Origin of the sequence: Alkalihalobacterium alkalinitrilicum (assembly GCF_002019605.1) — a bacterium.
Lineage (GTDB): Bacteria > Bacillota > Bacilli > Bacillales > Bacillaceae_F > Alkalihalobacterium > Alkalihalobacterium alkalinitrilicum.
In genome coordinates, this window is sequence record NZ_KV917368.1 from 953,508 (window position 1) to 1,011,178 (window position 57,671).

The window sequence follows — 57,671 nt, forward strand, 5'->3', positions numbered from 1 at the left end:
TCTGTGTAATTGATGAAACAGGTAAAAAGCATGTATTAGGGAAAAAATTTAAAAATATACGTTTTTATGCGACCAAACAAGATGAAATTCGAACGGTCGCTGAAGTCGAACGCTATAAAAAGAATGTGCAAGAACTTGAAACGTATGTTTTCCACGATGAACAACTGATAGGGACGAACCTTTGTGGATATCGACAAAATGACTCCAAAGATACAATCACGTTTAATGAGGAAACGGTTGCTTTGCAACAAGAACATTTTCGTAAAGTGTACTTTCACGAAGACTCAGATGACATTGTTTTTCAATTTGCGAATCATACATCTAGTCGATATTTTATAGCTAATGAAATTGCGAAACGCGCAAAGTGGAATGTTCTACTCGAAAGTCCGTATGAAAAGGATGACAGTATCAATCATCTAGCATGCTTTTCCATGGATCAAGTTGAGGATATTTTGCTGCTTCATTATACATTGACAACAGGCATTGACTTTTTGTTTAGTCATAAGCTATTTGGAGTAAATGTGGAGCAATTAGTTAAACATACTGGTGCTATATTTGGAAGATACGGCACAGACTACGCCAAAATTATGGATCCAGGGTTTATGGACAAAGACACGATGAAAAGATAATGTTTCGGCACATCCAAAAAACGCTCATGGACGTCCATCAATTTTCGTATCGTCGTGAGTTAAAAGCATATCTGCAAAGGACCTATTTAGTGCCTTTACACGATCAGTATGGAAAAGCGATGAATTTTTACAATAAATATATTCAATCTAAAGAAGGTGAGATAAAACTTGCCGATCAAATGAAGCAAGTAGAGGAAGACCTTATCTTCAAGGGGCAAATCCCGACGAAATGGAAATCCGAAGCAGAAATGTTTAGAATCATTAAACAGGAATACCCTACCGCGCAGATGCATGCCTCTCCAGGTTGGCTCAGTCCACAGCATTTAGATGTTTATATTGAAGATATGAACATCGCTTTTGAATACCAAGGCTCTCAGCATTTTCTGCCAGTTGAATTTTTCGGCGGCGACGACGCTTTGAAAAAACGGTTGCAGCTTGACCAAAGAAAGAAAGAATTGTGTGCCGAGCACGGAGTGAAACTTGTAGAATGGATGTTTCATGAGCCTGTCACGAAACTAATCTTAAAGCAAAAAATGAAAGCTGCAGGAAGAAAGTAAAGAAGCAGGGATATACCGTTTACTAATTTATTGGTACGAACAAAATAAAGGGCCCCTTTAAACGGTCCTTAAATACTGATAGAACATTGAAAAGATTGATGTAGAATAGGACAACAAGTTAGATGGGAGAAATCCTTATGAAAATTATAACCGTTTGTAATTGGGATGATAAACTTTGGCAGGAGGTGAGCGCCCTCTATTTGGATGCATTTGGAAAAAAGGGGGCAAAGCCGACTAAGATCATCAAAAATATGTTTGCACAAGGAATTGCCGAGCTTCATGTAGGTTACAACGAAACTGCAGCGGTTGTTATGGCTCTCACAGGGAAACTCGTAGCTGACGGTGTGATGATCATTGATTATTTGGCGGTATCTGAAAAAGAGTGCGGTCATGGGCTCGGCAACCAATTTGTTGATTACCTGCGACAGAAAGCAGTCGCTGAGGGGTATCAGAAATTATTAATTGAGGCCGAGTCAACGGAAACACCAGATAATAGAAGGCGTATCCACTTTTGGCAATCATGCGGTTTTCTACTCACGGAGTATGTCCATCACTACATTTGGGTCCCTGAAACTTACCATGCCATGTACCTCCCTCTCATTTCCGATTCGAGGAAGATAACTGGAGAAGAACTGTTTGTGTATATTAATACCTTTCACAGGCTATCGTTTCGTGGAGGTGGGAAGGAGAAGAGGTAGAGCTCCAATTTAATAGTTTGAAGTTATAGAGCATTTCGCTGTATTGAGGAATGCTCTTTATTTTGTCTGAAATTAAAATACAACAATAATAATATAATTAATTTCAATAATAATTTATTGTAAAACGATAAATTCTATGCTAAATTAAATTGACAATTGATAAATGAGGTGTTTTTATGGAACGAAGTTCAACACTCTTTTTAAAGGTAGCTGTTATTTTTATTGGCATTCCAGTTCTTGCTTTGTGTCTATTTTTGTTGCCACAGATAGCAAATGAAGCAAATGAAGCGGCAAAAAGAGGCTCAGATTTGGCTTATGTGGTATATGGAATTTTAATGGTTATGTACGTTTCGACCATCCCATTTTACTTCGCTTTGTATCAATCTTTTAACCTTTTAACCTATATTGACAAGAACCAAGCTTTCTCGGAATTATCTGTAAGAGCTCTAAAGAAAATCAAAATCTGTGCTATCACAATCAGTGGCTTATATGTGGTAGCTATACCATTTGTCTATATTTTAGCGGAGGTAGATGACGCACCAGGTCTGATAATCATCGGAATGGTCATGATTTTTGCTCCCATGGTGATTGCTGTATTTGCGGCTGTTCTCCAAAGACTTTTACAAGAAGCTATTAATATAAAATCAGAAATTGATTTAACGGTCTGAGGTGAAAACATGGCGATTATCATCAATATTGATGTAATGTTGGCTAAAAGGAAAATGAGCGTAACAGAACTTTCAGAGAGGGTTGGAATCACGATGGCTAACCTTTCCATATTGAAAAATGGAAAGGCAAAGGCGATCAGGTTATCAACTTTAGAGGCGATTTGTAAGGCTTTAGACTGTCAGCCTGGAGATATTTTAGAATACCAAAGTGAAGAAAACACTCAAGATTAATAAAGTATGATTATTTACCATAATAAGACTAGATTCAGAAAAACCCGTTGGAGGCACAAAGCATGAGAGCACTAAAACAACTCGTTCGTTTTGGTTGGGAGCAAGCCCTATCATGTTTGTTTCCTGTCGTTATCTTTGCCTCTTTGGCTTTTACACAAATCATGCCACTTCCCTTACTACCACGGTATGACTGGCTGCTTGTCATTTGCCTTTTGATGCAGTGGTGGATGGTTCGTACTGGGCTTGAAACACGGGATGAGCTAAAGGTTATCACACTTTTCCACCTTATAGGGCTTGCTCTTGAAGTCTTCAAGGTACATATGGGCTCCTGGTCTTATCCAGAGGAAGGATATTTCAAAATTTTTGGAGTGCCTTTGTATAGCGGGTTTATGTATGCAAGTGTAGCGAGTTATCTTTGCCAAGCGTGGCGAAGATTGAAGGTTGAACTTATTAAGTGGCCACCTTTTTTGGTAGTTGTACCTCTTGCAGCTGCGATTTATTTGAATTTTTTCACCCACCATTATTGGATTGACATTCGCTTTTGGTTATCAGGACTTGTAATAATCGTCTTTTGGCAATCATGGGTCTCATACGAGGTTGATGGAATTCGTTACCGTATGCCACTCGTACTTTCTTTTGTGCTCATTGGTTTTTTTATATGGATAGCCGAAAATATCGCAACGTTCTTCGGAGCTTGGGAATATCCAAACCAAACCGATGCATGGAGTCTCGTTCATTTAGGAAAGCTGAGTTCATGGCTCTTATTAGTAATTGTTAGCTTTCTTATAGTCGCATCGTTAAAGCAAGTAAAGGGAAAAAGTTCTACTAGAGTCGATACTAGTCAATTTTTATAAAAGTTAAGAACCTTTTATAGAAAAGTCGGACCTTAAGCTATTTAGCTTTCGAGAATTTATTGCAAAAAGTGTAAAATCGTTTAGAAGATCTCCCAAATTAAAATAAAGTTTGGGAGATTTTTATTTTCACTGATTTTTGCTTTTATTAAAAAATAATAGAAGTTGAGTAATAATGGCTAAGATAGGCAGTTCCAATAATGGACCTATAACTAATACTAAGGCAATCAAGGGTTGGTCAGGGAATGCTGTCATAGCAATTGCCAAAGCAATCGGTGAGTTTCTTGCTAATGTAGTCAAACTTAAGCTGGTTCGATCTGAATACGAATATTTCATAACATGCCCTACCTTTTGACCAACGATAAAGTTTATAACAAAAAACAAAAGCAGTGGAAGTGTTATTAGCCATAATAAATCTAAGTTATCAAGTAATAATTGTCCTTGAGTAGCGAACATGGCAACGATTGCAAGACCTAGGAAGATAATTGGGAACACACTTAGATTGGAGATGAGGCTTTCACTTAATTGTTGCTTGTTTTTCAAGAACAATTTTGTTAGAACTGCTAAGACCAAAGGTATGAATAAAACAATTAGAATACTTTCTACTAGAAATCCTAACTCAATAACTCCAGTGGTTCCACCAAAAATCAGGAGATATAAAGGCAATAATATGACTTGTAAGATTAAATTCAAAGGCAAGATCGCCGTTGATAGTGCAACATTTCCTTTTGCAATTCCTGTGAAGATTAAGTACCAATCCGTACATGGAGTGACCATTAGCATAATAAATCCAATATATAAGGCAGGATTGTTGCCTAGAAATATCATTGCTAGCAGCCATGCTAAAATAGGTGTCCAGACAAAATTTATGATCACTGAAGTGTATGTAAACTTGATGTTTTTAAAGGCTTTCTTTATTTCCTCAATAGGAATTTGTAAGAAAGTAATATATATCATAGCTACTAATAAAGGAACTATAAAGCTTTCCGCGTTAGTTCTAATGAGTTCTACCTGTCCTATACCTATACCGATCATTACTGCTGAAAAAATAATAAGGGTATACAATTTCTCAAATAAGTTCATTGTGTATCACGACTTTCCAAAGCCAATTTTAATGCACACATAATTTTATCATAATTTGATAGTGAAGTAGTTTTGGTTATTCAATTTAAAAAAATAAAGAACTGAAGTGGTTTTTTGTATGAATTGCTTTCTGGCACCGAAGAACCACAAAACGAATTGACTTTCCACCTTCAGTACTGCTGTGCATCAGAATTTACGAAGTATGTCGAAAATAAACGTGTAATGCGTTTAGAATCTGTAAGAGGAAATAGATGAAGTAGAAATAATCCATCTTTACCATTTAACTCATCACGAGTTAAATGGTTTTTTACTGTTTCGACATTTTTCAGGGCGTCACTGTGAATGAACAACGGGGCAGGATTATTAATTTTGAACAAAGAAATATACTTTTCTAACATTAGAGAAAGTATGCCGAAGTGAATAATTTGTTAGGAGGATGTATGAGGACAAATAAAATACAAAACTGCATAAAAAGACATATATTAGATAAATTTCATTTACTCAAAATCGAAGAGTTAGACTTGTCTCAGCAAGCAATGAATGAATTTGATGAACTTTATAAACAATATCTGCTAGTAGGAGAGGGTAATTTAATTTCTTATCATAGTAAGTACCCAATATATCAATTTTTAAATTACATCGTTGAGACTAAAAATGTATTAGTACACGGCTCTAATAGCTCCGCGATCAATAATTTTACTCCAAAAGATAGTGCGCTTTTTAATGGTAGACCTGTTAAAGCGGTTTTTGCTACAAGCGATGGCGTGTGGTCATATTTTTTGCTGTCAAGAACAGAAGAGGATATATAGGTTCTTTAAGAAATCTATGCTTGACAGTTCCAACAAAAAAAAGGGATCAGGCGTTATTATTATTTTTCTATTAATAATCAAAATGTTCATGATATTTGGACAAGTGGAACAATTTATTTTTTGCCAAAAAATCTCTTTAAACCAGGTGGGACTAGGGATGAGTGGATATGTGAGCAAAGTGTAAAGCCACTTGCGAAGTTATCAGTTACTCCAACTGATTTTCCCTTTTTAGAGAAAATCAGCACACATGCAGAGACTGAGCCAGTATTAAAAACCATTATCAAAGCCTTTTTTAATAAAAAGCCACAATAGTTATTCAGGGTAAATAGAGTATGAACTTATATCAGTTGCTTACGAAAGGTTTGTAATACTTAATTTAAAAAAACCATTTAACTCATCATGAGCTAAATGGTTTTTTACTGTTTCGACATTTTTCGGGGCGTCACTGTGACTTAGCACTGAAGTAAGCGCTTACATTTCGAGACTTATTGAACTCTTGTGCTTTTACAATCATGACAGGAGATGTAGCGCCTTTGGCAACTTTATGACTAACACTACCAACTAATAATTCCTGTAGTTTATTTTTTCTACCGTTACCAACTATGACAAGGTCAAAGTATCCTTCATTTGCGTATTTGACGAGTGCAGATCCAGGCTCTCCCCGAAGGAAGCGGGTCCTGTAGTTAATTCCACTAGCTTTGATTAATTCAACAGTTGACTGAATTTTTTCTTGTCTTTGTTTATCAAGTTCATTCGAATTCCAATTCTGTAATATATCTGTTTTCGCATTAGAGAATTCAATTACATAAACAATATAAATGGTTGCATTCTGAGTAGATTGAGCGACATTAATGGCTGTTTTTGCAGCATGAAAAGCATTCTCTGAACCGTCAGTAGCTAGAAGAATTTTTTTAAACACATTGCACCTCCTCAAAAATTTCAGAACTGAAAACTTCGGAAATAATGTTGTCCTACTTTAATCTTATATTGGAAATTACTCTTATATTACTAGAATATTCAGTTCGTTTAACGATGTGCTTCTTGACAGTAATTATTAAACTCTGAGCTATGAGTACCTTTTGCCGAATAGGATATGTCTTTTTCTTTATGGACATTATTCCTGGCTCCTATACGTAGTTTCAAAAAATACACGGTGGGAAAGTGTACTTCACAGATTTAGTTGTATACCATCACGAAAAAGTTGTTGCTTACCGTATAAGGTAAGTGCAACAACTTGTCATATTTCTTTTATTAAGAGATGACTTTATTTTTTCCTGTTCCTTTACATATAGGGCAAGGAGTTTTTCTCTTAAAGAAAAGAAAGTATCTCAATGTTTCAATTCCTTTACCTTTACAAGGATAGCATAAAGAAAAGATCGCCATGTTTAACCTCCTTATGAATATTCTTCAAAATGATTAGACCTTGGAATTTTCGATAGTAATAATGCGGATATTTCATGAGCTGAAGGATCTTCTTTAATATGAAAAGCCTTTTTAATAACGGATATGTTTCGTACGTCATCGAAGTCTAATAAAGTGGATTTGCCAGTTTGGAGACATATCACCATGGTCTTTCCAAAAAATTGTTCTGAAAAAACAAGGGTGAAATTATATATCCTTTCTTCAGTAGCGTAGCCAAGGTGTTGAACGTTTGAAAATTCGTCCACCGCATAGATTGATTCAAACAATAGCAACGACTCCTTTCAGCTATAAGATAGGGGGGGGAAAATAATGATCGTACAATTAATTAAATATTCTAAAAATTAAATTAATTTAATTATAAAACAAAAAGTAACATTTGTGTAGTAATTATGTAAATTTATATCCCATTAAAAATAATTAGTTTTAAGAAATAAAGATTATAGGAATGTAGGAACTCACAATAATTACAGAAGTAAATGGGATACTATTTAAGTATAGGTTCTCTCATTGTAAACTTTAATTTGAAATGAACTGCTAGCCAAGAAGGTACATACTCTTTCTGCTAAGCTTGAGAGGGTCGAAACTTAAAAAGCTTGTCATAATTAAGGAGAGGTTATATGAGTATCAATCAGGAACGTAACCTTGCATTACATGTAGATTATTATTTACCACGATGGATGTATATTTATTGGAAGGAAAATCAACATCAACAGCGTGTGGTGTTTGATGCTTTTTACCGTAAAAATCCATTCAAAAATGGTTACTCTGTTTTTGGTGGAACATTAAATATAATTAACATGCGGAGGTTAGAGGTCTTGCAGAACAGCCTACGATCCTTGAAGGAGGAGCGCGACGGGCGCAAGGAATTGACGCTGCCTATTATGGGACAAGAATGAGTTATATTGCAGGATTTTCAAGTACTAGTCTCTGTTCAGCAGCGATGGATTTTGACGTTCCTGTTGGTGGAACGATGGAACACGCAGATATTCAGTTTGCCGAAAGTGAAATTGAAGCGTTTCGTACGTACGCCAACGTTTTTCCAGATGAATGTGTATTTTTAGTCGATACGTACGATACGATACACAGCGGAATCCCGAATGCAATAAAAGTTGCTAAAGAGCTAGAAGCAAAAGGATATCTTTTAAAAGGGATAAGAATTGATAGTGGGGATCTTGCTTACTTATCGAAACAAGCAAGAAAAATGCTCAATGAACAAAACCTTGATTACGTAAAAATCATTGCTTCTGGTGACTTAGATGAATATGTGATTTCTGCGTTAGCGATACAAAAAGCGAAAATCGATGTATTTTTAATAGGAACGAAAGGATCACAGCTTATGAACAACCAGCGTTTGGTGCAGTCTACAAAATTGTCGCTAAAGAAGTAGATGGTACGTACGTCCCGCTAATTCAGATATCATCAAGTCTTGAAAAAGTGACGACGCCTGGTTATAAAATTCCTTATCGAATTATTGACTCAAATACAGGTAAATTTAAAGGAGATTATGTCGCTCTTCAAGAAGAGGATGTAAAGTCATTACAAGAAATCGAACTAAATGACGTAAGAAGCCCCGAATTTAAAAATAAAGTGATCAAATTCCAAGTAAAGGAATTGTTAAAGTCTATTTACATAAAAGGTCAACTCGTTTATGAAATACCTTCAACACAGGAAAGTAGGAACTTTCATAAAACGCAACTGAATGGTTTATGGGATGAATACAAACGAAAAGATTACCCTGAAAAATATTCGGTTACTTATAGTGATCCAGTCTTAAGGTCCAAGATAAAATTAATTGAAGAGAAACGCAGAGAAACAAAAAAAATAGATCATCCACGGTGGTTTAAAGCAAATGAAACTTAGAAGCCTTATGAATGAAAGTAAGTCCAACTAATAGTTGGACTTACAAAGGAGGAATTAGTGGCCCCACTAAATGAACATGAAACAGCGCTGGAGGCTATTCTTAAACTTTTAAAGAGGCCAATGAGCCTTTTATTTATTATATGAAACTGATTAATAAATATGATTAAAAAACTAATCTGCAGACGAAATGTACATATTTTTTATTATTCAAATACATCGTCAAGCCATAGTAGTAGAGAACAAACTCTTATTTTAATTTGTTGTTTGACTCAATTCTACCGCATCAAGATGGGTAATATCATGTTGACAGCTTGGGCAAAGCCAAGTTTCTTCGTTCGATCCACAGTATGATGTTGTACCACATGATTCACAAATTTTTTTATACATAATATGTCACCCCTTTAATTATTAGAAAATAAATAACAGATATTTGAATTATAATTGAATGTATTATAACCAAATCTAATTAATTTTATATAAGTACTCATTTCGCTAATCTGCAAATGCTTTGCTACTGTGATACTGTTAATTAGATTTATGGATCAGAGTGATATCTGATCCTTCTTCATGAATTTAAAAGCACAAAAAAAAAGGTAAATTATGCATAAAGAAACTATTTAATTTAATAAAAAATGTCGATTTTGTGAATATGACATAAAAAATACGAAAACAAGAGTATTCGTTAGAAAACAAGCTATGACATACGCTTACATGAAGATTTCTATTTCAGTTGAAACGTGATAATATCACTTTGTTAACAACGGACCCGATTTTCGTGAGAGTCGAAAATCAATATGAAAAAATAAAATAAAGGGAGAGATGCAGCATTGGATTTACAAGCAATTAAAAAAGAATGGTTCGGTAATGTGAGAGGTGACGTATTAGCTGGGATTGTTGTTGCTTTGGCGTTAATTCCTGAAGCGATTGCCTTTTCCATTATCGCTGGTGTAGACCCTATGGTTGGGTTATATGCATCCTTTTGTATCGCAGTTGTTATTGCCTTTGTCGGTGGAAGACCAGGGATGATTTCAGCTGCCACTGGAGCGATGGCACTACTCATGATTACATTAGTTGCAGAACACGGACTTCAGTATTTATTAGCAGCAACGATTTTAACAGGTATTCTTCAAATATTATTCGGAGTATTTAAGCTTGCGAGATATATGAAGTTTGTTCCTCGTTCTGTTATGGTAGGTTTCGTTAATGCACTAGCTATTTTAATTTTCACGTCTCAACTTCAACATTTCGTAGGTGAGACGTGGATTATGTACTCGCTAGTTGCTTTAACACTAGCGATTATATATATTTTACCGCGATTTACAAAAGCAGTACCATCAACGTTAGTAGCGATCATTGTTGTTACAGCAATAGCGATTATTGCTAACTTTGGAGTACGAACGGTTGGTGACATGGGAACATTAACTCAATCTTTACCAATGTTTATGATTCCGCAAATTCCATTAAACTTTGAAACTCTTATGATTATTTTTCCTTATTCTTTAGCGCTTGCGTTAGTTGGTATACTTGAGTCACTTTTAACAGCGTCCATCGTTGATGATATGACCGATACAGACAGTGATAAGAATAAAGAAAGTCGTGGACAAGGAATTGCTAATATTGTTACAGGATTCTTCGGGGGGATGGCTGGTTGTGCAATGATCGGTCAGTCTGTGATTAATGTAAAATCAGGAGGAAGAGGTCGCTTATCAGCGTTAGTTGCTGGAGTGTTTCTAATGTTTCTTATTGTTATGTTAGGTAATCTAGTTGTACAAATTCCTATGGCTGCGCTAGCAGGTGTTATGATCATGGTTGCGATTGGAACATTTGATTGGAATTCATTAAAAACGATCCATAAACTTCCAAGAACGGATGCGATTGTTATGGTTGTGACCGTTGTAACTGTAGTTGTCACACATGACTTAGCAAAAGGTGTTTTTGCAGGAATTATTTTAAGTGCCATCTTCTTCGCAGCGAAGATTTCGAAGGTTCATGTTACGAGCATGATGGCTCATGGTGGTAAAAAGAGAGTATACCGTGTTCGCGGTCAAATTTTCTTTGCATCTGTAACTGACTTTATTAAGAACTTTAATTTTAAAGATGATGTAGAAACAGTAGAGATTGATTTATCAGAAGCTCATTTATGGGACGATTCCGCGGTTGGTGCTCTCGATAAAATTGAAATGAAGTTTGATCAAAATCAAATTAAGGTTGAGTATACAGGTTTAAATAAAGAAAGCTCAAAATTAATGGACAAAATGGGTGGAGCTTCAAAGGCTTCAGGACATTAGTGATCAGAAAAGCTATATCATTTGTGGTATAGCATTTCCTTTAAAAAGATAAAAAGAGATATTTAGGGGAGTAGTGATAACATGTTTCGACGGATACTAGTAGCAGCAGATGGTTCAGATCATTCTTTACGAGCAACGGATAAAGCGATTGCAATAGTGACTGGTAGTGATGATGCTGTGATTGAAGTCGTCTATGTGGTGGATGGTGCAACATCAAAAGCGGATGTCCTTCAAAATAGAGGATCGTTTGAAATCGCGAATAAAAGAAAAGAACGACTTCAAGGGATTGTAGAGAAGTTAGAGGCATCAGAAGTTCAATATGAAATTAAAACACTTCACGGGGAACCAGGTCCTACTGTTGTTGACTATGCTAATCAACATGAATTTGATTGTGTTTTATTAGGAAGTAGAGGACTTAACAAACTTCAAAGCATGGTACTAGGAAGTGTCAGTCATAAAGTCGCTAAACGCGTGAAATGTCCAGTCATGATTGTAAAATAATACTGCAAATGAGGATGCAACAAATCGTTGGGGAGTATAAATTATTTTGTGTAAATGGGAATTGCACTCAATAAACTAAGAAGGCTTTACATGGAGAGGCGGGCATGATAGGCTTGTCAGCCAGGCGATACTTTTTTCAAAGGATCGCCCCATCGCCAGAAATCCATGCCCGTAGAGGCTCCATGTCAAGCCGGAACTTTATAAACTGCTATGCAGATAGTTCCGACTTAAGCCGATCTTCAAAATAAATGGCTAGCTGTGATATACATTCTTTCCAACCTATTAGGGGCATAGTCCATTTTTTTGATACTTCCATGGTAGCTAAATAAATAATTTTCCTTAAAGCCTCATCCGTTGGATAGGCTGTTTTTGTTTTGGTTACTTTTCGTAGCTGTCTATGATAACCTTCAATAATATTGGTGGTATAAATCATTTTTCTAATGGCAGGTGGATAAGCAAAATAAGCGGTCAACTCAATCCAGTTCGCTTCCCAAGACCTGATAATAATTGGGTGCTTCTTGCCCCATTTTTCCTTAAACTCTTCAAAGGCTAGTTCGGCCTCTTCCATCGTTAAAGCTTGATAGACTTTCTTTAAATCTGCCATCACTTGCTTTTGTTCTTGTATAGGAAATTATAAAATTCTTAATCTGTGGATAAGTGTGTTGTAAAATAGAATTAAAAAAATCAGGAAGGAAACGGTACAGTGAAGAAGCAAGGTATTGTTAAACAAATTTTGAAGGATCACTTTGATGGATTTTGGAAGCTACACAATAACTTATTTCCAGAAAAACTACAAAAGGATATTCAAGAAACAGTGGAAAAAGCGATGCGTTGTGGATCTAGTGATACGGGATATGCAAAGTACGAGTGTTTAGGGTGTGAAGGGAATCCAGACCCTGTTGTCGTATGTTTTACAGGTAAGAGTCGTTTTTGTCACAGGTGTGGAAAGAAATATACAGATGAATGGACCGAAAAACAAGTGGAATGTATATTAGATGTCCCTCATCGTCATATGGTGTTCACTGTACCAAAAGAGCTTCGCCAGGTGTTCTTTAAAGATCGTAAAAAATTAAATGAGTTAGCTAAAGAAGTAGCACAAGTATTTGATTTTTGGTATAAGAAGAAAAATAAGAAAAGACAGTTAGAAGTTGGTGTCATAACTGTTATTCACACATTCGGAAGAGACCTGAAATTTAACCCACATATTCATGCATTGGTTACTGAGGGCGCAATTGATAAGGAGAAGGAATGGGTTCCAATTGATTTCATTCCTTATAATTATTTGAGAAAGTCTTGGCAAAAATTATTGATGGATTTAATGATGAAATGGTTTCCAAATCGAGCCGATGTTAAACAGTTAGTTGATCAGCTATACATACGGTACCCTCATGGCTTTTATGTGAATGCAGAAAAAAAGATGAAGAATGCGAAAGGAGCTGCCAAATATATCGGGAGATATTTAGCTAGACCAGCGATTGCCGAATATCGAATTGAAAAGTATCACTATAACTCTGTTCACTTTTGGTACGAAGATCATCAGACTGGCAAAAAGATCGATAAAAAAGTGTCTGTTTATCGGTTTATTTATGAGCTCATTCAACATATACCACCAAAACATTTTCGAATGGTAGGACGGTTTGGTCTGTACAGCCGTCGAAAAAATACGCAGTCAAAAAAGATTATAAATGTGTGGAACTTTATGCGTACGAAACAGATTGAATTTCTCTTTGAACAAAAGAGAAGAAAGAAAACATACCGTCAACGAATGATGGAAGCTTTTGAAACTGATCCTCTTCAATGTCCGCACTGTAAAGGGAAAATGGATCTAGTAGGAATATGGCATTCGGAGTATGGCTGGGTCTATCATTATATGGACGAAATTGAAATGATCAAACATTGGAGGAGAAGAAGGGATGAGCGAGAAAAAGCAGGATAAACAAAAGCTAGAAGAAGATGACTTATTTAAGGACATTGGAGACTGGCTTGACTTAAGTGAAAAAGAAGAGTTCATAATATTTAAGTGTATTGATTGTGGCTGTATCGATCAGGTTCCTGCGTTTATTATTGGTGAATTTTCCTATGATTTAGAAGAAGGGGAAGAAGTAGAATTAGAGTGTCCAGAATGTAACGGCACATTACGAGTAGCGAGTGAAAGTCCCGAAGTTAATGAGTAACTTCGGGACGTGATTAAGTCGCGTTAGCGATTTTGTTCTTTGTAAGAAACATATTTCATAGAGTTACGAATTTGATGGATTACACATAGTTGAATTTCCGTTTGAGGAAAGACGGAATTAATAGCTTCAGAAAACCCTGAAAGACCATCTTTACAAGCAATCAAGATGTCCTCAACCCCTCGATTTTTCAAGTCTGTACATACGCCTAGCCAAAAGCTGGCACTCTCATTCTCGCCGATCCAAATGCCGAGAATTTCTTTATGACCTGAGACAGTTATACCTAAAACACTATACGCAGCCTTATTGATAATTCGGTTGTCTTTACGCACCTTAAAGTGAATGGCGTCTAAAAAAACAATCGGATATACACGATCTAAAGGACGCGATTGCCACTCTGAAATCAACGGCATAATCTTATCCGTCACCTTACTGACCATCGTAGGAGAGACATCTATGCGATAGATATCATTCATGTGAGATTAAATATCCCTAGTCGACATACCTTTAGCGTAAAGAGCGACAATTTGATCTTCAAGTCCGTTCGCCGTTGTTTCATTTTTAATGTTTTCTTACTATAGCCATTTCTACTATTCCCTGTATGATCTCCTTAAGCGTCGTGCTTTTTATAGCCTAACTGATTTTCTATTTCAGCTTCAAAAACCTCTTGAATTGTATCCTTAAATAAGTTTTTTAACATGGCGTGGACATCTTCAACAGTACGGCATTCTTTTGCCAATTCCTTAATTGTTTTGTTTCCATAGTCTTGCATAAATGATCATCTCCTTATTGGAAAGTATAACCATTTACACAAAACTTCTTACGCTCTCCCCGGTTAATTAGATAATAAGCTAACCCATCATCAAGTTTTTTATAAAGTGTATTAAGTAAAACTTGACTTTCATTAAAGTTTAGATGTTTATCAATAGGTTTTTTAGATTGTACTGTCCAAGTTAACTGGGACTTCCTAGTGAAATCGTGCCTTACAATTTCCTCTTCCATAGCATCTTGAACACAAGATCGAATATGTGAATGAACTTTTTCTACGGTTTCTGGAGACTTAGTAGAACCAAATTTATTTAAGAATAATTGGTAATCATGGCGATTAACCTTCTGGAAAGGAGTATTTCCAAAATGACTCTTAATTGCTTTTGAAGTATATTGATAATTATACTTTGTTGAGCCACTTAATTTGGACTTATAAAGATTTACCCACTTATCAAAATAGTCATCAAATGGCTCTAGCTTTAAATGTGGCAAGATCCCCTTAATCCTCCCTGCTATATCAAACCTCAATATTATATTTTTTCATTTTTGAATATAGCCAGGTCCGGCTGATTCCCAGGATTTTGCTGGCGGTAGTTTTATTTCCATTTCCTTGTTTTAATGCTTCCAAGATTAATTCTTTCTCTTTTAGATTCACGTTTTTTTGTAATCTAGAGGGTAAGGTGAAGTGTCCTCTTCATCGACATTCGTGTATTCTTCAACTGTAAAATCGATTTCTTGGTGTTTTAGAATGTAATCAGGCAGTTCTGGAACATCTATATATCCATCTGTATTTTGATTTGCAGCCCGTTCAATCACATTTTGGAGTTCCCGGATGTTTCCGGGCCATTTGTATTTTAGCAGCGCGTTTAATGCGGAAGAGGTAATCCCTCTCATATAAAAGCCAGAATGATTCAAGCGTTCAATGATCGCATCAGTAATGGCTGGTATATCTTCTTTGCGTTCTTTTAGCGATGGGATATATTTAGCCTTAGGATATTTAACCGGTAATAGAGGTCCTCGCGAAATTCACCTTTTTTAATCATTGACTCAAGATTTTTATTAGTGGCTGCAATGATTCTAATATCCAGCTTTATTGTTTTATTGCTTCCTACTGGTTCAAATTCTTTTTCTTGCAGTACCCTTAACAGTTTTGACTGCAGGTTTATCGGCATGTCCCCAATTTCATCCAAGAATAACGTTCCATTTTGCGCAAGCTCGAATTTCCCTTTTTTGCCTCCTTTTTTTGCGCCGGTGAATGCGCCGTCTGCATATCCAAAAAACTCTGATTCTAACAAATCTCCAGGGATTGCTGCGCAGTTTACTTTGATAAAAGAACGGGGAAGTGATGAGGCGGCATGAATGCCGTGGGCAAATAATTCCTTGCCGGTCCCGCTTTCACCGATTAACAAAACGGTCGACCTGCTTTGGGAAGCTGCAAAAGCCTCTTTCTTTACTTTCTTTATCTTACTCGAAGTACCAATAATGTCTACAATGGAATATTTGGTGCCGCTTTCATTTTTTGGGTCATTTTTCACGATTGTCATATTGTCTTCTAATTTACTAACTTTGTTTAAAGCGTCTTGAAGTTGTTTAAGGCCTCGGAAGGTGATTTTGCTTACAACGCCGCCAATTTCCCCATCATTGTCAAAAGGTAAATTGGTTACCAGACATTGCTTTGCATTAATAATTTTTGAAATTCCGCTTAATGGGATTTTCATTTCAAGAACTTCTTTGATCCCTAAATCAGGAAAATTATTGAAGATTGATTTTCCAAGCAGCTTTTTTTCGATGGTGGAAAAGAGTTCGCAGAACCCTTTGTTTGCCATGGTAATGACGCCGGATTCATCTACTAATACAATGGCGTCATAAGCTGATTCTACTAATGTCCGGAGTTTCTCTTCCCATTGTTTGGTTATTTGGAGTTCATTTACTAATTCTTCGATATTGGTTAAATAGTCAATGATCACCATTACACCTATTAACCTTTTGTTTTCGTATAAGGGATAACAGTCAATTAAAAAGCTGTATCCATTTACATTTAACTTCTTTTTAGGAGATTTTTCTCTGTTAACAATCGTGTATTGAATCATTTCCTTGATCATTCTGTTATTCTGGAGAAACTTATTCTCGTTAAACTGAAGTATATCTCTGGCCATGGGGTTATTGGCGGTCACCTTCATATTTGTATCCACTGATAATAAACCAAACTGCAGTCGGTCAAATAATAGCTGGAGTTGTGATTGAAGCATGTCGAGGGTTTTCGTATAACCATATAAAATTTGAGAAGTAGAAACAATGCCAATTACTTGTTTTTGATTGTTTACAACAGGAGCATGTCCGATCATATGTTGTAACAGTTGTTGTCTAATTTCTAAAATGTCCGTATCCGGATATACATAAATAGGATTGAAATTTATGAATGGCTTTATCATGTCTGTGAGGGAGGATCCATTCGAAATTGCTTTTATTATTTTGTTCTTTTTAAGGATTCCGATCAACCCGTTCTTTTCGTCAACAATCGGAATGATATTTAAGTTGTATTTTGAAAAAATTTCAAAAGTTTCAATAAGCGGCGTGTTCACTATACAAGATTGGAAAGAATCAGTCATGATTTCTTTAACCTGCAAACTTTTCACTCCTTTATAAGCCCTATTTGAATCCTTTTTCAGTTTTAATCATGTTCAATCTTGTAGAAACTCTTGAATGGTTTTGTTAGTTAAAATGAACATTATTGTTTACACAGTGTTTATTAGTTGTTGTCTATTGATTACATTAAACCAAATATTATCGGAGTAGTAAATATATTCAGAATATAAATTTTGAATTTTCAAAATAAAAAAGAACGGTCCTATCAAGTGTATGATGCTTTTTTTATAAAATGGCATAGTAATTGCATTTATTAAAGTGAAGAATCCAACTGGAGGAATGAGGATGAATATTGGCAATCTACATTCCGGATTAGCCGTCCATGCTTATAATAAACCGGATGAGGAAGCAATTGTATTTTACAATGAGTCAAGAACGTATAAGGAGCATTATGAACGAGTCAACGCACTCGCTCATTCATTAGTGAATCTTGGAGTAAGAAAAGGCGACCATATTGTCAGAAAAACCGAATAGAAATGGTTGAAATTCTTTATGCGGTTTCTGCAGCTGGAGCGGTTGCGGTTCCGATTAACTATATGATTGAAGGAGAGACGCTCCAAACATTAATCCATAACTCTGATGCTCACTATCTTTTTATCGAAGCAGAAACGTTGTCAGCTTTTGAAAAAGTGAAAACCCATTGCCATAACCTATCCGTACATTCCATATGAACCTTTTTTAGCGAAGGGATCGATTGAGCCGTCAAATGTGGAAGTGGATACGAATGATGTTGCTGCTATCCTTTATTCGTCCGGGACGACTTCTTTGCCTAAAGGAATCGTCATTACTCAGGGGAATCAAGTTTTCAGGGCTTACTCCTTTGCAATAGAATGGAGCCTTAACTACAATGATGTCATTTTAGTAACGGTTCCCATTTATCATTCAATGGGTCATTTATACGCGTTCTATGTCAGCTTATTGGGATGCAAATTGATCATTACAAGAAATTTTCAGGAAGAAAACACGTTACGTTTGATTCAAGATTACAAAGTTACATCTGCCTTTTTTGTGCCAACACAATACATTTTGATGCTTGAATCGCCTTCATTTCATCAATATGACCTCTCTTCGTTACGTTTGCTTGTGTCAGCAGGAGCGCCGATGACAGAAGTGACGAAAAAGCGTGTCATTGAGAACTTCAATTGTAAGTTTACCGAATTCTACGGAACTACAGAGGTAAGCCCATTAGCCATTTTGCGGCCTAAGGATGTTTTACGGAAATCAGCCAGCGTTGGGCAGCGTCCGTCCTTTATGGTAGTCCGTCTTCTTGATAAGAAAGGAAACGAAGTCGCTATCGGGGAAGAAGGGGAATTTGCAACGAAAGGGCCTTCAATATTTTTGGAATATTATAAAAATAACGAGGAAACGGAGAAAGCCAGGACACCAGACGGGTTTCATCGTACTGGAGATATGGAAAAGCTGCATTTGAACCGGGTTTGCGAATTGTTAGAAATAGATGTGCCCGTAATTGAAGGAGGGCTCGCATATGTCGGGAACGGCTTACTTGCTGCGGCTGTTTCGAACGGAGGAGGTTTTGGCCAGGTTGGCTCAGCCGGCCGTACACCTGAAAATTTCGAGGAAGAGATTCTTTTAGTTAGAGAAGCAACCGAAAACCCTTTTGGCGTAAACATTCCTATAGTCAGCATACAGACTATACACCTTATTTGGAAATCATTAAAAGCATAAGAAACTGATCAAAGCTGTAAGTTTAACCTGCTAGGAATTCAGACGAAACAAAATTGGATCATAATGCTCAGACCTGAAAGGGGGTGGTTAGAAGAGATTATTGGATGCCGCTGAACAATGCGACAAGTGGAAACGGACGGTTCGTGAAAAGAAAAGTCGTCAAAAAGAAAGGGGAGAGGAAGCAAATGCAGGTACAAATGACGGACACAGAGTGGATTGACAATTTCCAACAACGGATAACGGAAGATCTGGAAGTGAAATTGAATACACAGTGGGCCAGGTTTAACTGCCTGATCGAGATTGGGGACTGGAATTATCTATTAAAAGTTAATGATGGAGACATCAAGTTAATAGCAGACCCAAACACAGAAGAGCCGTGGGATTTTGCGGTTCGCGGCAGCGGTGATGCTTGGCAGCGCTATACAAGTGGGGATACGGATCCCGAGTACCGCGACCCGCTTGTCATGATGATGCAAGGTGGTATGAGCGTAACGGGAGAAATAAAAAGTCATCTGGTTATGGAAGGGAATTACCAGAAGTTATACGCAAATTTACAGCCTCTGTATGTGATACTCTCCAAAATTCGCACGACCAAGGAGGTGGCTTAGGATGGCTAAAGTAGAGCCAATGATCGGAAGATACGTCCACGTCAATGTGGACGGGATCGAATACCGGACTTACTTCGAGTCAAACGGTTCGGGGATACCACTGGTCTGCCTTCACACGGCGGGCGCGGATGCGCTTGAGTACCGGCACTTGCTGGCCGACGAAGACGTCACGAAAAATTTTCAGGTCATCGCTTTCGATATGCCTTGGCATGGGCGTTCCCTGCCGCCTTCAGGCTGGTGGGAGAACGAGTACAAGCTCACCCAACAGTTTTACATGGACTTCATCATCGCGTTTTCTGAGGCACTCGAACTCGACAGACCAATCCTGATGGGCTGCTCTATGGGCGGCTACGTGATGTTGGACATCGCTCACAAGCACCCAGGGAAATTTGGAGGGCTCATCGCCTTACAGCCCCGCGACTTCGAGCCTGCGTGGGCCGAGATGTCGAAGTGGATGGTGCATCCAGAGGTCAACCCTGCGAACGTCATCCGTCCTCTGATTCGGAGCCTTACTTCATCACATGCTCCAGAGGAATATAGGCGGGAAGTCGAGTGGATTTACGCTAGATGCGGTCCAGGGGTTCTCAGCGGCGATTTCTATTACGCCTCCAAGGATCACGACGCTCGCCCATTCCTTGAAGAAATCGACGCGGAAGAACAAGGGCTTTATGTTATAGGAGGCGATGAGGACTATAGTTGCTATCCTGAGCACACCGACAAGCTCGAGGCTTCCATCAAGGGGTTGAAGGTGACGCGCATGCCAGAAGTCGGCCACTTCCCGCCTTCGGAGCACCCTGAAGCCTTTAAACAAGCCCTCATGCCCATACTGAATGAACTTCGTTCTTCGTACGAGAAGAAGACCGTGTAGACGCGTTCCACGGGAGGGCCGTTTCAGTCCTTCCGTGCTCCAACGTAAGTGCCGGTTTTGGCCAGTCTTGGCAGTAGGTGTAGAAAAGATGTTTATTGGAAATACAGCAAATTCGATTGAAGCTTAATCAACTGCAACAGATATTGAAGTTTGTGGAAATATCTGTTGCAGTTTACATCAATATTCGCCATGAACATAAGAAAAAAATGGATAAATATGGCTGGTCAAAGGAAGATTTAGCGCTAGTTGCTGAAAAAAACTCATATAATGGCTCATTAAACCCCTATGCACAATTTAAAAAGCCTTTTTCAAAGGAAGAAGTTCTAGCTTCTAAAATGATTGCTGATTATATTATTTATGTTAACAAATATAGAGGTGTATTATTAAGTATCGATAACAATGAAAACAACGATTTCCTGATAAGTAGGCACTATATGTAACTTTCAAAAGAACAAGAGTGAGGTTGTACTTATGTTGTAAATAAGTATGGACATGTAAGTTTACACGTCTGTTAAGTATTATTGACAGAACATATTGAAAATTAAATTAAAATTGTAACATTACTTGAAAACGATTTAAAAGTGGAATGGCACGATTCTTGCATTAATATAGTTATATAACATTTATAAGGAGGTTGATTATGAAACTGTCCCTTTGGTTAATCACTCAAAAAACACCTATCAGTAAAGTAACCGAATTAGCAGAAAAAGCTGAGAAAAATGGTTTTGATGCAGTATGGTTTGCTGAAGCATGGCGAGAAACTATTGTACCATTAACAGCAATTGCTATGAAAACTAAAACGATAAAATTTGGTTCTGGTGTTGGTCAAGTTTTTCCAAACAATCCAACAACATTGGCTTTACAAGGAACTAATCTTCAGGAACTTTCGGATGGCCGGTTTGTCTTGGGCTTAGGCTTAAGTACACCTTTTGTTGTCGAGAATTGGTATGGAAGTCATTATGGTCGGCCACTAAGACAAATGCGAGAATCTATTGAAATCATAAAAGGGATACAGACCTCTAAATCCGGCAACCGTTTTAATTATGAAGGTGAATTATTTAAAATTAAAAAATACAAATCACCAGTAGAATTAGAAAAACCATTTCCAGTTTATATGGCAGCGATAGGACCTAAAATGTTACAACTAGCTGGTGAAATTGCTGATGGTTTAGTTATCGGAGCCCTACATTCACCTAGATATTTATCGGAAAACGTTTACCACAATCTTAAAATTGGGGCGGAAAGGTCAGGAAGAAACCTTGATGATCTCAATATCATATATGGACAGATATGCTCTATATCCCAAAACAGAAAAGAGGCCTATGATAGAGCGAGAAAATCTATAATGTATACTGCTCAGTATCCTCATTATCAAACAGTAATGCAACAAGAAGGATTTACTGAAGAAGTTGAAGCAATTAGTCAAGCTTTAGAACAAAAAGATTATGATAAAGCAGCTACTTTAATTACTGACAAGATGGTTGATCATTTTTCTATAGCCGGGGAACCGGATGAATGTAAAGAGAAGTTACTCAGATATAGTGATTATCCAGGTATACCCATGTTAACTTTAATTCCGTTCAAAGTTAGTGAAGAAGAAGTAATCGATAATATGGAGCTAATTCTAGAAACCTTTAAAAAATAAAACTATATTATCAGATTTAATAGACGATGAGGTTATTGGAAATGACTGGTGATATAAGCTTTTATGGAGGTCAAATATGTTAAGGCAATTTTGGAGAAATACCGTTGAAAGTTACAGCGAACGACCATTCTTGAAGTTTGGTAATGAACAATATACTTATGAAGAATTTGATAGAATAACTAACCAATTGGCAAATGGATTACTTAACTTAGGTTGCAAAAAGGGAGATAAGGTAGCTTTACTTTTTAGAAATAGCCCAACTTATCTTCAATGTTTCATTGCAATTAATAAGATCGGTGCTATTTCAATACCTCTAATTAATGGCTCAACTTCAGAAGAAATTAAATATGTAGTAAATCATTCAGAAAGCCAATATTTATTCACAGACGAAACAAATTATAAAAATGTTATTGGTATAAAAAAGGATTTGAATCATTTACAAAAGATTATTCTAGTAGATGATACAAATAATGATGAACATTCTATTACATCATTATTAAGTAGTAGTGCTGAGGAACCTAAGGGTATTCTATCCAAACCAGCAGACCCAATGGCAATTATGTATACGTCTGGTAGTACTGGGAGACCAAAAGGAGTCGTTTTACCGAATTCTAGTTTTTCTTCCTGTGGAAAAGGATTATCTAAAAGGCTAAACTACAAAAAAACAGATACTATTCTTTGTGCAATACCTTTGTTCCATGCAGCGGGAACTCATATGTCCATAGCTGCTGCTATAGCTTGTGGTGCTTCAGTTTCTCTTGTTGAAAAATTTAGTGCCAGTACATTTTGGGAAACAGTAGATAAACATCAAGTTACGAAAGCAATCCTTTTGCCAACAATGGTATCTATTCTATTGAGTTTACCGAAAAAAGATAATGACCGAGATCATTCTTTAAACCTTGTTGTTTCTCATATTCGCCCTAAAGAATTTATGGAGCGCTTTGATGTTGATATTTGCTTAACGTGGGCACTAACTGAAATTGGTGGTATGGGAACACTAACCTACCCAAGCTACGACCGGTATGAGCCTCAGATTATTGGGTGGCCGTTTCCAGATAATGCCCAAGTCAAAGTAGTTGACGAAAACGGAAGTGATCTCGGGCCAAATCAAGGGGGTGAACTAGTATTTTATCATCCAGATATCATGCTAGAGTACTATAAAAATGAAACTGCTACGAAAGCAACATTAGAAAATGGGTGGTTAAAAACTGGTGATGTAGGGAGAATTGATCAAGAAGGTAGAGTATATTTTGAAGGAAGAATAAAAAATGTGATTAAAAGATCAGGAGAAAATATTTCAGGTGAAGAAGTAGAATTTACGATTATGTCGCACCGTGCTGTAGAAGAATGTGTAGTTTTTAGCGTTCCAGATAAGATTAGAACGGAAGAAGTTGCTAGTTTAATCGTTGTAAGACACCACGCTGAATTATCCCCTGACGAAGTAGAAAAGTGGTGTAAGGAGAAATTATCAGACTGGAAGATACCAAGATATATTCAACTAACGTATGCCCCGTTACCAAAACTTCCAAATGGGAAGATAGATCGTAACAGCATAAAATACAACATTTCGGAAGCGTGGGATAAAACAAAAAATTAGCAATCGAGAAAGTTACACTATAACTGAATTATTAATGAAGCTATAGGGGGTGATTTTCCTTTAAAAAGAGACTGAAAATACAGATAATAGTGAATTATAAAATTTGAGGAGGGACTAAAATTGGCTGATTTATACCAAATTGGAATTGATATGGGTGGAACATTTACCGATATTGTAGTTATTAATCAAAAAGGGGAAATGTGGACAGATAAAGCAGATACAACTCCCAAAAATTTAATTGAAGGGTTAGTAGCGAGTATCGAAAATGTCTCTGAACAAATGGGAATCTCAAACACTTCGTTATTAAACCAGTGTTCGAGATTTGTTCATGGTACAACTATTGTTACGAATAGTATAGCTGAATTAAAAGGGGCTAAAGTTGGCCTTTTAGTAACAAAGGGATTTCGTGATACTCTTCGAATTGCTAGATCACCAAGAATAGATGATAGGGATCATCATAAACAATTAAATATACCTGATATTGTAGATAGAAAATCTATTTTTGAAATTGATGAGAGAATTGATAAAAATGGTAATGTTGTAGTTAACATCAATTCACAGCAAGTGGAAGATGTAGTAAAAGAGTTAGTGGAGGAACAAAATGTAGAAGCGATCGCAGTTTGTTTTCTTTGGTCCTTCTTAAACGCTGAACATGAGCAGCAGATTAAACAAATTATTGAATCTAAGTATCCATCAATTTATGTAACGATATCATCTGATTTATATCCAGTAATGCGTGAATATGAGCGTATGGTAACTACAACTTTGAATGCGTTTACAGGACCAAAAGTAGTTCGTTACGTTGATCAAGTCCAAAAAACTCTCGATGAACAAGGACTAAAATCTCCGGTTGTATTTATACAGTCATTTGGCGGAAGTTTGAGTGCTGATGAAGTGCGGGCTGCACCTATTTCATTGGTTGACTCTGGACCAGTTGGAGGTGTATTAGGTACTAATCACCTTGGAGAAACGTTAGGTATTAAAAATATGATCACAGGTGACATGGGTGGAACGAGTTATGATTGCTCGATAATTGTAGACAACAAGTTTACAAAAACACAACGTGTTTATCTGCGTGAATTCTTAACAGGTCTTAGTAAAATTGATGTAACAGCGATTGGCTCTGGCGGGGGATCAATTGCCTGGTTAGATTCACGGGGAATTCCTCAAGTCGGACCGCATAGTGCTAGTTCTGACCCTGGCCCGGTTTGTTATGGCAGAGGTGGAGACCAACCTACCGTAACGGATGCCAACGTATTATTAGGATTCATTGACCCAGATTATTTCTTAGGTGGAAGAAGGAAGTTAGACAAAGGACGGGCAGAAGCTGTATACCACGAAAAATTGGCTTCTAAGTTAGATATGAGTACCATTGAGGCCGCGGCTTCGGTCTACCAACTAATCGTTGCTTCCATGAGTAATGCAGTTCGCGGACAAAGTGTTGAGCGAGGAAATGATCCAAACGAGTTTACGTATGTAGCTTACGGTGGGGCATTACCTGTTTTTGCTGCAGAGATTTGTCGTGAAATTGGAATTCGTAAGGCTGTCATTCCTAGTACTTCTGCTGTATTTTCCGCACAAGGTTTATTAGCGGGAGATGATGTACGTAACCTTGTAAAGTCTTGTTTCTGGAAACCAGGCCAAGAAGTGGACCATATTAATAAAACAATAGAAGAAATGGAAGAGCAAATCAAAGTTAGTTTATCTGCAAGTGGATTTAAAGAAGGAGAATATGAAATTCAAAGAACGGGTGATTTTAAATTCGAAGGTCAAATTTTTGAATTACCGGTTCCAATTCCATCAGGAAAAATTACGAAAGAGATTATTGAGGAAATTGCAAACAACTTTGCTCCTCTTTATGAAGCTGAATACGGTCCTGGTACAGCATGGGCTTATTCTCCAGTGAATTTATTTACAATTAGGGTAACCGGTATAGGTCATGTTGAGAAGTTCCAACAAAAAGACTTTGCAAGCGAACCGATTATAGCTGAAGCAGCTCAAAAAGGGGTTCGAAAAGTCTACTTACCGATGGAACATGTATGGGAGAATATTCCAGTCTACGATGACCAAAAAATTACACCAGGATCTGAGTTTGCTGGACCGGCAATTATCGAGAGGACACAAACGACCATATTTATTCCAAACGGTGTCAAAGCCACAATGGATAGCTACCGAAATTATTTGTTAGACCTTTAATTCCACATTAGAAAGGAGATTATTCCATGGGAAAAATTAATCAAGCTTCATCTGTGAACCTGATTAAAGCCGAGATTATTCGTCAACAATTATATAATATCGCTCAGGAGATGGGTATTGTCATGATAAGAACGTCGGGAGATCCGGTAATTTCTGAAGCGGTGGATTTCTCGACATTTATTGCTGACAAAGATGGGGAAATTATATCTTTTTCAGGGTATATGACTATGCATGCCGGACCTGCTCGCCAATCCGTTCGTCATATAATGAATACTTATTCTAAGGAAGAAATACGACCAGGTGATGCCTTTATTTGTAATGATCCACATACTACGGGAGCATGTCACCCTCCTGATGTAGGAATTGTGAAACCGATTTTTTATCAGGGTGAGCTAATTGCATGGTGTTGGGCAGAAGGTCATTTGTTAGATGTTGGGGGAATGTCGCCGGGAGGATTTGCCGTAGCTGCCACTGATGCATATTCAGAAGCACTGCGTTTTCCTGGAATTAAGATTGTTAGCGAAGGTAAGATCGTTCAAGATGTGTTACATCTGATGGAAGTAAATTTCCGCTTACCACAACATGATATTAATAACATTCGTTGCTTTATTGCAGCGTGTAATACTTGTGAAAAACGAACTATCGATATGGTTGATAAATATGGATTGGACGAATTCAATCATTATGTAGAACTGAATAAAGATTTAACTGAAAAAGCATACCGTCAACGGATTGCAAAATTACCAAAAAAGACATACGAAGCGACCGAATGGATCGAACATAACGGTCATGAAAATAATCTTTGGCCAATCAATTGTAAGTTAACCGTCCATGAAGATAGTCTTACTTTAGACTTCACTGGATCTGCTCCTCAAACCAATGGTTTTGTCAACACTACAGAAGGGACTGCCATTGGTTGTGCGGTCACTCCGATTATGCTTGTATTGACCTCAGATATTCCTTTTAACGAAGGAATATTCCGAGCAACCAATATTATCCTGCCTGAAGGGACAGTGGTTAATGCTAAAATGCCAGCTCCTGTGTCATCAGCACATATGGAGGCTGGGATGCGCATAACAAAGGTTGTAACAGAATTGCTTAGCCGCGCTATGATGGAAAGTGAAGATGAGTGGATGCAAAGTCATGCCATGGCTGCTTTCCATGATAGTTGGGTAGTAGGAGTATTTGCTGGAAATGACGAAGAGGGCAAGCCAACTGTATTCCTTGATATGAATGGTGGAGGTGCAGGTGGAGGTGCTCAAACGATCTGCGACGGTATAGATGCAGGAGCTTCCTTTACTCAGTTAAGCAATGGATTGCCTGATATTGAAATTAATGAACTTTCCAACCCAGTACTCTATTTATGGAGGCAACTAAACGTTAACTCTGGTGGACCAGGTAAATATAGAGGAGGACAAGGCATTGAGTTCGGCTGGATTCCATGGGGAACCGAAGGCGGAAATGAACTTGTAAGTACAGCTTGCTGGCAAGTTCCTGCTCGCGGAATAATGGGCGGTTATCCTGGTGGAACTAGTGGTTACTGGGTAGTCAAAAATTCCAATGCTACAAAACTTATGCAAGAAGGACATTTGCCTAACATTGGACAATTAGAAGGAGAAAAGGAACTACTCCCTCCTAAACATGTATTGCCGATTACTTCTAGTGATGTTTTTGTACAATTTGAGGGGGGCGGAGGAGGTCTTGGAGACCCAATTAAACGAGATCCAAATGTAGTATTAAAAGATTTGTACGATGGTTATATTACTCAAACAATGGCTGAAAATGCATATGGGGTTATAATTGCTCAAAATGGTCAGTTAGACGAAGAACAGACCATCACTAAAAGGGAACTGATTCGTAGGGAGCGACTCGAACGTGCGACTGCCCCAACGAAAAGGTTAAATATAAAAGAAGAACTAAAGTTTGTTAGATCCTTAGGAGATGCGTTACAACTTATGGAAGATCGGAACGGGCAACAATACTATTGTTGTTCTGATTGCGGAACGGCTATTGCGCGTGCAGACGAACCTTGGGAACACGGTGCTGCACGAATTCAAACCAATGTATCAGATAAGCTTGGTGAATATGGGATGTGGGTGAAAAGTAGAGAAACTGAACCGTATGTATATCTCAATGAACTTGTGTGTCCGAATTGTGGTAGTTTAATTTCCGTTACTACAAGTGTAGACAACTAAAAAAGATAGCTTCAAAAACTAAAATTAAAATTTAATGCCTTTTTAAACTGGTAGAAACTAAAATGCATAAAAGTTAAATATACTACTTCTCATCACTTAAGGAAACAGCCTCAACTAGAAATCTATAGAACGGCTGTTTCCTTTCATATCAAGATTCCGGCTATATTAAAAGGATTCAAAAGCTCAAAAACAGCTGGGAAAGCGTATACAATGCAAGTTAAAAAGGAATGATTAATTATGAAGCTATCTATTATTGGTGGAACTGGTAAGCTAGGTTATGGATTAGCTAAGCGATTTGCAAAATTAGAAAAAAACGTCATGATTGGGTCTCGAGATAAAAACAAAGCATTGGCTAAGGCTAAAGAAATTAATGATAAGTTAATGACGTCCCATGTACAAGGGGATGATTTAGTGGCAGCAGCAGACTGGGGCGACCTAGTTTTTTTAACAGTCCCTTTTTCTGCTCAACTCGATACTGTTAAACAAATAAAGGATATTCTGGTAGGAAAAATATTGATTGATACGACGGTTCCTCTCATCACTGAAAATCCAACAATTCAATCTGATCGTGTAACTTCAACTGCTGAAGATATTGATAAATTAATCGGAGAAAACAGCAAGCTTGTATCAGGTTTTCATACAATATCTCATACAGTATTAACCAATTTAGAGAAGGAGATTGATAGTGACGTCCTTCTTTGTGGAAACGATGATGAAGCGGTGAAGCTTGTAGCTGATCTCGTCGAGGAGCTCGGAGCTAATCCTATTCATGTAGGAGATTTAAAAAATGCTCGAGTTTTGGAAAGGTTAACCCCAATGATTATTGGGATTAATAAACGTTATAATAAACGCCATATTGGTATAAAGATTACTGGAATTAAATAACTTAAACGGCGAGAAGTAGATTAACGAAGTTCAGTGATCTACTTCTCGCCGTACTTACCATAGGGAAAAGGAGACTGGCGTATGAATAGTGTAATTATACTAATGAAAAATTTAAGACTCCTCGCGCAAAGATGTGTTAACGTCTTGGTGACAGATACGATCATGACTCTGATAAGAAAAAGACGTTGCTTGCAAAACAAGTGGTTGAGTTTGCAAGAATTTATGGTAGATAAGTCATTCCAATTCAAGGGGTACCCAAATGAACATGGCAATTATCCTACAAAAACCATTTAATCAAGCAAAGACAAGACTAAAAGGCTGGCTGTCACCAAGCGAAAGAATAGGTCTTGTACAAGCGATGCTTTATGACGTAGTAGAAACACTAACAGTAACCCCTTTATTGGATCGAATTGGAATCCTAACTAGTGACCCAAGGGCAATTAATATAGCAAAAGAATTGGGGATTGAAGTATTTTATGAAGAAAAAGTAGTTGGGATGAATCACGCGTTAGTTAATTTTACCAATTTATTAGACGAAGAGGTTAAATCTTTGTTTGTTTTACCAGCAGATATTCCTCTTATATCATCAGCAGATATCAGTGAAGTAGTAAATATATCACAGAGAGTACCGATTACAATTATTCCCTGTAGAAAAGGATCGGGTACGAATGGATTGGTTTTGTCACCACCAAATGCTTTGAAGACAGCATTTGGTAGGAATAGCAAAACTAAACATTGCTATCTTGCGAGAGCATTAGATTTACAGCACATAGTGTATAGAAATTCAGCATTTTCTTATGACATAGATTTAGTGGAGGATTTATTATGCTTCGAAAGATTGGGGGATAAAACGAAAACAAAAGAATTCTTGGAACACAATAAAATTTTAAACAGACTAATTAGAAGACAAGTGGTGACATCATGAATGAAAATAGAATATGTGGGATTAAAGGAATCCCAGAGGTAAGTCCTGGTGATGATATACCTACTTTAATTATTAAGGCTTTAGATGCTCAAGGTGAAAAACTAAATAATGGCGATATTGTTGTTGTAACTTCTAAGGTCATATCAAAGTCAGAGGGAAGGATTATTCACGAAAGTGAGATCACACCATCAGAATTAGCCGTAGAATTATACAATTCTATATCTAATAAAAATGCTCATGAGATTAAAGTTGTTCTAAGAGAATCATCTCGTCCAGTAAATGTGACTGATCGGGTTATGATCATGGAAACAAAGCATGGATTTGTTTGTGCCAATGCAGGTATTGACAGGTCTAATGTAAAAGATGAAGGCACATTACTATTATTACCGAAAGAACCGGATAAATCAGCGGATATAATTAGACGAAGATTGCAAGAACATTATGATATGCATTTAGCTGTAATTATTTCTGATACGTTTGGACGACCATGGAGTATGGGTCAAACAAACATAGCAATTGGTATTTCAGGAATGCCAGCTATTACTGATAATAAGGGACAAATTGATCAGTTTAACCCGGAACTTCAAGCAACAGAAATAGCTGTTGCTGATGAAATAGCTAGAGCAACGGAATTAGTAATGAACAAAACTGATGGTATCCCTGTTGCCACTGTAAAAGGCTATTCTTATGCAAAATCTGAAGGAAGAAGTACTGATTTAGTAAGGTCGAGAAAATTGGATTTATTCCGATAATAAATAACAAAATTTTTGGAAGGGAATGATTTTGAGAATAACAGATGATGTTTATTTTGTTGGTAGTGGTGCCTTAGGAATGAACACAACAGATCCGTTTGATTGTAATATTTATCTAATTGATGGAGGGGATGAACTAGCAATCCTCGATAGTGGGTCAGGAATGGGTGTTGAAAAGGTTCTTAGTAATGTTGAGAATCTTGGATATCTAATTGATCAAATTAAATATCTAATTTTAGGCTCCTCGCTATTTACTGTGGAAACAATTTTTAGCTTTTCATAGTTTCTCAATCCAGAGATAGCCAGTCAAGGAGTTCGCTTGACAGACTATCTTTGGATTGAAGGTCATTAAAGCAAGCTAAAAAACAGAAAAAATATTAGTAGTGAGGCTGAACAATGAGATCTAGTTTGTTCACTGTTGCATAAACCATGGCAATGAAATTTGCGGTTGTTCGGTACCCTCTAGCTTTTCTCTTTGCGGCTTGGCTTGAATTAGACTGTTGATACCTTCTAGAAACCCATTTGTCATTTTGGTTTTAAACCACCTAAGAATACCGTCTCTGTGCTGCTTCAGTGATTTAGCAACTTTAGCCATTGGCTCTAACTGCGAGTGAACAGCCCAAAGATACCATTCATCAAAATACAAGGGCGCTAACCAAGGATTCTTTGTCCAAAAGGCTTGAAAAGACAACTTAAGTCGATACGCTCTTGCTGTTTTTAAATGGTATCTTTAAGATTAAGAAATGTTTTGCGTTGTTTTACTGTTAGATTTTGTTCGTTTTTTAGCCAAATATAGCGGGTCTTTTTTAAGATTGGGTCCTCATGTTGTTCCACGCGTCGCACTTGATCAAGTGCTTCGTTAATGAGCTTCATAAAGTGAAATTTATCAAACGTGATGGATGCCTTTGGAAACTGTTCTCCAACGCCTTTTATGAAGGCGGGAGACATATCACTGCAGACTTCCTGTATATTTTCAGGATTAATTCCTTTTTCTTTTAGGAACTCTTTGAATGTTTCTAAAACAGCGGAATCTTTCCCTTCTGTGGCAAAAAGAACACGCTTTGTATCCATATCAACAAAAAGAGTGACATAATCGTGACCTTTACGTGCAGAAGTTTCATCAATCGCTATTCTCTTCACACCTGAAAAGTCTATGGTATTCATAGCTCTTTCAACGTAGTAATGAAATATCCGCCATAGTCTAAACTTAAATCTATTCTTTTATTTCCATACAAATTAGCGAGGAAGCTAATTTTAACTCATGCACACGCAGATCATGCTGGTAGAGCAAAAAAATTGTTGATTTAACAGGTGCAAAGGTGATTGTACCAAAAATTGCAGCTAATTATATAGAAAGGGGAGATGAAGAAGCTATTATTCTAGAAATAGCGAAAAAGGCAGGAATATATCCTATGGATTATAAGTTTAATGCCTGCCCAGTTAATCAAATAGTAGAGGAAGGTGATGAAGTAAGAGTAGGTAAATATGTTCTGAAAGTAATTGAAACACCAGGACATTGTATAGGTCACGTCTGCTATGTGTTAGAAGCAAATAATAAGGTTAATTTATTTGCTGGAGATGTTATTTTTTACGAAAGTGGGAATAGAAAGGAGGATGAGTTTTTGGATTACTTAACTGAACCAAGACAATCAGAATTACAAGATTTATTAAATATAATTCTTAAGAGAGGTCATGCAAAGCGTAATGAAGCTTATCAATTGATCAAGGCAAACGGAACAGATCTTTTGGAGTTGCTAAAAGTTTCTTCATTGTTAAGAGATCAATCAAAAGGTAAAACTGTGACCTATTCAAGAAAAGTGTTTATTCCACTTACAAATATGTGTCGCAACACATGTAGCTATTGTACCTTTGTGAAAGGTCCTGACAATCCTGATGCACATATTATGAATCCAGATGAAGTACGGGCAAAACTAAAACAAGCGGAAGCTTCTGGTTGTAAAGAAGTTTTGATAAGTCTTGGTGAAAGACCTGAATTACGATATGAATTTACAAAAAAATGGTTAAATAAACTGGGTTATAAAAGAATGGTTGATTATGTTTACGATATTTGTGAAATGGTCATAAAAGAAACGTCAATGATACCGCACACTAATGCGGGTGCTTTAAAAGTTGAGGAAATAAAAAAATTAAAGATGGTTAATGGTAGTATGGGGATGATGCTAGAGTCAAATAACCCGAACCTTTCCGTGCATAGAGATTGTCCGGATAAACATCCGATGGTACGTCTTAATACAATCAGGTATGCAGGAGAATTAAAAGTTCCCTTTACCACTGGGATTTTAATTGGGATCGGTGAAAGTTTAGAAGATCGAGTGGATTCGTTATTTGATATTTTGGAACTTCATAAGAAATATAATCATATTCAAGAAATAATCATACAAAATTTTAGAGCTAAAAAAGATACAAAAATGGCAAATTCCGAAGAGCCTACTATTTGGGATATGGTTAGAACCATTGCTGTTTGTCGTTTGATATTCGGTAGGCAGATGAATATACAAGCTCCTCCTAATTTAACACCAGAAATGCACCAATTATTTTTACTGGCAGGAATAAATGATTGGGGAGGGATATCTCCAGTAACGCCTGATTATATAAATCCAGAAAAACCTTGGCCCAATATAACTGCTTTAAACAGTGTTTGTTCAGAGTTAGGATTTACGTTACGTGAACGGTTAACGGTTTATCCAGAGTATGTATATGATGCCGATTTTAACCAGGAAGTCTTTACTAAACGTATATATGATTTCATCGATGAGCGAAAATTAGTAAAAGAGGAGTGGGCGACATGTTGAAGACACCAGTAAGTTATGAAGAAGTAACACAGTACGGTATAAACAGGTTATTAAGCCGAACAAATCTTGAAGTAGCTAGAATTTTAGATAAAGCCTTAGAAGAAAAAGAAATATCAATTGAGGAAGGTATTAAACTTTTTGAAACAAATGGCACTGACCTTCATGCTGTTATGCTAACTGCAGATGAATTAAGACGACGAGCTGTTGGAGATGTAATCACGTACGTAAAAACAAGGAATATCAATTTCTCTAATGTTTGTTATACAGGCTGTAAATTTTGTGCGTTTGCAGCACATGAAAATGATGAAAGGGCTTATTTTGTTCCTCTGGCAGAAATTGCTCAACGAGCAAAAGAGGCTTGGGATTTAGGAGCAACAGAAGTTTGTATACAGGGAGGTCTTCATCCAAGAATCGATGGTATGTATTATCACGAAATCATTCGATCTATAAAAGATATTGTCCCTGATATGCATATTCATGCATTTTCACCGTTTGAAATCAAATTTGGTGCTCGGAAACGTAATGTAACCATAGAAGAACATCTTACTAGTTTAAAAGAGGCTGGGTTAGATACAATTCCAGGAACTGCGGCGGAAATTTTAGATACTGATGTAAGAAAGATATTGACAAAAGATAAATTAAGTGCGGATGAGTGGGTTGAAATTGTAAAGACAGCTCATAAACTGGGTATTCGCTCAACATCTACTATGATGTACGGACATATCGATGGTCCTAGACATTGGGCAAACCATATTGGATTAATACGTGAAATTCAAAAAGAGACGAATGGTTTCACTGAGTTTGTACCTCTTGGATTTGTACATTATAATACTGAACTATTTAAAAAAGAAGGTGCAAGGGCTGGTTCTACAGGAATTGAAGATCTAAAGGTTATTGCTGTTTCTAGAATTATGCTTTACAACTGGATTAATAATATTCAAGTGTCATGGGTGAAAAATGGACCGAAAGCATGTCAAGTAATGTTTGATGCTGGTGCAAACGATTTTGGTGGTACACTCATGGATGAAACAATATCACGTTCAGCAGGTGCACCATTTGGAGAGAATATGGATCCCAATGAATTTAATAGATTAATTTGGGATTTAAATAGAATACCTGCAGTACGAAACACCTCCTATGAAATAGTTGACTATCCAAAAATACAATAAAATATCACACAATAATAAATAGTTTTTGAGGAGGGTTTAGATTGTCAAGTATTAGTAAAAGTAGTCATATATCAGCAGAAGCAGAGATACCTAATATAGAATTTATATAAATTAAAATATGATTAGAGAGCAAGGTGAAGTTGCAAAGTTTTGCTAAAAGTCGGGAAAAAATTCAAATTAATAGTATTCGTGAAATTATGTAGAAACAATGTCAGATGTAATCTTTTACAAATAGGAGAACCATCAGTTACAACACCGTTGCATATAAGAGAAGCCGCTGTCAAAGCAATGGAAGATGGTTTCACACACTATACTTCAAATCCAGGAATATCATCAGTAAGGGAATCTATAGCAAGGAAGATGAAACGGGATTTTAATGTAGAAGTACCAATCAATCGAATTATTATCTCAGCAGGAGCTGTGTCAGCTCTTAATATGTAAGCCCGAATTCAAACAATGCATAATTCAGCTGCTTGAAGAGCAATTGGCTCATTCGAATCAACAAAACAAAGAATTATCAAAACAGATTGAAGCGTTAACCGATCAGGTACGCCATTTAACTAAGCTTTTATATGGATCCAAAACAGAAAAATCTAAATATAATACGCCTGATGGACAAATTTCATTATTTGATGATGATCCGTCTTTTAGTGAGCCTGAGCACACAGGAGAACAAAGCCAGCAGACAATTTCTTATACTGTTGTACGAAAAGTTCAAAAGAAAAAACGGAATGAATCATTACATGATGATATTGAAGTTCAGGTAATTCATCATCACCCAGAAAGTACGCTTTGTGACTGTTACCAAGATCAAATGATTGAAATAGGCAGTACAATCGTACGTGAAGAAGCTGAATTTATTCCTGCAAGAATGAAGAAAATACAACACATTGAACATGCTTATGAATGTAAAAATTGCAAAAGCGATCTATCTCAAAAAGCACAAATTAAACGGGGAAAAGCACCAAAACCTCCCATTCAACGTAGCATTGCAGGCCCCAGCGTGCTTGCCAAAGTAATATATGATAAGTTTTCACAATACTTACCACTTTACCGCCAAGTTAAGGAATGGGATCGTTATGGTCTGAGTACCAATGATAAGAACCTTTCTAATTGGGTTATTCGTGCATCCCATGATTGGCTTTCACCTATTTACGAACGAATGAAGGATTTAATGATGATTAAATCTCTTTTACATGTAGACGAAACTTACGGGCAAATTATCAACCGATCCGATGGGAAATCTGGACAAACCAATGCATATAATTGGGTGTTTCGAAGTGTGCCAAGCCACGGACCAATAATAACTCTCTTTCAGAGTGCATTATCACGTGCTCGATCTGTCCTTGAAAGTTTCATCGAAGGCTATTCTGGTACGATTATTTGCGATGGTTATTCTGCCTATGACAAAATAGAAGGTGTTTCTTTCGCAAATTGTTGGGCACACGTTCGTCGCTACTGGTTAAAAGTGGACAGTAAAAATGGATAAATCGGTGTAAAATATTGTGACGATTTATACCGGCTTGAAAGGAAATTCAAGCATTTGTCTCCTAGTAAGCGAAGGAAGAAACGCCAAAAGTATTCTAAGCCTATCGTTGAAGAATTCTTAGACTGGATTGAAAAATCTCTATTCTACGGCAAGAACGCACTAGCAAAGGCAGCTGATTATACCTTAAAAAGATCGAATGGTCTAAAAGCATTTTTGTTCGATGGTCGTATCGAAATGGATAATAACCCAGCCGAAAATGCGATCCGCCCTAGTGTGATTGGTCGAAAAAACTAGCTCCACTCTGTTAGTGAAGCTGGCGCAAAGGCTAACGCTATCTGTTTAAGTATCGCAGAAACCGCAAAAGCAAACGGTGTGGATTTCTATCGTTATCTCTTGAAGATACTGACGGATTTGCCAACTCTAGATATCTATCAACACTCGGAAATTTTAAATCAGTATATGCCTTGGTCAAAAATGATCCAAGCTGAATGTAGAAATAAAATGAAATAACCGTACATCTGATAAAAAATTCCATGATATACGGTTATTTGTCATGCGTACCGGAAAGGTGCGCTTTTTTTAATTCGGGCTTACGATAGACTTTCTTTAAATCAGCCATCACTTGTTTCTGTTCTTTGTCTGATACATATTTCATAGAGTTGCGGATTTGATGGATTACACACAATTGAATTTCCGTTTGTGGAAAAATAGATTGGATGGCTTCAGAAAAGCCAGAAAGCCCGTCCTTACAAGCAATGAGGATATCTTCAATCCCTCTATTTTTAAGGTCTGTAGAAACTCCTAGCCAGAAACTAGCACTTTCATTCTCACCAATCCATATACCAATAATTTCCTTATGGCCTGACATCGAGATACCTAGCCTTGTTAATAATTCGATTATCTTTACGTACTTTGAAGTGAATCGCATCTAAAAAAACAATGGGATAGACACGGTCTAAAGGGCGTGATTGCCACTCTGAAATCAACGGCATAATCTTATCCGTCACCTTACTGACCATCGTAGGAGAGACATCTATGCCATAGATATCATTCATGTGAGATTCAATATCCCTAGTCGACATACCTTTAGCGTAAAGAGCGACAATTTGATCTTCAAGTCCGTTCGCCGTTGTTTCATTTTTAATGTTTTCTTACTATAGCCATTTCTACTATTCCCTGTATGATCTCCTTGAGAGTCGTGCTTTTTATAGCCTAACTGATTTTCTATTTCAGCTTCAAAAACCTCTTGGATTGTATCCTTAAATAAGTTTTTTAACATGGCGTGGACATCTTCAACAGTACGGCATTCTTTTGCCAATTCCTTAATTGTTTTGTTTCCATAGTCTTGCATAAATGATCATCTCCTTATTGGAAAGTATAACCATTTACACAAAACTTTTTACGCTCTCAATCGTTGCATCCTTATTTGTTGTTTTTGGGAATCTTAACTAGTGATATGTGTGTAGCTTACTAATCATTTATTTATAAATAAGCCATCTCATCAAACAAAATACCTTAATAAAGTAAAACTTTCATCTGTAGGTTTTCCTCTTCCCCCACTTATCCTTCTTCATTGATTCCTCGAAGTCTTGAAGGAGGGGGATACGGCCAGTTGATGCGGCTAAAAAACCTGCTTTAATTTCCTATAAATTCATATCCATGAGTTACGTAAATATCCACATAAAAAACAAAATGAGAAAAATAATAAATATAGGAAAAAAAGCGATAAGAGGAGGGAAAAGCTTGAGTGAACTGAGTTATAAGGAATCATGGTTCGGTAATATAAAAGGTGATATTTTAGCAGGTATCGTTGTTGCTCTTGCTTTAATACCAGAAGCAATTGCCTTCTCGATCATTGCTGGAGTAGATCCGATGGTAGGATTATATGCTTCATTTGTAATGGCAGTTGTTATTGCATTTGTTGGTGGGCGACCTGGGATGATATCAGCTGCGACCGGGGCGATGGCTTTAGTCATTGTGACATTAGTAGCTGACCATGGTTTAGAGTATTTATTAGCAGCGACGATTTTAACGGGGATATTTCAAATTTTGTTTGGTGTGTTTAAGTTAGCAAGATATATGAAGTTTATTCCTCGTTCTGTTATGGTTGGGTTTGTGAATTTATTAGCAATCCTTATTTTTATGGCACAGCTTGAACATTTTGTTGGCCACCGCCCAATGATTTATGCTTTAGTCGCATTAACATTACTCATCATTTATTTATTCCCTTACATCACAAAAGCAGTGCCATCCACTCTTGTTGCCATTATCATCGTCACAGCAATAGCTGTATTTTTAAATATTCAAGCCTGGACCGTAGGTGATATGGGGACGATTCCACGAACGTTGCCATCGTTTTGGTTTCCTGCAGTTCCGCTGAATTCGGAAACACTTATGATTATATTACCGTATTCGATTGCTTTAGCCGTTGTCGGTTTGATTGAATCGTTGTTAACAGCTTCGATCGTAGATGATATGACGGACACCGAAAGTGAAAAAAATGTAGAAAGTAACGGACAAGGAATTGCCAATATCGCGGTTGGATTATTTGGAGGAATGGCTGGTTGTGCAATGATCGGCCAATCGGTTATAAATGTTAAATCAGGTGGGCGAGGTAGATTATCTGCCTTTGTTGCAGGCGCTTTTCTTATGTTTTTAATAGCCGTATTAGGTGACATTGTTGTATTAATTCCGATGGCTGTTTTGGCAGGGGTTATGATTATGGTTTCGATAAGTACGTTTGATTGGAATTCTTTACGTACACTATATTTAGTCCCGAAAACGGATGCTACCGTTATGATTGTAACTGTCGTAACCGTCGTTGTGACGCATAATCTTGCCATTGGTGTATTTGCTGGGATTTTACTAAGTGCAATCTTTTTTGCGGCGAAAATATCAAATGTAATTGTTGAAAGTCAAACAGAAGGAACAAAGAAAATTTATAAAATAAAGGGGCAATTGTTTTTTGCTTCAGTGACTGATTTGCTTAAAAAATTTGAATATAAAGATAATGTTAAGGAAGTGGAAATTAATTTATCGAGGGCTCACATTTGGGACGATTCCGCAGTAGTTGCAATTGATAAAATTGTCCATAAATTCGAGGAAAATGAAATTAAGGTTCAAGTCACAGGTTTGAACGAAGAAAGTTCAGAATTAGTGGATAAGTTGGCAAATAAGTTAGGCGGTCATTAAATGGAGGTGAAAAGAATTGTACAAAAAAATTTTATTAGCATACGACGGGTCAGAACATTCTAAACGTGCGGGTGAAAATGCGATACATATTGCAAAGTGTGGTGGCGCTGAATCTATATTAGAAATTGTCTATGCGGTAGATGCAACAAAAGCTAAGCATGATGTATTGAGTAATTGGAATTCCTTATCTCTTGAAGAAAAGCGAAAAGAGTTATTAACTGGTGTTACAAAGAAAGCATCAGATGAAGGGGTCAAATACGAAATTAAAATTTTACAAGGTGAAGCAGGACCATCAATTATAAAATACGCCAATGAAAACAATTTTGATCTCGTTATTATTGGTAGCAGAGGTTTAGACCGCATTCAGGAGTTCGTCCTTGGAGGTGTTAGTCATAAAGTCGCTAAACGCGTGAAATGTCCAATATTGATTGTAAAATAAGGACAGTGTTTAATGGAGAAAACTGTGATTTGAGCTCTAATTTAAAATATCAAAATAGAATTTAGAGCTATTTTTCATTTAGTAATCACTGTATAAAGCTAATAAAAATTACAGTCATTTAGTTAGTCACCAGCTAAATGACTTTTTTTGTTTCGTAACCATCACAATACCAAACAGAATTCTTATTGAAAATACGTTCGGCGATTATGGAACTTAATGGTATAAGAATGTTGATCACAATAGGATGGAAACTTTTAGAAATCTATTTTTAGTTTTCTAATGTGAGGCTATATTAATTTATCGAATTCAGACACTACTATAAAAGAAAATGTCTAATTTCAATACACTCTGTAATTTTTTTGCGTATAATACGAATTTAATAATAAATTAACAATTGGCACGAAAATTGCATGTTTAATAGGGGATAGTTACTCTCATCAGATATAAAGTCGACTAGAAAATGAAAAGTTGCGCTAATTTAATTTATAAAAAATAGTTCAATCATTCAAAGTTTGGAAGTCACGATTTTATTGATGGCTTCAGGCGACTAACCGCTCAGTTTAAACCAGTATCGCTGTTGTTCAATCACAATTTATTGATAGTGGAGGGGAAGAAAATGAACGTAGTTGAATTACTGGTAGCTTCAAGTGCACGATTACCTAATCATGTTGCATTTGTTACAAATGATGAAAAAATTACATATTCACAGTTACAAGAAAATGTATGGGATGCTGCATCCAAGCTTTCATCCGTTGGAATTAAAGAAAATATGAATGTTGCGCTGATGGTTAGTAATCGGATCGTATATATTTATTCTTACTTTGCATTACTAGCATTAGGGTCTACCGTTGTGCCTATTAATCCTTTATTTAAAGAAAGAGAATTGCTGTATATCTTAAATGATGCTGAAGTAGAAGCGATTATCTTTGACGGTGTTTCTTCAGAGACGGTTCTAGCTGCTAGAAAAAATGGGAGCTCGCTAAAAACGGAAATCTGTATTGATGATTCTAATAAGGATGGTCTCATCAATTGGAAATCTATTGAAGCAAATGATTTAAAAGTAGATCATTCAAAATCATGTGCTGTTTCTCATGTTGCACAAATTATTTACACTTCAGGAACGACTGGAAATCCAAAAGGTGCGATGATTTCTCATTATAACTTAGTTTGGATGGCGATTACTTGTGGAGGAATTAATACGATAACATCTGAGGATAGAGTGCTGTGTACACTTCCATTATTTCATGCGTACGCCATCGTTCAGTCAATCCTATCTCCAATTGCTCAAGGAGCTACAATTTATTTAAAAGAACGATTCCAAGTCGAGCAAGTTTTACAGACGATTGATAATGAAAATATTACGGTGTTCTTTGGTGTTCCAACGATGTATTCAATGATCATTCATTCACCAGAAGTTAAGAACTATTCGTATAACTCACTTAGGAACTGCGCTTCAGGTGGAGCTAGTTTACCAGTTGAACATATAGAGAAATTGATTCAAATATTTGGGATTGAAATAATTGAAGGGTATGGTCAAACAGAAAGTACGGTAGGTATTTCATATAATCCATTAAACGGAATAAAGAAAGTAGGGTCAGTCGGCTTACCTATTCCAGGCATTTCTATAAAAGTGTTAGATACCAATGATAATGAGGTAAGTAAGGAAGAAGTTGGAGAAATCATTTTTACTGGACCTAATGTTATGCAAGGATATTACAATAAACAAGAAGAAACAGCAAAAACGATTAAAAATGGTTGGGTTTATACTGGTGATCTTGGTTATATCGATCAAGATGGGTATTTATATATCAAGGATAGAAAGAAAGAGATGATTATTAAAGGCGGTTACAATGTCTACCCAAGGGAAATTGAAGAAGTGTTATATCAACATCCGGATATGGTTGAATGTGCAGTCGTAGGAATACCTGATGAAAAATTCGGTGAAGTTGTTCATGCTTATGTCGTTACACGGAATATAACCGACGAAGAAGAGCTAAAGAAATATTGTAAAGAGCAATTGGTCCATTATAAAGTGCCAGAAAAGTTTATTTTTGTAGAAGAATTACCGAAAAACGCGTCAGGTAAAATATTAAAAAGAAGTTTGATAGGGTAAAACTAGATTTATAAATTGTATTTTATGAAGGGGGAAGCGAATTGTCTAAGCAAAATCGGAAGGTTACGGTGGAAGCAGAAGCGGAAATAAATTGGGAGGCTTTAGAAACACTTATTCATTCAGATATTTACGGACTGGAAACAGAACCAATGCATGTCACTCAATTTACAGAAGGATATTCTAATTTGACATTTCTACTAAAAATCGGAAATTGGGAAGGGGTTATGAGAAGACCCCCATTTGGTAAAATTCCAGAAAGAGCTCATGATGTCGAAAGAGAATTTCGTATTTTAGAAAAAATTAATCCTGAATTTCCATTAGCACCTAAGCCTTATCTCTATAAAGATCAAAGTGAAATTATGGATAAGCATTTTTATATCATGGAGAAAAAAACGGGGATCGTACTAGATGACAACATTCCTAGCTTTTATGAAAATTCACCTAACCTTAGACATAAGATCTCTGAATCAGTCGTTGATACATTGGTTCAACTCCATAGTGTTGATTATCAAAAAGTTGGCTTGGATTCACTAGGGAAACCGGATGGATATTTAGAAAGACAGGTTCATGGTTGGATTAAACGGTATCATGCGAGTCAAACCGATGAAATTGAGATTGTTAATAAAATCGAAAAATGGCTGACAACTAATATTCCAGCTTCTCCAAAACCTACAATCGTACACAACGATTATAAGCTTAATAATATGATGCTGTCTTTATCTGATCCTGGAAAAGTGATTGCCTTATTTGATTGGGAGCTATGTACGGTAGGTGATCCACTTACAGATCTCGGTGCTGCCATTTGTTATTGGAAAGATGAAAATGATCCGTTTACTACTATTAATTCAGTAACATCATTAGGGGGCTTTATTAGTAGAAAAGAATTTATGGAAATGTACGCTAAGAAAAGTGGTCGAGATTTATCCAACTTTAATTTCTACCTAGCTTTAGCCTATTTTAAAACGGCAGTAATTCTGCAACAAATATATTATCGATGGAAAAATGGACATCTTCAAGATGATCGAATAATTAATTTAGATATCAGCATTAAAAACCTACTAAATTCTTCGTATGAGTCGATTCATACAAAAGTAATATAGTAGGAATAGAGACGTAACATAAACACATCAAACTAGTCATTAACTAAACCAATCAAAAAACCATTTAACTCATCATAGGCTAAATGGTTTTTTTTGTTGTTTTCGACATTCTTCGAGGTATTTCGGGGCGCCGCTGTGACAATTGAAATATTTTTAAATGAAAAGGGGACAATACATTATAAACACGACTAAAACAATAGTACGGGGAGTCATACCAATGGAAAAAGTATTAGATAAAGAACAATTAGAGTCTTACGAAAAAATAAAATCAATGCAAGAACAATTAAGTCAATTACAAGTAGAATATTGGCACTCGTATTCTAATCTAGAGACAGTACAGTTTTGGGTAATTTTTTTATTGTTTTTTGTTGCACCATTAGTCGCTCTCTACTTTTTAATTGATAGGAAAAAAATATTTCTTATCGGATTTTATGGCTTTAATATTCACGTTTGGTTTAGTTATATAGATATATGGGGTTACAAAAACGGTTTATGGGGATACCCTTTTGAACTGATTCCTTTTCTCCCAGGTAATTTATCATTAGATGCAGCACTTATCCCAGTCTTATTTATGTTAGTTTATCAGTGGACGTTAAATAATAACAAAAATTTTTATCTATACACCTTTGGATTATCAGTATTCTTATCCTTCGTATTCAAACCATTATTAACATTGCATCATTATTTTGAACTACATAAGGGTGTTAATTTTTTTCATTTATTATTAGCCTATTGTGTGATATTTCTCATCTCAAAAATGATCACAAACATATTTATTAAGATGAAAAAATAGGAAGTGGTTATTAAGCTCACATGAGCGATGCTTTAATAACAAGAGCATCGCTTTCCTTGATCGCCACTTTTCTGTTTTAAAGAAGATTTCTTGTCATTTTAATGGGTCTTTATTTAGTATATCTTGAACAATGTCTTCTATAGTTACATTTTCGAGCACTTTTTCCATTGCTAATTGAGCAGCTGATAACACTGGAAGAATAGCACCTTGAATATTATTGCCTACAAGACAATTGGGATTGGGGTTGTCGTGTACACTAAACAATTCATTATCCTGAACTACATTTACCGCCTTATATACGTCCAGCAATGTAATTTCACTTAAATTTCTAGCTAGCTTAGAGCCAGCAATACCTGGATGTACTTCTACTAACCCAGCTTTCTTTAACATGCCAATAATTTTTCGAATTAGGGCAGGATTAGTATTTATACTTCCTGCTAAAAACTCCGATGAATTGACCCCGTCTTTATTAACTTCTATAAGAGATAATATATGAACTCCTACAGCAAAACGACTGCTGATGGACATCTTCATTCACCTTCCTTGCCATTTAAAAACTAGAGAATTTTATCATGTAATTCATTTAGTTACAATTCTTATTATACTCTAACTGAATGAATGTATCATTAAGCTTTAGATGGCTCATCAAAAAATAGCGACATCAATGGATTGACAGAACCTTAAGTTGTAACTATTATAATTACATGTAACTAAAATAGTTACAATAAGGTTAAGATCGGAAGTAACCATCTTTAACATATTAATCATTGGAGGGATCGTTTATGAAAATGTTAGTCACAGGAGCTACAGGAAAGTTAGGTTCGAAAGTTGTAGAGTCGTTGTTATTAAAAAATGTACCAGCGGATCAGCTGGTTGTTAGTGTTAGAAATCCTGAAAAAGCTGAAGGTCTTCGAGCTCGTGGAGTTGAAGTGCGCCATGGAGATTTTGATCAACCTGAAACATTGGACGCGGCTTTTGCAGGTATTGACCGATTATTAATGATTTCGGCGGATGGCGAGAATGAAAAAAGAATTCAACAGCACAAAAATGCGGTTGCTGCAGCAGAGCGTGCTCAAGTTCAATTCATTGCTTACACTAGTGTAGCCAATGCAATTGAAACGACGATGTTTCTGGCTCCACCACACCGTGCTACGGAAGAAGTGATCATGAAAACTGGAATTCCTTACTCTTTTTTAAGAAATAACTGGTACATGGAGAATGAATTATCAGGCATACAAGCTGCAATGGCTGGCGCACCTTGGGTCACATCTGCGGAAAATGGTAAAGTAGGCTGGGCATTACAACAAGATTATGCAGTGGCAGCTGCAGAAGTGTTGTCAGGGAAGGGGCATGAGAACACGATCTATGAACTTTCAGGTAAACTAATGACTCAAGATGAATTAGTAGCAGCTATCGGCACAGCACTGAGTAAAGAAGTACCTGTCCAAAAAGTGGATGACAGTACCTATGCTGACATTATGAAAGCTGCGAATTTACCAGAATTCATTATTCCATTTCTCGTAAATATCCAAAAAGCAATTCGAGAAGGTGCATTAGAAATTGAGAGTAATGATTTTGAAAAGCTTCTTGGTCGTCCAGCCACACCAATTGCCGACGCACTAAGAGTAATAGTTGGCGAAATCTCTTAACCTAATTAATCTCAACGAAAGTCGGCCTTGCACAGAAAGGTCGACTTTTTATCTAGTAATTTGATAATACTAACTTAATGAAAATGGGGGGATTCCAGAAATATCCAAATGAACACAGACTAAATGTGCACGTACTGTGGTAACGTCTGGTGACCCACATCGTGTGAGCCTCAACTAACCATCAGTGGGGGAAGAGTAAAACCCACTGATGGAAGTTTCACGTTAATACCTTTGCAACATATAGGTGAAACGTAGTTTTGAAGGAGGTGTTATTTCAATAGTCCTTATGAAATAGAGTTTACTATTTTTTCTTCGTTTTTGAATGATCATTACCAGATTTGCTTTTTTTAACCGGTTCGAAGATAAGGTCTACATAAATTTTTCCATCCAAATTATCAACACTTGAAACTTTACTTTTACGACCTTTAATGGTTAAATCATCACCTACAGAAGGTACGCTTTGAAGGAGTTGACATAATAATAGATTTCTTTTGTTGTAAAAATAAACATTAAACATATTGTTCTCACCTATTTCATTTAGAATGTGTTCCATAAAAAGGGCAATTTTTGCCTTCTTTATAGAATATTGACTGGTAGGGAATTTTAGACCCAAAATCTATTAATATGAAGTTTTTAGAAGCAAGGTTGTTATGTTACTAGGGGGATTACATTGAATTGAAGAAAAAATCATTAACAGATAAGTCTTTTTTCGGAGTATGCGGATGGATCGCTGAGTAATTTGAGATACCGTCTTTAATTGTAACAGTCTTCTTTTTGTTTTTCCTATTTCAAGAAAACAACAAAATCAAAATTCCTTTTATCCCGTTTAACTGCCGCTAAGACTCCCACTTCAAGGTTTTTAGGCAACAATGAAGAGTATGTGAACATTTTAATGAACACAGACTAAAAACGTCACGTCCTGTGACAAAGTCTGTGTGACCCCCATCGTGCGAGACTCAACTAACATTCAATGGGTGATGAAGAAAACCCTACTGAATGAAGTTTCACTTTATACGAAAGATTTAAGCCCGACCGAAAAAAGTCCCCTGCGTCTGGTAGACAGGAAGACTTAATGCTGCAGTTATAACTTTCTATTCTTATTGTTTTGAAAAGTTATTAAAGTTAATCAATGCATCCCTTTCCATTCTCCTTGGTTTTTGGAGGATTTTTGTTTTTTAGCTTTTTCTTTGTGCTCTTTATTAGCAGCTGCACTGCCAAGCTCTTTAGAGAACTCCGAATCAGTTTTACTCGAGTCAAATCCTTGTTTATTCTTTTGGTCAGCGTTAGTTTTGCCATTCCGTTTAGCCATATGTATCACCCCTTCTTTCTTATTATGATGATTTAAAAGTGAAATATACTTACTAACAGTTTTTGGAGTAATCAAGTAAGTAGAAGGTGATGTATTTATGGTGTTTCGGCAATTTTCGAGATATTTCGGGGTGTCACAGTGACAGTATATAACGGGACGAAGCGAGACGGCAGTTTTTAAGTCTTGTGAGAGGGATCGATTTTGAAGAAGATTATCGTAAGAATACGTTTTTTATGACGTTTAAAGATCCAATCCACTGTTATTATGATGACCGCAATGACGTCGACCCAGCAATGAAATGGTATGAAAAAGCTGCCGTTAATCAACATCTTCAAGCGATATTTAATTATGGATTAGCTTGTATACAAAAAGGAGACTATGAAGAGGGCACCAACTGGTATGAGAAGGCTGCACAATTAGGGTATGCAAGAACCCCCCTGCTGAATGAAGTTTCACTTTATCTCGCCCTACATGTAGAAAAGGAAAATCGGTGGAACAAAGAGTTGTTGAAACGATTGGTAAGCTTTTTTCGGACCGAGGAAGGGTATATTCCACACAATGCCATTGGTATCCAAAATGTTGGATCATTTGATCGAATAAATGAGCTCAACTCTTTAATAGGAAAAAAATAAAGTGCAACAATCCAATTTTTTAATGATCTATCGCTATGTAGGTTATGTAGGTGTTGTTTCTAATGTTAAGTGTGTTCGTGGGGATTATTTTAGTCCCAATAGACAGGAGCAAGCCCGATATGCGATTTGTAAACAGGACGAAGTTGGATATATTGAATGATGTAAAAAATTCAAAACTATATTAGTGATATAAAACGCTTGTAAACCCAAGTAACCCCGTATTTTTCTAGGTTCATACAATGATATAGCAATTAGATAAGTTACGCTATCTAATTGCTAGCTAATAAATAGCATAAGAATTTTAATCTATCAAAAACGACAAATTCAGTGCGTCAATTCAGGTGATTTACCAGAAGGAGGATCAACATCTCGACAATCATTGTGTGTCATATCTAGTATGGAAAATGGACTGTTTCTAAAGGCTCAACCATAACGAACTGGAGAACTGTCAAATATAAAGGAGGAAGGTAATGCTAGGCTTAATAATTGTTCAACTGTTAATGGTAGGAATGTTCTTTTTGTTTGCGTATTTAATTATTAAGAAAAAAGTGTATGGATTAATCTCAGGATTCAACTCGAAATCAGAAGAAGAGCAACAAGAATTGATTCATAACGGATATCCTGTAGCGTCGGCCAAAGGACTTCTCCATTCTGGTGTGATTTTACTCATCGGATTATTGCTTCATTTTCTTCAGTTCTCAAATGCGATATTATGGTCTTGGATAGTTATGACGATCTACTTATTTGCTTATTTACTTTATATTTCTAAGTTGGAAGTTAAAAGAACGAGAAAAAGAAATAATGTATTTCTAGTAGGAACGATGGTTTTTACATTCGGAATTATTGGTGTTGCTTTTTATGTAGGTTATAGTGAAAATGAACTGACGGTATCCGATAAGACCGTGCAAATTAGTGGTGTCTACGGGGTGGAATGGTCTTTAGAGGAGTTAACGAATATTGAAATGGTTGAACAACTACCAAAAGTCCAAGTGAGAACGAATGGGTTTTCATTGGGTGAACGGTTAAAAGGCCGATTTCGCCTTGAGGGAATGGGAAACGGAAGACTTTTTTTGTACCGTAATCATCCGCCCTATCTTTTTATAGAGAAAGGTGAAGACTACTTATTCATTAACTCAAAAGATAATGCAGTAACAGTGCAGTGGTTTGAGACTGTAGAGCATGCTGTTAAAAGATAGTAAAATAGAGGAGAGCTTATGAAAACAGCTAGAAATCAAATTAGTATTAAGGAGCATATGATGACGATAATTAACAAACTAAAACTCGATAAGTACACAAATATGGCGGTTATAAATCAACCAAGTGGCTATGATTTATTTAGTGAATACAAGTCGACACTATCAGGCGAGCATGATGCGATTTTTATCTTTGTAGAAACGGTTGACAAAATTGTTGAGCATACACAACGGATCATTAATGAACAACAATTACTTGAAAAAGGATACTTATTTTTTGCCTATCCGAAAAAAGGAAACAAGAGATATAACACTTTCGTTCACAGAGATGAAATCTTTCCCGCAATGAAAGTTGGCGAAGATGGCTATGTAGAAAATAGTGATATTAAATTTTCGCGAATGGTAAGTATGGACGACGTGTTCACTGTCGTTGGCTTAAAACGAGAGAAAAAGAAGGCGACGAAGTCATCCGCAGCAAGTCAATGTGTTGCTGATTACGAGGACAATGTCCAGGATGTAGAAAAACGACTAGCTGATCATCCGAAGGAACAAGCTTTCTTTCAAAGTCTAACTCCAGGCTACCAAAGAGACTGGGCGCGTTATATTTTTTCAGCTAAGCAAGAAAAAACCCGTGAAAAGCGGTCTCAACAAATGATTGATGTATTATCACAAGGATATAAGACAATGGATTTATATCGTTCAGGGAAGAAGTAGTCAGGAATCAATGTCATCATCAACGTTTATATATATTAATAATAATTATAGAGAAAGATAGAGATATGTGAACTACATACATATCTCTGTCTTTTTTTTGTGCAAATTCATATGTTTTGAGTGCTAGATTGCTAAGGTTAGGAAAGGAGAATTATGCTAATTTTCCTTGAGGAATAGGCAATCAGAAAATAATAAAACATACAAATCGAAAATTTTAATTGATCCAATAAAAAATACTTGTAATTTTCAGATAAGTTAGTTAGTATTAACTAACATAAAAGATATAAATCTTATTCAACTTGTCGTATAGGTAATTGAAGACGTTGTTTTTTGTACATAGTTGAATAGGAAATGTACAAAAAAATGTAAATGGTGGAGCCAAAAATCAAATAATTTACAATAAAAGGAGATGTGAGTATGAAGCAATACAGTACTTTACTAGTTGAGAAAAAGGATAAAACATTAATGGTTCAGTTAAATCGTCCTGAAAAAGCAAATGCCATTAGTACTGAGATGATGGAAGAGTTATTAGACGTTATTTCGGAGTTACGTTATAACAGTGAAATTCAATACGTAGTCTTCACGGGAGCGGGTAAACATTTTTCTGGTGGAGCCGACCTTTCCAAATTAGTGCGTCAATATGAAGCAGGAGAATTTACTCCTTCGGCAGCTAGACTTAATCAAATGCTAGGACATGAAATCATGAATAAACTTGAAGAGCTCGAACAAGTAACGATTGTAGCCATAAATGGTACTTGTATTGGCGGAGGCTTAGCACTCGCTCTTGCATGTGATTTCCGCATCATGACAGAAGAGGCTATCATTTCTATACCTGAGGTTGCTAGAGGTATTTTCTTTACATGGGGTAGTACTCCTAGGTTAATTAATATTGTCGGTGTTGCCAAAGCTAAAGAACTCATTATGTTATGTGACCCAATTGAGGCTGATGAGGCTTTAAGAATGAATTTAGTTACAAAAGTAGTACCAAAAAATATGTTATTGGAGGAAGTTAATAAAATCATCGGTAAATTAGATTCTAGTCCATTTATGCCGATCCGAATGACTAAAAAGATTGCCAATGCGGCTAGTATTGGGGTCATGAGAAATGTAATGAATTATGATACGGAGCTTTTTGAGCAGTCCATACTATCGGGTGAACCAATTACTGAAATGAAGAAGTTTGTTAATCGAGTTAGGAATTAACAGGAAGGAGATTTTTTCATGGAAGCTATAATTCACATGGGTCAAATTGTTGATAAACATGCTTTACGACAACCTAATCAAGGTGTTTATTATGATAATGGACGTGAGGTGACCTACAAGGAATATGTTAAAGAAGTCAATCGTATGATAAACGCCTTTAAAATGATAGGGTTACAAAAAGGGGATCGAATTGCTACGATACTACCTCAATCTAAGGCTTTTATTACAGTTTTTACTGCTGCAGCAAAATTAGGAATTACTATAGTACCATTAGATACTAGACTACAATTACCAAGAATTCAACATATATGCGAACGAACTCAACCGAAAATGTTAATTGCTCAAGCTCATCCTGAAAAGCTAAAAGATAAAATAGAAACGATCCTGTCCAATATTCATTTTGAGCATTTCTATTACTACTTAAGTGAGGTTAAATCAGAAGGAGCTCTTCCTTACGAGCGATTAATTGATAAGGAATTGAGTGATGTATACATTGATGATCTGACGGAGCGTTCGAGTGATGATCCTTTACTTATCATTTTTACAAGTGGAACAACAGGTACTCCAAAAGGTGCTTTGATAACGAATGGGAATATAGTGGCAATGGCAGAAAAAACAGCAAAGGCTTGGGACATTACGAACATGGACCGTTACCTTCTACAATTACCGACCAGCCATGTTGGTGGAATCACTAACCTTATTGCGTCAATGCTTTATGCAGGTGCAAAAGGAGTATTCATGCCAGATTATGATCCTAAATTAATGCTCCAATGCATTGATAACTATAAGTTAACGTTTGTTGGTGGGGTTCCGACCATGTTCCGAATTATGTTTAGAGATTGTGATGTGTCACATTATCAACTTCATTCCATTCGATTAATCTGGTTAGGCGGTGAGTCTTCATCTCCTCATCTTATAAATAAAATAAAATCCCTATTTAAGGAGTCATCTGTAGCAGCAAGCTTTGGAATGACTGAAACAGCGGGATGTTTCACCTATACCGATCCAGAAGACGGTATCGAAATTGTTGCTAATACCGAAGGAAAACCTGGCGAGGGAAGCTATATAAAGATAGTGAAAGAAGATGGAAGTGAAGCAGAATCTAATGAAATTGGTGAAATATATGTTAAAGGATCGAGTGTCATATCTAGTTACTTAGATGAAGAACACAATATGAATACATTTGAAGCAGGCTGGTTGAAGACTGGCGACCTCGGCTCACTCGATGAAAAGAATTATCTCAAGTATGTAGGGCGAAATAAAGAAATGTACATTAGTGGGGGCTACAATGTCTACCCACTAGAAGTAGAAAACTATATTAATAAATTCCCGGGTGTATCAACGTCTTGTGTGGTTGAGAAAGATGATGAGATCTGGGGCCAAGTTGGAATAGCATTTATCGTACCAGAAGCCCATTCTGGTTTCGATTTAGAAGCATTAACATTTTATGTTAAAAACGGTCTGTCAGATTATCAACAACCTAAACATTATATTGTACAAAAGAGTATTCCAATGACACCGCTAGGGAAAGTGGATAAACAAGTCCTTCGCAAAGAGATCACAACGTATATAGCAAACCCAAGTATTTAAAAGATATATAATATATCTTGACTTTATCCTATCTTTTTACAATGTAAAAAGGAATTTCTACAGACTACATTATTAAATAGAATTCGTAAACCAGATGAAATGAATTAATTAAGGGGGTATTATATATGTTCAAAAATAAAGGGATGTTTATTAGTATAATCTCGGCTCTAATATTTGTGCTATTTTTATCAGGATGTGGAAGTGAAAACACAACAAATGATTCGAATTCTAATAGTGAAGATAACAATTCAAAACCAATAAAACTTAGAATTTCGTCTGGTATAAATAACTTACATCCATGGCATATTGGAATGTTTGAGCCTTGGATGAAGCAGATTGAAGAAGAGTCTGAAGGAGATATCAGTTTTGATGTGTTTACCGGTGGGGAGTTAGTACCGTTCGGAAGTGAATATGATGCTCTTCGCGATGGATCGGTTGATGCCTCTTTTACAATTGCGGCATTATATGACCCGCAACGCTTTCCTTACACAGAAGTTGTTCAATTACCACTTTTAGAATCGAATTCAACCATCGCATCCATAGCGATGTCTAATTTATTGAATTCAAATGAAGTTCTTGTAGATGGAAAGACTTACTACGAAATAGAATTTGCCGACAAAGGTATTGTTGCTTTTGCCAATCCTTTAACGGACCCTTACGTATTTGCTACTAGAAATCTTGAATTTGAAAAAGCGGAAGACTTTACAAGAGATATAAGACTCCGTAGTTCTTCAAGAGTAACAGAAATCCTAATTAATAATTTAAATACGACTGCGATTTCTATGCCAGCTACTGATGCCTATGATGCGTTAAGCCGTAATGCTTTAGATGGACTTTTCTACGAGATTCCAGGTTGGAATTCCTTTGGATATGATGAATTATTAAACTATGCAATAGATGGAATTTATTTTGGACATGGCGCTACTCATACAGGAATGACGGAGGAGACTTGGAACGAAATTCCTTCAGAATATCAAGAAATTATTAAAAAGGCTTCAGATGAAATTATCCTAGAAGCTGCAGCGTATCAACAATCAAAAGAGGTAGAAGGCAGAGAAATTTACACTTCAAATGGTGGGAAATTTAGTCATTTTGATGATTTAGAACCTTCTGTTCAAGAACATTTGAGTAATGCCATTGTAGCAACTTGGTTTGAATGGATTGATAGCTTAGAAAGTCAAGGGCATGCAGGTAAACAAATGGCTATTATCTGGAGAGATTTGATTTTGGAAGCTGGCGGAAAAGTACCACAAGAAATTATGGAAATAGAATAGTATACGAAAATGATTTAATTGTAGGACGAAATAGAATTTATAAGAAAAATACTAGTAGCTTAAACCAAAGGTCCTTGGCAATCCCCATGTTCCTTTGGTTTACAAAAATAGATAATTCCATTCCGTTTAACTCGCGCTAAGACTCCCACTTCAAGGCTTTGAGGCAACAATAAAGACTAAGTAAATGCTTAAATGAACACAGACTAAGTTCGCCACGTCCTGTGGCAACGTCTGTGTGACCCACCTCGTGAGGGCCCAACTATCATTCGGTGGGTGATGAAGAACCCCCCTACTGAATGTAGATTCACTTTATGAAAAAATCATTTTTCCTAATTTAACAGAATTGTAAGATTTATGTATAATAAAGGGAAAATAATAAGTTTCCTAAGAAAATAATATATAGGAAGTAATTACGATACAAAAAGAGGGATTAGATGAGTAAAAGACTACCAGCAGAAGCAAGAAAAAAAGTAATTATTCGATCTGCCATTAAAGTGTTTGCCAAAACTAACTATCGTGTAACTAAAGTTGCGGACATTGCTGAGTTATCTGGTGTAACTGAGCCAGTGATTTATAAACATTTTGATTCAAAACAGAAGTTATTTATCGAGGTATTAACGAGAATGGGTAAAAATACTCTCAAACTATTTAAAGTTTATCATCAAGAAGCTCACGGGTCTTTAAAAGATCAATTAATACACATTATGAAGCAGTATCTTTTATCTTTAGAAAAATATGAAGATGAACTTCAAATTTTTTTTCAAGCCATATCTGAAGTACATGAAGTAGAGATTAACCAAGTACTAACTAAAACCTATACATCTTATGCTAATTTCTTTCATGAAACCATTTACGAAAAACCAAATGATTATAATGAAACACTAGACTATCACGATATCGCATGGGAAGTGGTTGGATTGTTAATTCATTTAAGCACGTTGTATATTTTGAATTTATATAAGGAAGATAATGCATTCTCGATGATTGAAGAGTTTGTTGAACGTTTAGAACTTTAATATTTCAATAAAGAGGGGACAATACCTTATATTAAATTCAACAAATTTATCTTTTTTATAAAAAAACTAAACAATAAGCTGCTCGGATGACATACTTAGTTGTTGTTTGATTAATTAAAATAATTTAGTTTGGAGGAATTTAATATATGTCACGCTTATCTTACTCTACTCCATTGTTGAATTTTATGAATGAAGAACAGTTAAAACACTATCGTGAGGATAAGTTACGAAAACAAATTATGTATTGCTATAGAAACTCAGAGCTATACAGACGAAAATTTGATAGCATAGGTGTTTTGCCAGAAGATATTGAGACATTTGAAGATTTTCGAAAGCTTCCGATATTAATAGACAAAGATACGGAAAGAGAAAGTCAAAGAGAGTCTCTAGAGCGTTATGGTCACCCATTTGGAATGCATTTATGTGCTCCAGTGGAGAAAATTAAATTAACAGCAACAACTAGTGGAACAACGGGTGTTCCTACCTTCACATATACACTTTCAGAATCAGATCTTAACACAGTAGCGAAACCGATTATAAGCATGTTAAATTATGCAGGAATTTTTCCAGGCGACCGTATTTTATTTGCCCATGCTTTAGGTGTCTATGCCACAAGCCTAGTACTTTGGGGAATTCGACAAGCTGGAGCAATACCAGTTGATGTAGATGTCCGAGCAGGGTCAGCTATGATTTTGAGTTATGTGAATTTGACGAAACCTCGAGCGGCATTTATGACCCCTTCATTAGCAGAATATCTCATTGATAATTCTGAAAAAGTCTGTGGAAAACATGTAAGAGAGTTTAATTTTAAAGCCCTGTTCCTTGTGGGTGAAATTGGGGTCGGAATTCCAGAAGTCAAAGAAAAACTTGAGTCTGCATATGGTTGTCGCGTTTACGACTGGATTGGACCTTTAGGTGAAACAATAGCACACTCATGTGATGCTAAAGAATACCACGGGATGCACGCGATTTCACCAGATTTCGATCTATATCCAGATGATCTGGTAGATCCTGAAACAAAGAAACCACTAGAAATGTACAATGGTGTCATCGGAGAAGCAATTTATACATCGCTAGAACGCGAAGTTAATCCTATGATACGTTTTAGCTCAGGAGATATTATTCAAGTTTTTACCGAAGAGTGTCCTGCATGTGGATTTAAAGGGAGAAGAGTGAAAGTAGTTGGACGTACAGATGACATGTTAATTATTAAAGGCGCAAACGTTTATCCAGCGGCAGTGAAGAACAGCGTCTCAAAATTCATCCCTGAAGTAACAGGTGAAATGAGAATTGTACTCGATGAAAAACCACCTCGTGTCACTCCACCATTAAAGGTAAAATTGGAATATGGGGAAAATATGAATCAAAACGACCTAGAGCATTTAGAAGAGCGTATAAAGAAGAAGTTAAGTGAAGAAGTTCGCGTGCGACCTGAGATCGTCTGGGTTCCACCTCACAGTCTAGAAAAAGCATTGACAAAGACCCCGTTATTTGAAAAAAATTATTAGAACAACTTAAAAATAGTTAAAAATGTCTGTGTAACCCACCTCGTGAGGGCCCCAACTATCATTCAGTGGGTGATGAAGAAAACTCCTACTGAATGAAGTTTCACTTTATCTTCATTAGTAGAGAACTAGTGTTATTATATGAATAGAGAGTAGCTAAATTTTATACTTAGTTGCTCTTTTTGTTTGGCTCTTTTAAAGATTGTTGCTCGGAGGACCGTTAATCTAGCAAATGCTTGGCTCTTCACGCTTTGTGTGAAGCTCTTGAAAATGAAATAACCGTTGGGACAAATGAATTCTCTAAAAATTAGTTGACATTAAAAAATAAAACGGTATATAATTATCTTGAATTCGAGATAAAAAAAGGAATGGTAATGATGAATATTCAAGAAAGCAATCGAATAGAAGAGGATTTATCATTAAAATTATTTATCGTTATTTCTCGTGCTTTTCAATCGATAAAAAAACGCGTTGAAGAAGACATAAAGTGCTATGAACTTAATTTAACAGAATTTGCCGTACTAGAATTACTTTATAGCAAAGGAGATCAGCCGATTCAAAAAATTGGCGATAAAGTACTGATAGCAAGTAGTAGTATTACGTATGTGGTTGACAAGTTAGAAAAGAAAAAGTTAATCGAAAGAAAAGGTTGTCTTAAAGACCGTCGCATCACCCATGCTACAATTACTAGTGAAGGAACGGAATTTATGAATGAGATTTTTCCAAAACATAAAAGAGCAATACAAGAAATATGTAATAGTTTAGCTGCGCAGGAGAAAAGTAACATGATAGATCAGTTAAAGAAATTAGGGTATCATGCTTATGCAATGTAAAAAAAATTTTATCAAATATCTCGAATTCATAATATATTAATTGAAAACAATTTACCTTTAATGTATAAATTTGTTTAACACCACTAGTGTTGCATAAAACTGCATTCTACAAGTTAGAATATTCTGTATTTTGCACTTCGTGGCAAATGAGCTAAAAAGACAACACCAAGCGAAAGGTGGTACTGTCCATTTGGTAAAATTATACATTTAGTTCTTAAGTGACGGTCAGCTAGTAAAGTTCTTACGGAATCCCTTTGGGACTAATATAACTGAACCATACATGGACTGGCCGCCATAAAGTTCTCTTCAACCATCGAGTGATCTGTAAAAGTGTTTGCTTACTTTTGATTTCTAGTTGGATAAGTACACTAAGGCAGTACGTAATCAGTCCTAAAAACAGTTGATTGTGAACTGCTTCTTCACTATAACCAAAAAAAGTTTTAATTTTTACGTGCTGTTTTAACCATTTGAAAAAGAGCTCAATTGCCCACCTTGAACGGTATAGATCTCCAATTTCTTCAGCTGTTAAATCGAAGCGATTGGTAATCAAGCGTAGTAATTGTCCTTTTGAATCAACGGTTTCAATAATACGAAACACATTTTCACATCGCTTTTGTGTTGTGCCGATATAGGCCATTTTGTCTGATGTTACTGGGCTACCTTCTGGAATGTTAAACGTTTCAATCTCTCGAATAACTGCGTTTTTCTTTAGTCTGGATAGGAAAAAGATACCATCATCTGTATAACGATCAAATCGTTCATAATCAACATACCCGCGGTCAAACACGTACATGGCGTCTTTATCATCAACGAGTATTTCAAGTTGGTTTCGGTCGTGTTCCGAAGCATCTGTGATAATGGCTTTTTCTGGGTATGCCAATTCCTGATCCACGTAAACTAACCTAAGGTGAAGTTTTACGCCAGCTTTAGTCTTTCGAAATTTGGCCCACTGACAACGAGTAAGATTGAGTGGCATCGTACTAGAGTCAATGATTTTAATCGGTCGGATGGCTTTTCGTTTTTCTGTCTTGAGGTGAATCAGACGTACAAGTTCAAGAAAGATAGTTGATAAAAACTCAGGGTCTATCGCTCTATTCTTACGAGAA

59 protein-coding genes and 5 pseudogenes (2 of these 64 cut by a window edge) are annotated in these 57,671 nt (G+C 36.4%); 49 read left to right on the top strand and 15 right to left on the bottom strand.

Going from position 1 to position 57,671, the window contains the following annotated elements; translation table 11 throughout:
- From BK574_RS04530 to BK574_RS04555, 6 genes are all read left to right on the top strand, one after another.
- Positions 1-629, top strand: partial view of a hypothetical protein gene (locus BK574_RS04530; protein ID WP_078427691.1) — the 3' portion only. The gene continues 427 nt to the left of window position 1, outside the view; 629 of the gene's 1,056 nt are visible here — the last part of the coding sequence; its start codon lies beyond the left edge, outside the window; its stop codon occupies positions 627-629.
- Positions 629-1,186 carry a hypothetical protein gene (locus BK574_RS04535; RefSeq protein ID WP_078427692.1) on the top strand — a complete coding sequence of 186 codons (558 nt, stop codon included), beginning with the start codon at positions 629-631 and terminating at the stop codon, positions 1,184-1,186. The genes BK574_RS04530 and BK574_RS04535 overlap by 1 nt, the downstream gene beginning before the upstream one ends.
- 137 nt (positions 1,187-1,323) lie before the next feature.
- Positions 1,324-1,884, top strand: coding sequence for a GNAT family N-acetyltransferase (locus tag BK574_RS04540; protein ID WP_158211532.1), 561 nt, complete (start codon positions 1,324-1,326; stop codon positions 1,882-1,884).
- 176 nt (positions 1,885-2,060) lie between these two features.
- Positions 2,061-2,552 carry a DUF2975 domain-containing protein gene (locus BK574_RS04545; protein ID WP_078427694.1) on the top strand — a complete coding sequence of 164 codons (492 nt, stop codon included), beginning with the start codon at positions 2,061-2,063 and terminating at the stop codon, positions 2,550-2,552.
- A 9-nt stretch (positions 2,553-2,561) separates the two neighbouring features.
- The gene (locus tag BK574_RS04550) at positions 2,562-2,783 is read left to right on the top strand and encodes a helix-turn-helix domain-containing protein (RefSeq protein ID WP_078427695.1); all 222 of its coding nucleotides are present in this window, start codon (positions 2,562-2,564) and stop codon (positions 2,781-2,783) included.
- 62 nt (positions 2,784-2,845) lie between these two features.
- Entirely contained in the window at positions 2,846-3,637 is a 792-nt protein-coding gene (locus BK574_RS04555) for a DUF817 domain-containing protein (protein WP_078427696.1), read from the top strand.
- A 126-nt stretch (positions 3,638-3,763) separates the two neighbouring features.
- Here BK574_RS04555 and BK574_RS04560 read toward each other — a convergent pair whose 3' ends face one another.
- Positions 3,764-4,717: an arsenic resistance protein gene (locus BK574_RS04560; RefSeq protein ID WP_078427697.1), complete on the bottom strand. Its 954-nt coding sequence runs from the start codon at positions 4,715-4,717 to the stop codon at positions 3,764-3,766.
- Positions 4,718-5,157: 440 nt separating this feature from the next.
- On the opposite strand from BK574_RS04560, the gene BK574_RS04565 reads away from it, so the two are divergent.
- Together BK574_RS04565 and BK574_RS27330 are read left to right on the top strand one after the other, a co-directional pair.
- Positions 5,158-5,526, top strand: a complete 369-nt coding sequence (locus BK574_RS04565) for a hypothetical protein (protein WP_078427698.1) — start codon at positions 5,158-5,160, stop codon at positions 5,524-5,526.
- A gap of 120 nt (positions 5,527-5,646) precedes the next feature.
- Positions 5,647-5,838: a hypothetical protein gene (locus tag BK574_RS27330; RefSeq protein ID WP_078427699.1), complete on the top strand. Its 192-nt coding sequence runs from the start codon at positions 5,647-5,649 to the stop codon at positions 5,836-5,838.
- A 130-nt stretch (positions 5,839-5,968) separates the two neighbouring features.
- On the opposite strand, the gene BK574_RS04575 is transcribed toward BK574_RS27330, so the two are convergent.
- Together BK574_RS04575 and BK574_RS04580 are read right to left on the bottom strand one after the other, a co-directional pair.
- Positions 5,969-6,445: a universal stress protein gene (locus BK574_RS04575; RefSeq protein ID WP_078427700.1), complete on the bottom strand. Its 477-nt coding sequence runs from the start codon at positions 6,443-6,445 to the stop codon at positions 5,969-5,971.
- A gap of 475 nt (positions 6,446-6,920) precedes the next feature.
- Positions 6,921-7,214, bottom strand: a complete 294-nt coding sequence (locus BK574_RS04580) for an SAV0927 family protein (protein ID WP_078427701.1) — start codon at positions 7,212-7,214, stop codon at positions 6,921-6,923.
- 351 nt (positions 7,215-7,565) lie between these two features.
- On the opposite strand from BK574_RS04580, the gene BK574_RS28255 reads away from it, so the two are divergent.
- The 5 genes from BK574_RS28255 (at position 7,566) to BK574_RS04595 (ending at position 11,597) form a co-directional block, all read left to right on the top strand.
- Positions 7,566-7,844 carry a beta/alpha barrel domain-containing protein gene (locus tag BK574_RS28255; RefSeq protein ID WP_238457950.1) on the top strand — a complete coding sequence of 93 codons (279 nt, stop codon included), beginning with the start codon at positions 7,566-7,568 and terminating at the stop codon, positions 7,842-7,844.
- A complete protein-coding gene (locus BK574_RS28260; protein WP_238457951.1) occupies positions 7,841-8,335 on the top strand; it encodes a beta/alpha barrel domain-containing protein in 495 nt (164 codons plus the stop codon). Before BK574_RS28255 ends, BK574_RS28260 begins: the two co-directional genes overlap by 4 nt.
- A 47-nt stretch (positions 8,336-8,382) precedes the next feature.
- Entirely contained in the window at positions 8,383-8,808 is a 426-nt protein-coding gene (locus tag BK574_RS28265) for a beta/alpha barrel domain-containing protein (protein WP_238457952.1), read from the top strand.
- An 827-nt stretch (positions 8,809-9,635) separates the two neighbouring features.
- Positions 9,636-11,096, top strand: coding sequence for a SulP family inorganic anion transporter (locus BK574_RS04590; protein ID WP_078427702.1), 1,461 nt, complete (start codon positions 9,636-9,638; stop codon positions 11,094-11,096).
- A gap of 81 nt (positions 11,097-11,177) precedes the next feature.
- A complete protein-coding gene (locus BK574_RS04595; RefSeq protein ID WP_078427703.1) occupies positions 11,178-11,597 on the top strand; it encodes a universal stress protein in 420 nt (139 codons plus the stop codon).
- A gap of 208 nt (positions 11,598-11,805) precedes the next feature.
- Here the strand turns inward: BK574_RS04595 and BK574_RS04600 are convergent.
- A pseudogene (locus tag BK574_RS04600) lies at positions 11,806-12,225 on the bottom strand (transposase); the annotation flags it as partial.
- A gap of 75 nt (positions 12,226-12,300) precedes the next feature.
- Between BK574_RS04600 and BK574_RS04605 the strand changes: the two are divergent.
- Positions 12,301-13,533, top strand: coding sequence for an IS91 family transposase (locus tag BK574_RS04605; protein ID WP_078427704.1), 1,233 nt, complete (start codon positions 12,301-12,303; stop codon positions 13,531-13,533).
- On the top strand, positions 13,511-13,771 hold the full coding sequence (locus tag BK574_RS04610) for a hypothetical protein (protein ID WP_142247897.1): 261 nt from the start codon (positions 13,511-13,513) through the stop codon (positions 13,769-13,771). The genes BK574_RS04605 and BK574_RS04610 overlap by 23 nt, the downstream gene beginning before the upstream one ends.
- A 32-nt stretch (positions 13,772-13,803) precedes the next feature.
- Here the strand turns inward: BK574_RS04610 and BK574_RS04615 are convergent.
- The 5 genes and pseudogenes from BK574_RS04615 to BK574_RS04630 form a co-directional block, all read right to left on the bottom strand.
- Positions 13,804-14,540: pseudogene (locus BK574_RS04615) on the bottom strand (IS256 family transposase); the annotation flags it as partial.
- Positions 14,541-14,554: 14 nt separating this feature from the next.
- Positions 14,555-15,028 carry a tyrosine-type recombinase/integrase gene (locus BK574_RS04620; protein ID WP_158211533.1) on the bottom strand — a complete coding sequence of 158 codons (474 nt, stop codon included), beginning with the start codon at positions 15,026-15,028 and terminating at the stop codon, positions 14,555-14,557.
- A gap of 25 nt (positions 15,029-15,053) precedes the next feature.
- The gene (locus BK574_RS29145) at positions 15,054-15,191 is read right to left on the bottom strand and encodes a helix-turn-helix domain-containing protein (protein ID WP_078427706.1); all 138 of its coding nucleotides are present in this window, start codon (positions 15,189-15,191) and stop codon (positions 15,054-15,056) included.
- On the bottom strand, positions 15,188-15,562 hold the full coding sequence (locus tag BK574_RS29360) for an AAA-type ATPase lid domain-containing protein (RefSeq protein ID WP_476559213.1): 375 nt from the start codon (positions 15,560-15,562) through the stop codon (positions 15,188-15,190). The genes BK574_RS29145 and BK574_RS29360 overlap by 4 nt, the downstream gene beginning before the upstream one ends.
- Positions 15,502-17,163 (bottom strand): sigma 54-interacting transcriptional regulator, encoded by a 1,662-nt coding sequence (locus BK574_RS04630; RefSeq protein ID WP_078427707.1) that lies wholly within the window; start codon positions 17,161-17,163, stop codon positions 15,502-15,504. The genes BK574_RS29360 and BK574_RS04630 overlap by 61 nt, the downstream gene beginning before the upstream one ends.
- Before the next feature lie 304 nt (positions 17,164-17,467).
- Between BK574_RS04630 and BK574_RS28705 the strand changes: the two genes are divergently transcribed.
- From BK574_RS28705 to BK574_RS04705, 14 genes are all read left to right on the top strand, one after another.
- Positions 17,468-17,656 carry an AMP-binding protein gene (locus BK574_RS28705; protein WP_078427708.1) on the top strand — a complete coding sequence of 63 codons (189 nt, stop codon included), beginning with the start codon at positions 17,468-17,470 and terminating at the stop codon, positions 17,654-17,656.
- A gap of 2 nt (positions 17,657-17,658) precedes the next feature.
- Positions 17,659-17,853 (top strand): AMP-binding protein, encoded by a 195-nt coding sequence (locus tag BK574_RS28710; protein ID WP_078427709.1) that lies wholly within the window; start codon positions 17,659-17,661, stop codon positions 17,851-17,853.
- Positions 17,854-17,890: 37 nt separating this feature from the next.
- Complete coding sequence (locus tag BK574_RS28715; protein WP_078427710.1) at positions 17,891-18,868, top strand: AMP-binding protein; 978 nt, start codon at positions 17,891-17,893, stop codon at positions 18,866-18,868.
- A 104-nt stretch (positions 18,869-18,972) separates the two neighbouring features.
- Positions 18,973-19,476, top strand: coding sequence for a hypothetical protein (locus tag BK574_RS04650; RefSeq protein WP_078427711.1), 504 nt, complete (start codon positions 18,973-18,975; stop codon positions 19,474-19,476).
- A gap of 1 nt (position 19,477) precedes the next feature.
- Positions 19,478-20,344, top strand: a complete 867-nt coding sequence (locus tag BK574_RS04655) for an alpha/beta fold hydrolase (RefSeq protein ID WP_078427712.1) — start codon at positions 19,478-19,480, stop codon at positions 20,342-20,344.
- A gap of 116 nt (positions 20,345-20,460) precedes the next feature.
- Entirely contained in the window at positions 20,461-20,784 is a 324-nt protein-coding gene (locus tag BK574_RS04660) for a hypothetical protein (protein ID WP_158211537.1), read from the top strand.
- Between the two features lie 200 nt (positions 20,785-20,984).
- Entirely contained in the window at positions 20,985-21,989 is a 1,005-nt protein-coding gene (locus BK574_RS04665) for an LLM class flavin-dependent oxidoreductase (protein WP_078427714.1), read from the top strand.
- A gap of 76 nt (positions 21,990-22,065) precedes the next feature.
- The gene (locus tag BK574_RS04670; protein WP_078427715.1) at positions 22,066-23,586 is read left to right on the top strand and encodes a class I adenylate-forming enzyme family protein; all 1,521 of its coding nucleotides are present in this window, start codon (positions 22,066-22,068) and stop codon (positions 23,584-23,586) included.
- Positions 23,587-23,706: 120 nt separating this feature from the next.
- The gene (locus BK574_RS04675) at positions 23,707-25,782 is read left to right on the top strand and encodes a hydantoinase/oxoprolinase family protein (protein ID WP_078427716.1); all 2,076 of its coding nucleotides are present in this window, start codon (positions 23,707-23,709) and stop codon (positions 25,780-25,782) included.
- A gap of 26 nt (positions 25,783-25,808) precedes the next feature.
- Positions 25,809-27,977, top strand: a complete 2,169-nt coding sequence (locus BK574_RS04680) for a hydantoinase B/oxoprolinase family protein (RefSeq protein WP_078427717.1) — start codon at positions 25,809-25,811, stop codon at positions 27,975-27,977.
- A gap of 237 nt (positions 27,978-28,214) precedes the next feature.
- Positions 28,215-28,862, top strand: coding sequence for an NADPH-dependent F420 reductase (gene npdG / locus BK574_RS04685; RefSeq protein WP_078427718.1), 648 nt, complete (start codon positions 28,215-28,217; stop codon positions 28,860-28,862).
- A 259-nt stretch (positions 28,863-29,121) separates the two neighbouring features.
- A complete protein-coding gene (cofC, locus tag BK574_RS04695; RefSeq protein ID WP_078427720.1) occupies positions 29,122-29,787 on the top strand; it encodes a 2-phospho-L-lactate guanylyltransferase in 666 nt (221 codons plus the stop codon).
- Positions 29,784-30,539 (top strand): coenzyme F420-0:L-glutamate ligase, encoded by a 756-nt coding sequence (gene cofE / locus BK574_RS04700; protein WP_078427721.1) that lies wholly within the window; start codon positions 29,784-29,786, stop codon positions 30,537-30,539. The genes cofC and cofE overlap by 4 nt, the downstream gene beginning before the upstream one ends.
- Before the next feature lie 31 nt (positions 30,540-30,570).
- Positions 30,571-30,822: an MBL fold metallo-hydrolase gene (locus BK574_RS04705; RefSeq protein WP_078427722.1), complete on the top strand. Its 252-nt coding sequence runs from the start codon at positions 30,571-30,573 to the stop codon at positions 30,820-30,822.
- Positions 30,823-30,916: 94 nt separating this feature from the next.
- Here BK574_RS04705 and BK574_RS29150 read toward each other — a convergent pair.
- Positions 30,917-31,742 (bottom strand): annotated as a pseudogene (locus tag BK574_RS29150) (ISL3 family transposase); the annotation flags it as partial.
- Between the two features lie 116 nt (positions 31,743-31,858).
- Here BK574_RS29150 and cofG point away from each other — a divergent pair.
- The 4 genes and pseudogenes from cofG to tnpC all read left to right on the top strand — a co-directional run bounded on the left by cofG (position 31,859) and on the right by tnpC (position 36,520).
- Positions 31,859-33,352, top strand: coding sequence for a 7,8-didemethyl-8-hydroxy-5-deazariboflavin synthase CofG (gene cofG, locus BK574_RS04715; protein ID WP_078427723.1), 1,494 nt, complete (start codon positions 31,859-31,861; stop codon positions 33,350-33,352).
- Positions 33,346-34,521 (top strand): 5-amino-6-(D-ribitylamino)uracil--L-tyrosine 4-hydroxyphenyl transferase CofH, encoded by a 1,176-nt coding sequence (gene cofH, locus BK574_RS04720; protein ID WP_078427724.1) that lies wholly within the window; start codon positions 33,346-33,348, stop codon positions 34,519-34,521. The genes cofG and cofH overlap by 7 nt, the downstream gene beginning before the upstream one ends.
- Positions 34,522-34,710: 189 nt before the next feature.
- Entirely contained in the window at positions 34,711-34,962 is a 252-nt protein-coding gene (locus BK574_RS04725) for a hypothetical protein (RefSeq protein WP_142247900.1), read from the top strand.
- Positions 34,955-36,520 (top strand): annotated as a pseudogene (gene tnpC / locus BK574_RS04730) (IS66 family transposase). Before BK574_RS04725 ends, tnpC begins: the two are co-directional and overlap by 8 nt.
- Before the next feature lie 34 nt (positions 36,521-36,554).
- On the opposite strand, the pseudogene BK574_RS29155 reads toward tnpC, so the two are convergent.
- A pseudogene (locus tag BK574_RS29155) lies at positions 36,555-37,361 on the bottom strand (IS256 family transposase).
- Between the two features lie 392 nt (positions 37,362-37,753).
- Here BK574_RS29155 and BK574_RS04740 point away from each other — a divergent pair.
- The 5 genes from BK574_RS04740 (at position 37,754) to BK574_RS04760 (ending at position 43,647) form a co-directional block, all read left to right on the top strand.
- Positions 37,754-39,202 (top strand): SulP family inorganic anion transporter, encoded by a 1,449-nt coding sequence (locus BK574_RS04740; protein ID WP_238457955.1) that lies wholly within the window; start codon positions 37,754-37,756, stop codon positions 39,200-39,202.
- 16 nt (positions 39,203-39,218) lie between these two features.
- Complete coding sequence (locus BK574_RS04745; RefSeq protein ID WP_078427727.1) at positions 39,219-39,641, top strand: universal stress protein; 423 nt, start codon at positions 39,219-39,221, stop codon at positions 39,639-39,641.
- Between the two features lie 616 nt (positions 39,642-40,257).
- Positions 40,258-41,754 carry a long-chain-fatty-acid--CoA ligase gene (locus BK574_RS04750; RefSeq protein WP_078427728.1) on the top strand — a complete coding sequence of 499 codons (1,497 nt, stop codon included), beginning with the start codon at positions 40,258-40,260 and terminating at the stop codon, positions 41,752-41,754.
- Positions 41,755-41,795: 41 nt separating this feature from the next.
- Complete coding sequence (locus tag BK574_RS04755) at positions 41,796-42,854, top strand: phosphotransferase family protein (RefSeq protein WP_238457956.1); 1,059 nt, start codon at positions 41,796-41,798, stop codon at positions 42,852-42,854.
- A 217-nt stretch (positions 42,855-43,071) separates the two neighbouring features.
- Entirely contained in the window at positions 43,072-43,647 is a 576-nt protein-coding gene (locus BK574_RS04760; RefSeq protein WP_078427729.1) for a CBO0543 family protein, read from the top strand.
- Positions 43,648-43,740: 93 nt separating this feature from the next.
- Here BK574_RS04760 and BK574_RS04765 read toward each other — a convergent pair whose 3' ends face one another.
- The gene (locus BK574_RS04765) at positions 43,741-44,175 is read right to left on the bottom strand and encodes an Rrf2 family transcriptional regulator (RefSeq protein ID WP_078427730.1); all 435 of its coding nucleotides are present in this window, start codon (positions 44,173-44,175) and stop codon (positions 43,741-43,743) included.
- Positions 44,176-44,429: 254 nt separating this feature from the next.
- Here BK574_RS04765 and BK574_RS04770 point away from each other — a divergent pair, with 254 nt between their 5' ends.
- Positions 44,430-45,296 carry an SDR family oxidoreductase gene (locus BK574_RS04770; RefSeq protein ID WP_078427731.1) on the top strand — a complete coding sequence of 289 codons (867 nt, stop codon included), beginning with the start codon at positions 44,430-44,432 and terminating at the stop codon, positions 45,294-45,296.
- 301 nt (positions 45,297-45,597) lie between these two features.
- Here the strand turns inward: BK574_RS04770 and BK574_RS04775 are convergent, their stop codons facing one another.
- Both BK574_RS04775 and BK574_RS04780 read right to left on the bottom strand, forming a co-directional pair.
- Positions 45,598-45,849: a hypothetical protein gene (locus BK574_RS04775; protein ID WP_238457518.1), complete on the bottom strand. Its 252-nt coding sequence runs from the start codon at positions 45,847-45,849 to the stop codon at positions 45,598-45,600.
- Between the two features lie 573 nt (positions 45,850-46,422).
- Positions 46,423-46,605, bottom strand: coding sequence for a hypothetical protein (locus BK574_RS04780; RefSeq protein ID WP_075386652.1), 183 nt, complete (start codon positions 46,603-46,605; stop codon positions 46,423-46,425).
- Between the two features lie 185 nt (positions 46,606-46,790).
- On the opposite strand from BK574_RS04780, the gene BK574_RS04785 reads away from it, so the two are divergent.
- The 10 genes from BK574_RS04785 (at position 46,791) to BK574_RS04825 (ending at position 56,565) form a co-directional block, all read left to right on the top strand.
- Complete coding sequence (locus BK574_RS04785; protein WP_078427732.1) at positions 46,791-47,237, top strand: SEL1-like repeat protein; 447 nt, start codon at positions 46,791-46,793, stop codon at positions 47,235-47,237.
- A 1-nt stretch (position 47,238) separates the two neighbouring features.
- A complete protein-coding gene (locus BK574_RS27340) occupies positions 47,239-47,397 on the top strand; it encodes a hypothetical protein (RefSeq protein ID WP_158211538.1) in 159 nt (52 codons plus the stop codon).
- A 310-nt stretch (positions 47,398-47,707) separates the two neighbouring features.
- Positions 47,708-48,433 carry a DUF3784 domain-containing protein gene (locus tag BK574_RS04790; RefSeq protein ID WP_078427733.1) on the top strand — a complete coding sequence of 242 codons (726 nt, stop codon included), beginning with the start codon at positions 47,708-47,710 and terminating at the stop codon, positions 48,431-48,433.
- Between the two features lie 60 nt (positions 48,434-48,493).
- Positions 48,494-49,144 carry a YdeI/OmpD-associated family protein gene (locus BK574_RS04795; RefSeq protein WP_078430780.1) on the top strand — a complete coding sequence of 217 codons (651 nt, stop codon included), beginning with the start codon at positions 48,494-48,496 and terminating at the stop codon, positions 49,142-49,144.
- 417 nt (positions 49,145-49,561) lie between these two features.
- Positions 49,562-50,347, top strand: coding sequence for an enoyl-CoA hydratase/isomerase family protein (locus BK574_RS04800; protein ID WP_075386635.1), 786 nt, complete (start codon positions 49,562-49,564; stop codon positions 50,345-50,347).
- 18 nt (positions 50,348-50,365) lie between these two features.
- A complete protein-coding gene (locus BK574_RS04805; RefSeq protein ID WP_078427734.1) occupies positions 50,366-51,937 on the top strand; it encodes a class I adenylate-forming enzyme family protein in 1,572 nt (523 codons plus the stop codon).
- A gap of 125 nt (positions 51,938-52,062) precedes the next feature.
- Positions 52,063-53,211, top strand: a complete 1,149-nt coding sequence (locus BK574_RS04810; RefSeq protein WP_078427735.1) for a type 2 periplasmic-binding domain-containing protein — start codon at positions 52,063-52,065, stop codon at positions 53,209-53,211.
- A gap of 434 nt (positions 53,212-53,645) precedes the next feature.
- Complete coding sequence (locus tag BK574_RS04815; RefSeq protein WP_078427736.1) at positions 53,646-54,227, top strand: TetR/AcrR family transcriptional regulator; 582 nt, start codon at positions 53,646-53,648, stop codon at positions 54,225-54,227.
- Positions 54,228-54,373: 146 nt separating this feature from the next.
- Positions 54,374-55,735 carry a phenylacetate--CoA ligase family protein gene (locus BK574_RS04820; RefSeq protein WP_078427737.1) on the top strand — a complete coding sequence of 454 codons (1,362 nt, stop codon included), beginning with the start codon at positions 54,374-54,376 and terminating at the stop codon, positions 55,733-55,735.
- Positions 55,736-56,109: 374 nt separating this feature from the next.
- Complete coding sequence (locus tag BK574_RS04825; protein ID WP_078427738.1) at positions 56,110-56,565, top strand: MarR family winged helix-turn-helix transcriptional regulator; 456 nt, start codon at positions 56,110-56,112, stop codon at positions 56,563-56,565.
- Positions 56,566-56,806: 241 nt separating this feature from the next.
- Here the strand turns inward: BK574_RS04825 and BK574_RS04830 are convergent, their stop codons facing one another.
- Positions 56,807-57,671 carry the 3' portion of an IS4 family transposase gene (locus BK574_RS04830; RefSeq protein WP_078427739.1) on the bottom strand. 251 nt of this gene lie beyond the right edge of the window, so only the last 865 of its 1,116 coding nucleotides appear in the window; its start codon lies off the right edge, out of view; the stop codon is at positions 56,807-56,809.

Bases quoted from the DNA above. Each gene is read 5' to 3' on its own strand.
- BK574_RS04810 (WP_078427735.1), top strand. From the start codon at position 52,063: ATGTTCAAAAATAAAGGGATGTTTATTAGTATAATCTCGGCTCTAATA.
- BK574_RS04680 (WP_078427717.1), top strand. From the start codon at position 25,809: ATGGGAAAAATTAATCAAGCTTCATCTGTGAACCTGATTAAAGCCGAG.
- BK574_RS04825 (WP_078427738.1), top strand. From the start codon at position 56,110: ATGAATATTCAAGAAAGCAATCGAATAGAAGAGGATTTATCATTAAAA.
- BK574_RS04805 (WP_078427734.1), top strand. From the start codon at position 50,366: ATGGAAGCTATAATTCACATGGGTCAAATTGTTGATAAACATGCTTTA.
- BK574_RS04550 (WP_078427695.1), top strand. From the start codon at position 2,562: ATGGCGATTATCATCAATATTGATGTAATGTTGGCTAAAAGGAAAATG.
- BK574_RS04665 (WP_078427714.1), top strand. From the start codon at position 20,985: ATGAAACTGTCCCTTTGGTTAATCACTCAAAAAACACCTATCAGTAAA.
- BK574_RS28260 (WP_238457951.1), top strand. From the start codon at position 7,841: ATGAGTTATATTGCAGGATTTTCAAGTACTAGTCTCTGTTCAGCAGCG.
- BK574_RS04545 (WP_078427694.1), top strand. From the start codon at position 2,061: ATGGAACGAAGTTCAACACTCTTTTTAAAGGTAGCTGTTATTTTTATT.
- BK574_RS04795 (WP_078430780.1), top strand. From the start codon at position 48,494: ATGACGATAATTAACAAACTAAAACTCGATAAGTACACAAATATGGCG.
- BK574_RS04540 (WP_158211532.1), top strand. From the start codon at position 1,324: ATGAAAATTATAACCGTTTGTAATTGGGATGATAAACTTTGGCAGGAG.
- BK574_RS04820 (WP_078427737.1), top strand. From the start codon at position 54,374: ATGTCACGCTTATCTTACTCTACTCCATTGTTGAATTTTATGAATGAA.
- BK574_RS04595 (WP_078427703.1), top strand. From the start codon at position 11,178: ATGTTTCGACGGATACTAGTAGCAGCAGATGGTTCAGATCATTCTTTA.
- BK574_RS04650 (WP_078427711.1), top strand. From the start codon at position 18,973: ATGCCGCTGAACAATGCGACAAGTGGAAACGGACGGTTCGTGAAAAGA.
- npdG (WP_078427718.1), top strand. From the start codon at position 28,215: ATGAAGCTATCTATTATTGGTGGAACTGGTAAGCTAGGTTATGGATTA.
- BK574_RS04770 (WP_078427731.1), top strand. From the start codon at position 44,430: ATGAAAATGTTAGTCACAGGAGCTACAGGAAAGTTAGGTTCGAAAGTT.
- BK574_RS04760 (WP_078427729.1), top strand. From the start codon at position 43,072: ATGGAAAAAGTATTAGATAAAGAACAATTAGAGTCTTACGAAAAAATA.
- BK574_RS04780 (WP_075386652.1), bottom strand. From the start codon at position 46,605: ATGGCTAAACGGAATGGCAAAACTAACGCTGACCAAAAGAATAAACAA.
- cofC (WP_078427720.1), top strand. From the start codon at position 29,122: ATGAACATGGCAATTATCCTACAAAAACCATTTAATCAAGCAAAGACA.
- BK574_RS04670 (WP_078427715.1), top strand. From the start codon at position 22,066: ATGTTAAGGCAATTTTGGAGAAATACCGTTGAAAGTTACAGCGAACGA.
- BK574_RS04800 (WP_075386635.1), top strand. From the start codon at position 49,562: ATGAAGCAATACAGTACTTTACTAGTTGAGAAAAAGGATAAAACATTA.
- BK574_RS04765 (WP_078427730.1), bottom strand. From the start codon at position 44,175: ATGTCCATCAGCAGTCGTTTTGCTGTAGGAGTTCATATATTATCTCTT.
- BK574_RS04610 (WP_142247897.1), top strand. From the start codon at position 13,511: ATGAGCGAGAAAAAGCAGGATAAACAAAAGCTAGAAGAAGATGACTTA.
- BK574_RS04775 (WP_238457518.1), bottom strand. From the start codon at position 45,849: ATGGAACACATTCTAAATGAAATAGGTGAGAACAATATGTTTAATGTT.
- BK574_RS04565 (WP_078427698.1), top strand. From the start codon at position 5,158: ATGAGGACAAATAAAATACAAAACTGCATAAAAAGACATATATTAGAT.
- BK574_RS28705 (WP_078427708.1), top strand. From the start codon at position 17,468: ATGAATATTGGCAATCTACATTCCGGATTAGCCGTCCATGCTTATAAT.
- BK574_RS04750 (WP_078427728.1), top strand. From the start codon at position 40,258: ATGAACGTAGTTGAATTACTGGTAGCTTCAAGTGCACGATTACCTAAT.
- BK574_RS28710 (WP_078427709.1), top strand. From the start codon at position 17,659: ATGGTTGAAATTCTTTATGCGGTTTCTGCAGCTGGAGCGGTTGCGGTT.
- BK574_RS04560 (WP_078427697.1), bottom strand. From the start codon at position 4,717: ATGAACTTATTTGAGAAATTGTATACCCTTATTATTTTTTCAGCAGTA.
- BK574_RS04535 (WP_078427692.1), top strand. From the start codon at position 629: ATGTTTCGGCACATCCAAAAAACGCTCATGGACGTCCATCAATTTTCG.
- cofE (WP_078427721.1), top strand. From the start codon at position 29,784: ATGAATGAAAATAGAATATGTGGGATTAAAGGAATCCCAGAGGTAAGT.
- BK574_RS04555 (WP_078427696.1), top strand. From the start codon at position 2,846: ATGAGAGCACTAAAACAACTCGTTCGTTTTGGTTGGGAGCAAGCCCTA.
- BK574_RS04655 (WP_078427712.1), top strand. From the start codon at position 19,478: ATGGCTAAAGTAGAGCCAATGATCGGAAGATACGTCCACGTCAATGTG.
- cofH (WP_078427724.1), top strand. From the start codon at position 33,346: ATGTTGAAGACACCAGTAAGTTATGAAGAAGTAACACAGTACGGTATA.
- BK574_RS04815 (WP_078427736.1), top strand. From the start codon at position 53,646: ATGAGTAAAAGACTACCAGCAGAAGCAAGAAAAAAAGTAATTATTCGA.
- BK574_RS28255 (WP_238457950.1), top strand. From the start codon at position 7,566: ATGAGTATCAATCAGGAACGTAACCTTGCATTACATGTAGATTATTAT.
- BK574_RS04790 (WP_078427733.1), top strand. From the start codon at position 47,708: ATGCTAGGCTTAATAATTGTTCAACTGTTAATGGTAGGAATGTTCTTT.